Origin of the sequence: Actinomadura harenae, from assembly GCF_003696215.1 — a bacterium.
Classification (GTDB): domain Bacteria; phylum Actinomycetota; class Actinomycetes; order Streptosporangiales; family Streptosporangiaceae; genus Spirillospora; species Spirillospora harenae.
Genome location: NZ_RFFG01000010.1, coordinates 1 through 55,887, shown reverse-complemented (window position 1 = coordinate 55,887; position 55,887 = coordinate 1). Strand labels below are relative to the sequence as shown.

The window sequence follows — 55,887 nt, the reverse complement described above, 5'->3', positions numbered from 1 at the left end:
GAGGCTTCGCCGAGAGCATCTCCCAAGGCTTGTGCCGCTTCCAGGCCGAGCTGGTGAACCTTTTTCCATTCGGTCCAGTGTGAGCCGAGTTCAAAGAAGCCATCGGCAACCACCGGTAGCTTCCAGGCGATGTCGTACTGCCCGAGCTCGAAGGCTTGGCGTATGGCGGCGAGTAGGTTCTGGCGCTCCTGCTCAAACCACCCCATGGCTTGCGTCGCGTCCGGGAATCGGGGCAGGCTCAGCTTCTCGGCGGGGACGAGGGAAACCTCGTGCGAATGCGGGAGTATCGCCTTGCGGCCGCGGTCGGTCGTGTGCAGGTACCAGCTCAGTAGCTGCCGGACGGCCCGAGTTCGCGCATGCTGGGGATCCTCCGCCTTGGTGCATTCGAGGGCGTACGCCCTGAGGAGGTCGTGCAGGCGGAAGCGGCCGTCCTTCGGTTCCTGGAGGAGGTGCGCACTGGTCAGCTCCCGCAGCCGTCGCGCGGTGGTGCGTTCATCGGTGGCGGTGAGTGCTGCTGCCGCGCCGATGCCGAACTCGGGGCCGGGGTGCAGTCCGAGGAGCCGGAACGTCTGCTTCAGATCCGAGTCGAGTGCTTGGTAGGACCAGGAGAACACGGTGCGGACGTCACTCAGCTCGTCCTCGCGTTCGGCGAGCGCATCGAGTCGGTGCCGCTCGTCTGTCAGTTCCTCGACCAGACCGGTCAATGACAGGGCCGGGCGCGAGGCGGCGTGTTCCGCGACGACGCGGAGTGCGAGCGGAAGATAGCCGCACAGGTCAGCCATCCGAAGGGCGGCTTCCGGCTCCGCTTCCACACGGTTGGGTCCGATCACCTGGCCGAGCAGCTCCACGGCTCCTTCGGGAGTCAGGATGTCGAGTGTCACTCGCGTCGCTCCCTCCCTGGTGACCAGCCCTGCGAGCCTGCTTCGGCTCGTGATCATCGCAAAGCACCCGGATGAGGCAGGCAGTAACGGCCGCACCGCAGCGGTGGAGGCGGCATTGTCGATGACGACCAACAGGCTTCTGCCATCGAGTATCGACCGGTACAGCGCCGCGCGCTGGCCAACGTCCTCAGGGATGGCCTCTGCGGGAACGCCCAACGCTCGCAGGAACCCGCCTAACGCGTCCGCGGCCGTCAGCGGCAATCCTGGCCCATACCCGCGCATGTCCACATACAGATCCCCGTCGGGGAAGCGATCCCGCCTTCGCCGGGCCCAGTGGATCGCCAGAGCGGTCTTGCCCACGCCCGGCGCCCCGGCGATCGCGGACACTACAACGGCTGACACTGCCTCCCTGCCCGACGAGTCAACCGCTTGCAGAAGCTCGTCCAGCTCTCGCTGGTCGTCCTCCCGGTTGACGAACCCCGGAACGTCCAACGGCAACTGCCGAGGGGCCGGCAGCCCAGGAGGCGTCCCATCAACACGGATATCTCCGTTGAGGGTGTTGACCTGGACAGCCGTCCTGGCTTCCCCGCGGTACTGGTTGCCTGTCGGGCCCGGCTCTCTGCCGGGAGCCTCAGCCATGACCGGGGGAGAACTGCCCGCCGAAGCGAGTCGCGAACTCGCGGTAGGGCACCGAAGACACCATCGCCATGTCACGCCAGTAGTTGGCCAGGACGACCTGCTCAGGATCGTCGACGATCTCGGCTACGGCGAACGTTCCATCGTCCTCGTAGTGCATCGTGACCAGCTGACGCGAGTCGAACAACCAGTAGTCGTAGTGCGGCAACCCATCCAGCCACTCGCCCTGGCCGACCGGCGCGATCCGGACGTCCTCGCCGGCGGCCACCGTGTGCTCATACGACCAGGCACACTCGAACCGCACGTAGTCCGACAGCGGCTCTTCCACCACATGGACCCGATGCATGCGCTTGCCCGCACGGACGGCCGGTCGCACCGTCCCCTCGATCCAGTCGGCGATGCCAGGGAACTCGCCCCGCTCCTGGCCGTCCATGAACAGTGCGAACTCGGCCTCTTCGTAGAAAACGCCGTACCGCTGCAGCGACTCCAGCCGGTACGCGGTGAACCGGAAGTCGCTGAACAGCCGATTGAACTCCGGGTCCGCGAGCGAGTCGAAGGTCCGCCCCACTTAGCCAGTCCCTCCCATGGCCCGCAGCCGCTCGACCGCCTCGAGCAGAACCTCCGGTGCGATCCGCACCGCCGTCTCGCCGGGCAGAACGTTGGCCAACTCCGCGTGCGTCGCGGTGTCCACCTCACCACCCTGGACGACGAGCTCACCCGACTCCGCCAGGTACACCGAGGGACAGCCGTTGCCACCCGATCCCTTGTCCTTGCTCAGCAAGACAAGCTTCACGGCCAACCACCTTCAGTAGTCCAGCACACAGCTCCGTCCCGAGTCTAAGAAGCGGTCGTCGGGCAAACAAGCCCCACCATCGTGTCCGCAGCGGTCAAGAAGTTCCCACGTCCGATGGCAGAGCAGCTCGACTGGGCTCCCCAGCCGCTTCCAGACAGCGGCTGGCATCACGTGCTCGGTGGTTGGGCACCTGGCCCTTCGAGGGCTTCGGCGATAGCGGTGAACTCAGCCAGTGCGGCAGTCAGGTCTTCTACGATCTCCCGAGCGATGACCTCGGGCGAGAGGAGACTGTCGGCATCCGAGTTCGCCGCCCGCGGCCGACGGGTCCTGGTGATCGCCGACAACGTCAACACCGCCCATCAGGCCCAGCTGCTGCCCACCGACGGGGCTGAACACCGCGATCGTCACCTCCCGCCACACCCTGGCCATGCTGAATGCCCGGCTCCTCGACCTGGACGTGCTGGACGTCGAGGGCGCGGTGGCGATGCTGGAGGAGACGCTGCGGATCGCCGACCCCGACGACACCCGCATCCCGGCCGACCCGGTCGGCGCCGCGGAGCTGGCCAGGGTGTGCGGGTATCTGCCGCTGGCGCTGCAAATCGCCGCCGCGCTGCTGGCCGAAGACCCCGACCACACCCCCGCCGTCCGCAGCGCGCTGAAGGACCTGGCCCGGGCACACCTGATCGAACGCGGCACCACACCCGACCTGGGCGAACGCGATAAAGCCGCGTTCGTCTAGCGTCAGTTTTCGGCTGTTCCGTCGCCATGGGTGCACCGTGGTCGTTCGGCGGTCGGTTCCCCCTGACCATCCCCGGTTCCGGCGGCCCGCCGTGGGCGGTCACGGGCCCGGTTCCCCGTCCCGGGATGCCCGGTGGGCGGTGGCCGTTGTCCGTCGACCTTGAGTCTTCCCGGCAGGCGACGTATGCGTCCGTCACAGCCTTTTCGGCGGATATGGACGACGGCGCCGACGGCAGATGACCCATGACAAGGCGGCTTCTCGTCGGCTGGTTGTTCTCGGGGTGGTCTGCACCCTTGGCGGTGCTTTGGCGTGCGCAGCATGTTCGGAGCATCGTCTGGCTGGCAGCCGAGGCGGCGAAGCCGTTCGCGGTCGACACCGAGCCGCCGATGCGGGCGACCCTCCTGCGGACCACCGACGACGCGCACGTCCTGGCCCTGGCGTTCCACCACATCGTCGTCGACGCCGGTTCGGTCCCGGCGGTCCTCTCCGACATCGCCGCCGGCTACGCCGGCCCCCGCCGCCCCACGTCTGCAATACGCGGACATCGCGCAATGGGAGGCGAACCGGACCGACGCGTCCGCCGACACGGACCTGGACTGGTGGGCGACCCGGCTGGCCGGCCTGCCACCGCTGCTGGACGTGCCCACGGACCGGCCGCGGCCCCCGGTGGCCGACATCGCCGGAGCCGGCGTGCCCATCCCCTGCTGACGTCGGTCCTGCTCAAAGGCCCAGGGATCACCTCATGGGGCGTCCCGAGGGCGAGGGGCCGTTGGGCGAGATCGCGGCAGGCGCACGGGCTGCTCGGCGGGCAGCCGACCATCCGCCCGAGCTCCGGCACACCGGGCAGTGAGGCACGAACCTCGACGACGGCAACACGTGCGAGGCGGACCTCTACGCGCGCCCGGACGCGGCGGCCGTGACGTGCCCGGAGTGCGGAACCCGCTGGGACGGCGCGCTGTCCCGTCCTCTTGGGGATTGATTGGTGTCGCGACACCGTCTATATTGGTGTCACGACACCAGTCCGGGAGGAACCATGTACGAGATCTCCGCAGAAGCCGTCATCACCGGGGACATCGAGACCGTGTGGGACACGGTCTGCGACGTCGCCGGGTGGCCGGCCTGGGACCCGCACGAGAAGGACGCCCGGCTGGACGGCCCGTTCGAGGCCGGCACCATCGGCTGGTCCAAGCCCAACGGCGGCCCGTCCACGGACTGGACCATCACCGAGGTCGTGCCGTTCGAGCGGTGGGGCTCCGAATGCGGGTTGCCCGGTGGCAAGATCACCGGAATGAACGAGTTCGAGCCGCTGCCCGGCGGCAGGATCCGCTGCACGAAGACGATGCGGGTCAGCGGCCCGCTGGTCCCGCTCTTCCGGTTCTACTTCGGGCGCCGGGTGCGCGCCGACATGTTCAAGACCTTCACGGCTCTGGAGGCCGAGGCGGCCCGCCGCGGGGCACGGGCCGCATGAGCGGCCCGCTGCAGTCACCGGGCTTCTGGCTGCACCACGCCGCGCTGGCCTGGCGCGCCGAACTGGACGCACGACTGCGCCCGCTGGGCCTGACCCACACCCAGTTCATGCTGCTCGCCACGGCGAGCTGGCTGGAACATCTTGAGGGCCCGCCCACCCAGCAGCAGGTGGCCGACCAGGCCGGAACCGACCGGCACATGGCCTCGCGAGTCCTGCGGACCCTTGAGGAGCTGGGCCTCATCACCCGCCACGCCCACGAGACCAGCGCCCGGGCCCTGCGACTCACGCTCACCCCGCAGGGCTGGACGCTGACCCGCCAGGCCGTCCAGATCGCCCAGGCCCTCGACACCCAGCTGTTCGGCCCCGACCCGGCCTCGCTACGCACCACCCTGCGCACCATCGCCGAACACCGCGACGCGCCCTGACCCGTGCGAACACCGCTATCCGATCAGAAAGCGGGCGCGCTAGTCGGTCGCGATGTCGGCCAAGGCGTGCAGCGTCTTGGGGTCATGGGTGAGCCAGCCGCCGGTCTGGTGGCCGACGGGTCCGTGCCCATAGTCGTGGACGAGGGCGGTGTGGGAGTCGAACAGGAGGAAGTCGAAGTAGCCGTTCACAGGGGCCGGTGGCACGAAGCACTCGATGCGCTCCCCCAGCCGGCTTCGCACCTCATAGTTGATCATTTCGTGGTGCAGGTAGTCGGTGAGGGGGTAGGAGAGCAGCCGCACCCGCGTGAACTCCAGACTCCGCGACCGCACCTCGTCGCGGAGAGGCTGATCGTCCATCGCCTCTTCCCCATGGAGGCGGCGGGCCAGCGGTTGATGCATCATTCGTCCGGGATGTCATTCTTGCGGCGATGAGAGTGGCGCGGGTGATTCGCACGATGTGTTCGGAGCCCCCGTGCGGCCTTGCTGCCGGGGTCATGAACCGGCCCGGTTCCGGCCGCCCGGCAGGTCGGCATGATGTCGGCGTCGGCCAGGCCCGTCCGTCAGGTATGCGGAAGGCCCGCCCCAGGGGGCGGGCCTCGTGGTTCGCGTCGGGGCGGTTCTTTTAGCCGTCTTCGATGTCGGAGATCAGTTTGGTGCTGAGGTCGCTCTGGACGGCGAGGCGGGTGTGGCCCGCGTCGGGGCCGGTGCCCCAGGTCAGGGTGACGGTGGTGAACAGGTGGCCGGCGCCCGAGTCGTGGTAGCGCACCTCCCAGTGGGTCGGGACGTCCTGGGCGCGCAGGACGCCGTCCGCGTGGTTGGCCTCCTCCCACGCGGCGAGGCGCTGGCGGAAGTCCTCGGTGAGGTAGTGGGCGCGCAGTTCGTCGCTCAGGTCGTCGGTGCCGTCGGAGACCGCGTCGATGTAGGCGCCGTAGAAGTCGGCGACCCGGTCGACGGCGGAGTCCGGGCTTCCGCTCCGGACGGGGGCACCCGCGTCATCGCTCAACGCTCGTATCCCTTCAGTCACAGCTGGACACAGCGACCTCATCGTGTCGGTGCGCGGTGACCGTCCGCTACGCGTGAGGGGTGACAGCCCTGCCACCTCGTGGGTGCGGTCAGGTGGCCTCGTCGTCGAAGGGCGGCGGGGCGTCGTCGAAGATCAGTGGTGTGCTGGGCGACGGCACGGCGGCCCGGGGTGTCCCGGTTGGGCTCGGCCAGGACGGCGGGACGTCGTCGAAGAGGTGTTTGCGCAGGAAGGTGTTGGGGTGGAGGTCGGCGGGGTCGAAGTCCTCGAACCCGGGTCCGAGCGATTCCCGCATTCCCTGCCGGGCCGCGTCGGCCATGGCCCGCACCTCCCTCAGGGTCCGCCCGGCCTGCCGGGCCACCTCCGGGAGCCGGTCCCCGAAGATCAGCAGGGCCAGCACCCCCAGCACTCCCAGCTTGACCAGCCCGATATCGAACACCGGCACCCCTTCGTCCGCCCGTCAGCCCGCACATGACATTTAAGCACTTACGCAAGCGCGGAATGTTCGGGTGGGGCGGGCGTGGTCAGAGGGCGGGGGCCGGGGCGCCCAGGTGGTAGTCGCTGTTGGAGAACGCGGCGGCGACGGCGAAGCGGTCGGCGCGGACGAGGGTCTGGCGCCATTCGATGAGGCGCAGGTCGCCGTCGCGTCCGAGGCGGTCGATCGCGAACAGGGCGGTCGACGGCGGGCAGTCGAGCAGGAGGCGTTCGGCCGGGCCGGGGACGACGGCGCGGATGCGTTCCCAGCCGCTGCGGATGGGGCTGCCGCAGTGGCGTTCGAGTTCGTCGTAGAGGGAGGTGCGGGTGAAGTCGACGTCCAGGAGCGGGGCGGCGATGTCGGCGGGCAGCCAGACCCGGTCGACGGCGAGGGGCTCCTCGTCGGCCAGGCGGAGGCGTTCGAGGTAGACGAGCGGGGTGGACTCCTCCAGGCCCATGCGGACGGCGATCACTCCGTCCGCGCGCCGGTCGAGGACGCGGACGACGCTGCGCTGGACGGCGCCGACCTCCTCGACGGAACGGAAGAGGCTGTAGGCCTGGCCGACCGGCTGCTCCAGCGGTCGGCTCGAGGTGAACCGGGACGCCCTGCCGCGCTGGGCGGTGACCAGGCCCTCGGCGCGGAGCTGCCGCAGCGACTCGCGGACCGTGTGCCGGCTGACCTGGTACTCGGCGACCAGGTCGTGCTCGCCGGGGAACACGTCGTGGAACTCGCCTTCCTCGAGGCGTCGCAGCAGGTCGGCGCGTAGTTGTGCCCAGAGCGGCTTGCCGGTGGACCGGGTGAGCGGGCGGGGACCCGGCTGGAGGCTCACGACGCCCTCCCGAGCTCGCGGGACTGGGAAGCGGTAGGGGACACGGCGCAAATCTACGAACGTTCGGGGAACGACACAAACCTCGCGCACGTGAAGGCGGGGTCTCAGGCGAGGACGCCGACCAGCATGAACGCCGCCACAGCGATCAGCAGGGCGGCGAAGGCCCCTTGCAGGGCGGCGCCGGACAGCCTGGACGCCAGCCGCTTGCCCTCCCAGGCGCCGACGATGCCCGCGCCCACGAACGGGAAGAAGATCGCGAGGTCGAGGGAGTCGCCGCCGACCGCAAGGCGGGTGGCGAGGGACACCACCGAGTTGATGAGGATGACGACGAGGCTGGTGCAGGCGGCCTTCCGCATCGGCAGGCGGAGCACCGACACCAGCGCGGGCACGACGAGGAACCCGCCGCCGACGCCGAGGAGTCCGGTCACCGCGCCCAGGCCGGCCCCGGCGGCGGAGGTGCGCGGCCATCTGTTCCGTCCGGGGGTGGGGCCCGCTCGGCCGGCGCCAGGTGCGGGCTCCGGTCGGGCCATGCCGGGTTCCCAGCAGCTCGCGTCCTCTTCCTGGTCGGCGAGGATCGTTCCCCCGGTCGGCCGGGAGGCGGTCGCGTCCGCGCCGCCTTGGCCGGTGGCGGCGGTGCTCGCGGCGGGCACTGGGGACGCGGCGACGGGACGAGCGGGACGCGCCGCACGGGCACCGCGCAGCATCGCCGCGGCCGCGACGGCGGCCAGGACGGCGAACGCGCTGGTCAGCACGGCCTGCGGGATGCGGTGGGTGAGCACGGACGCCCCGATGGCGGGGAGTACGCCGGTCGCGGCGAACAGTGTGCCGGTACGCCAGTCGATGTTGCCGGTGCCGGAGTGGCGGACGAGCGCGGTGACGGACGTGGCGGTGACGATGGCGAGGCTGGTCGTCCCGGCGTCGGCGGGCGTGACGCCCAGGAGGTAGACCAGGGCCGGGACGGCGAGGACGCCTCCGCCGCCGCCGAGCGCGCCGAGGGCCACGCCGACGACGGCCCCGCAGAACAGGGCCAGGATCACGACGGTCACGCGGGCACGCCGTCCGGGGTGGGGTCCTCGGAACCGGTGCCGGCGGGGTGCGCCACCTCGCCGTGCCAGGCGGAGAAGCCGCCGCGCAGGTCGACGGCGTCGAAGCCGTGGGCGCGCAGGGCGGAAGCGGCGACCGACGACCGGGTGCCGCCCGCGCAGAACACGGTCAGCGGACGGTCCGCCGGTAGTTCGCCGAGGCGGGCGAGCAGCTCGGGCAGTGGGACGAGCCGGGCGCCGGGGATGGTCCCGACGTCGCGCACCTCGCCCGGTCCGCGCACGTCCAGGAGGGTGAGGTCGCCCGGGGCGTCGGCGAGCCGGTCGGCCAGGGCGTCAGCCTCCACGCGTGCGGCGACGTTCAGGTGCTCGGCGTCGACGACGTCGACGACCGTGCTCAGCGCGCCTTGGACTCGGTCGAAGCCGATGCGGGCCAGGCGGTTGCGGGCCTCGCGGGCGGCGGCCGGGTCCCCGCAGAGGACGATCGCGTCCCCCGCGTCGAGCACTCCCCCGGCGAGTTCGGCGAACCGGCCGCCCAGCGGGATGTTGATCGCGCCTCGCAGGTGGCCGGAGGCGAACGACTCCGGGTCCCGGGTGTCCAGGACGGTGGCGCCGCCGGTCCAGGCCCGCAGGAAGGCGTCGGGTGTGAGGGGTTCGACGGGCGCGTCCTCGTCCAGGACGGGCCGGGCCTGGCGGTTGCGCACGGAGGTGAACGCGAAGTAGGCGGGCACGGTGGGCTGGGCCTCGATCACGGCGGCGGCGAACTCGTCCTCGGTCATGTCCGCCAGCGCGTAGTTGTCGCGCCGCTGCTCGCCGATCGTGGAGCTCAGAGCGGTCGAGAGGTTCTTTCCGCAGGCCGAGCCCGCTCCGTGCGCGGGCAGGACGCGCGTGTCGTCCGGGAGGGCGAGCAGGGCGCGGGTCGAGCCGTAGAGGGCGCGGGCCATCTCCTCGGCGGACCGTCCCCGGGAGGTGAGCAGGTCGGGGCGTCCGACGTCGCCGATGAACAACGTGTCGCCGGTCAGGACTCCGTACGGGACGGCGTCACCGACGTGCTCGCGGACGACGACGCAGATCGACTCCGGGGTGTGGCCCGGGGTGTGCAGGACCTCCAGGTCGACTTCGCCGAGCGCGAGGTGCTCGCCGTCGGCCAGCGGGTCGATGTCGAAGTCGAGCTCGGCGGCGGAGCCGTAGGAGATGCGCGCGCCGGTGCGTTCGGCCAGCTCCAGGTGCCCGGAGAGGAAGTCGGCGTGGACGTGGGTCTCGACGACCCGCTCGATGGTCAGGCCGTGCCGCTCGGCGGTGGCAATGTAGTCGTTGACGTCCCGCTGGGGGTCGACCACGACGGCGCGGCCGGAGGTGCGGTCGCCGACGAGGTAGGAGGCGTGGGACAGGCACTCGAGATAGAACTGCACGAAGACCAGAGGTCCGGCAGGGGCGGTCATTGGGGGCTCCTGGATGCGACGTTGTTCGCGCGCGTTGAGGGCGCTGGGGGTGGGGCGCTTCGGCCCGGCGACGGCGCAGGTGCAGGCGGGCCGGGGCGCGGACGGCGTCCGGGCGGGGTCATGTGGTGACCGCTCGGGCCGGGGGGCCGGGTCAGGCGAGGCCGCGGAGCATGAGGTTCCAGTAGAGGAACGGCAGGCCGCGGCGCTTCAGGTACCACATGTCGGTGCGTTCGCGGAGGGTGTCGATCACCGGGATCGACGGGGTGGGCCGTCCGCTGTAGTCGAACTCGGCGAGCAGCATCTTCCGGCGGGCCGTGGTCAGCGGGCACGAGGCGTACCCGGTGTAGGCGGCCGTGGGCTCCCGGCCGTTCATCGCCGCGAGGAGGTTCGCCACGACCACCGGCGCCTGCTTGCGCACGGCCGCGCCGGTCTTGGAGTTCGGGGACGACCCGACGTCCCCGAGGGCCCAGACGTCCGGGTACCGGACGTGCCGCATCGTGTGCTTGTCGATCTCGACGTACCCGGCGGGGTCGGTGGCACCGGCGAGCGGGCTCCGCTTGATCCAGTCCGGGGCGCTCTGCGGCGGCACGAGGTGGGCCATGTCGTACGGCAGCGTCGTCGTCTCCCCGCTGCCGAGACTCGTCACGACCACCTCACGGGCATCGGGGCGCACCTCGGTGACCTCGCTGCCGAAGTGGACGTTGATGCCGTACCGGCGCACGACGCCGTCGAGGACGCGCGCGAACTCGGGAACGCCGAACATGGCCGCGCCCGGCAGCACCAAATGGACGTCGATCTTGCCCAGTACGCCCTGCTCACGCCAGTAGTCGGCGGCCAGGTAGGCGATCTTCTGGGGCGCTCCGGCGCACTTGATGGCGCCCGACGGCATACCGAACACGGCGGTGCCCGACCGGGTGTCGCGGATGAAACGCCAGGTCGCGGGGGCGGTCTCCGCCAGGTAGTTGCTGGACAGGCCGTCCTTGCCGAGCCCGGCCTCGAGGCCCGGCACGCGGTCCCAGTCCAGCTGGATGCCCGCGCAGACCACCAGCTGCTCGTAGCGGAGCGCGCCGCCGTCGTCGAGCGTCACCACCCGCGCCTCGGGGTCGACGGCGATCGCGGCGCGGCGGATCCACCGGACGCCCTTCGGCATCACGGACCGCTGGGGACGGATGCTCTCCCGTAGAGGCGCGCGCCCGCCGCCGACCAGCGTCCACAGGGGCTGGTAACTGTGGCGGAGGGCCGGGTCGACGACCGCGACGTCCTGCTCGCCCGCGCGACGGAGCCGGGCCGCGACCGAGATCCCCGCGCTCCCACCCCCGATGACCACGATCCGGTGCTGCCGCTCGGTCGACACGAGAACCCTCCCAACACAGCAAATGTACGGACATTAAGCTGCCAGGCGGTCGGGCCGCACGCAAGGGCCCAACGGACATCCCGACACCTTTGTACGTACATTTCAGCCGCGACGCGAGGCCCCCAGCCCCAGTGAGCACTCCAGAAGAAGCAGTCCCCTCACCCCGGCCCCACCCGAGACATCCGAGCCCAGGCAGGCGACGCCCTAATGCAGCACGGCAAACTCCCGAAGGAGGCGGCCTGGCCACCGCCCACGCCCGGGCCCGCCCCTGGTGGAGACCCCCGGTGGCCCCAAGGAACGCCTGTGGGGCAGACTCGTTGGCCAGGTCCTGCCCGGCGGACATCCGGCAGAAGATGCATGACCAGGTGCCGCTGAAGCCGCGTCGAAGATCTCCTGGGCGATGGAGAAGTCGGGGCGCGGAGGAGGGTTCGCGGGGATCGCCCTGCAGCCCAAGTCGGTCGAGTTGTGGTGGAAGGGCTGTCGACGATCACGTTATTGAGCCGGGTTGACGGCCTGTCGATCACGGAATTGAGCCACTTGCCTGGGGCGCGATCACGTTATTGAGCCGGATCACTCTGCGTGGCGTGTCGGGTGGACTCCGTCACGGTGTTGCCAAGATCCTCTTGTTGGTCCTCAAGGACGCCGGGGGGAGTCTGTGGCGAGGAGACGGTTCGAGATGGTCGACGTGGTGGAGATCCTGACGCACTGGCAGGCGGGCCGGTCGTCGCGGGAGATCTCCACGAGCCTGGGGGTGTCGCGTAACACCGTCGCCCGGTACGTTGCCCCGGCGGCGCGGGCGGGGCTGGGTCCCGATGGGCCGGAGTCGGGTGGGGCGGAGTGGGCCGAGCGGGTCCGCCGGTGGTTTCCCGACCTGGTCGACACCCGGGTGCGGCAGTCGACCGCGCCGGAGATTGAGCGGCATCGGGACTACATCGTCCAGCAACGGCGGCACGGCGTGACGATGGCGACGATCCATCAACGGCTGGCCGACGAGCACGGGCTGGGCTGCAGTGTGGCGTCGCTGCGTCGGTGGGTGACGGCCAACCTTCCCGATGAGCAGGCGCGGGCCGAGCGGGTGGCGGTGCTGCGCCCGGACCCGCGCGAACGCCGCGACCACGACCACGACCACGAAAGCGGCCAACGACAGGAAGGCCCGGAAAGCGGCTTGACCACGTTGACACCGGATGCCTCTTCGCCATCCGGTAAGCGACTGACCGATGGTCAGCACAAAGCGCTGACCATCGAACTAAGCGAACGCTTACGAGTCCGGCGAATCGATCCAGGCGTTACTCAAGGCACGAGCCCCACGGGTTTACGCACAGCGTGCTAATGGAGGCCGGATCACCAGCCGTCCGCAGGTCCGCGACAACCCGCCGAATGACAACTGACACCGTCACTCTCAAGATGCCTAATGCATACTGAGCGTTTCTGGCGTGACGCATGCGGAGAGGAATAGCCATGTGACGACTGCTCTCAACAGAAGGGGATGATCTGGATGTTCCGAGGCTTCAAGGTTTCACTGGTCGCCTTGCTTGCATTCGTCTCCATCAATTATCCGGCGGTGGACGCCACTGCGGCCACGACTCGCCAGCAGTGCAGTCGGACGGATTGCGCCGATCAATACGAAAGCGACTCGGCCCGTTGCAGGAAGGTCCCAGCAGCCGCAGGACGGGCACGATGCTGGTCCTCCGCTTCGGAGCGCAGAGCGTTCTGCATCAGAACGGGAATACTGGACTCACCCGCCCTGCTGACCAGATAGGACGGTGGCCCATGGAACCGATTGCGACACGGAAACTCACCCTTGAGCGGCAAGGTGGGCACGGCGAAGTGTTCGTCCTTCTGGGGTGCCCGCAGCAGGACGAGCACGGAGACTTCGTATGCCTGCTCGAGATTACCGGCCTAGGCGAAGAGCACCAGTACGCATCCCATGGAGTGGACGGAGTCCAAGCGTTGCAGCTTGCTCTTAAGACGGCGAGTGCAGTCCTCGACACCTTTACACAACAAGGAGCAACACTGCGCTGGAATGACGAAACCAATCTCGGCTTCGACTCGTAGTCCCACCCACGCCACGGGTCCGCCTCCTCCACACTTCAGAAGCGGTGGATCGCTGGAAGACGGCTGCACCGCAGCGGTCGATACACCGGTGCCACATTCTCGACGCACTCGTCCCCACGGGCACCGTCCAGGCGGCCATCATGCTCACAGCTCTGGACCAGGCCGACCGGCAACGGGCGCCACATCGCCAGCCCATGGCGCGTTCGCCACGTCCGGTGAACGCGCCGTTCTGTGTTCGGCCCACGACCGGCCAAGCAACCTTCAAGTCCGGACGACGCACCACCGCCCCCCAGAACCGGACTCTCTCAACCGGAGCCAGCCGATCCCGAACACATGACAGGTGGCTCAATTCCGTGATCGTCACATGGCTCAATAGCAAGATCGCTGACACTGTGGCCGCCCCGGAGGCGGCTGGCGCAACGGCGAATGGGGGTGGACGACCAGCCGGTATGTCGGCACGGCCACAATCGGCTGAACCGACAGCAACTCGGGACGGCACCCGTCGATGCCGCGGCCCCCGATCCGTTCGGGTCGGGGGCCCTTCACGTGCCCGGGTGCTCGTGTCCCGCCGTCGGCCCAGCGTCCGGGCGCACTCGACCTCGAGACCACCACGCCGAGCGGCCGCCGACCAATCGGCGGGGCGGGCGGCAGCAGAGACTCGGGAAACTGCTCCAGGATGCGGCGGCCCGGCCTGAGACCGGCCGGCGTTCGACCGCCGTTGTGCTCAGCGTTGGTCGGGGGTGCGGCGGCGGAGGCGGCCCCATGGCTTGAAGACCGACAGCCAGGTGGCGAAGGTGAGGGCGGTGAGGGACACCGCGGGCGGGAAGAACAGCTTCGCCACGGGGTCGCGGGACGGGTTGCCCGTCAGGAGCTGCTGGCCGTAGGTGCCGACCGCGTCCATGCCCGGTTGGAGCACCAGGATGATGACGGTGCAGAGCGCGACGTTGAGCACCAGCTTCACGGCCACCCACCAGTAGCGCACCAGGCCCCACTTCGTCCCCAGGCTGAGCAGGACGCCGCTGACCAGGCAGACCAGCCCGGAGATCAGCATCGGCCACACCACGAACGCCGCCAGGGCCCGGTAGGCCAGGCTCCGCAGGTCCACGTCGTCGGCGAACCAGCCGGTCAGCACCATGAGGGCGACGAGCACGTCGATCCCGATCCACGCCCCCGCCGACACCATGTGCAGGACGAGGACGGCACGGCGCACGCGGCGGGAGAGCTTCACCCGCGCCACCGCGGGCGCGGGCCGGCCGGTTCCGGCCGTGCGCCGCGCGCCTTCGATCGTGCGAGGTGTGCCTTCGATCGTCCCTTGCGTGCCTTCGGTCGTGCGCTGGGGTCGCGCGGCCATGGTCGACTCCTTCTCCCTCGCCGGACGGCCGGCCGCCAGCATCCCCGGAGGGTGGCGGGAGGCGCATCGGCCGAGGAGCGGCTCCCGCACTACGCCCTGCGTCGTAGTACGGCCTGGAGAAGTGCCACCGCCTGACCGATGCCTCCCCGGCGACGGCCCCCGCGATCGTGAACCACCGAAGGGTTGTGGACCGTGCTCGGGAACGCCGGCCCGGACCTGTCTGTTCGGTGAGACCTTTGTGGCGACAGATCCGTCTTAACGGGACGTACACCTCCTAGTGACCTCAAAGGGTCAGGCTCCTGGTCGTTTCAGCCGTCGCGCAAAGGTCGGCGGCTCGACACCCAGGGAGTCGACGTGCCCCTTCACGTCCACACCGCCAAGGCCCTGGCCGCACTCGGCGCGGCCGTGCTCGTCACGGCCGCCGCGACGAGCACGGCGTCCGCCGCGTCCCCGGCTCTCGACTCGTTCCCGCCCGGCTACTGCCACGCCTCCAGCCTCGACCCGGCGACCACGCGCCCGGACCCGAACTGCACGCCCGGCGCCCTCAACCCCGACGTGACGCAGGCGACCATCCACCAGACGATCTGCGTCGGGGGCTACTCCGGCTCGATCCGCCCGCCGTCGTCCTACACCACGGCCCTGAAGAAGCAGCAGATCATCGAGTACGGCTACAGCGACACCAGCACGTCCTCGTACGAGGAGGACCACTTCATCCCGCTCAGCCTCGGCGGCGCGCCCCGCGACCCGCTGAACCTGTGGCCGGAGCCGGGCTCCTCCCCCAACCCCAAGGACGCCATCGAGTACAAGCTGTACAAGGCCGTCTGCGCGGACCAGGTCACTCTCGCGGCCGCGCAGCACGCGATCGTGACCGACTGGACCACCGCCGACCAGATCATCCCGTAATCCCGCGCGGACACCGCAGGCCCCGGGACGGATCCCGGGGCCTGCCCTGTTCCTCCCCGCGACGGCCGGGGCGCGGGCTCAGGTCGCCTGGTCCAGGACGCCGGTGACGACGGCGTGCAGGTTGCGGCGGAACCGGTCGAGGACGGCCAGGTCGCGGGGGCCGACGCGGCGGCCCGCCGGGTCGATGATCCCGGCCTGGCCGAAGGAGTGCGCGGTCCAGACGATCGTGAAGGTCAGCATCTCGACGTCGACGCCGGCGCCGAGTCCGGCGCGGTCGAGGACGGCGCGGACCGCGCCCGCGACCTCGGCGACGAGCGGGCCGGCGAACTCGTGCTCGATCTCGGTGACGTCGGCGCCGTCCGACAGCCAGCGGCGTATCCACAGCGTCGCGACCTCGGGGCGGCTCAGGCAGAACGAGAGGTAGGCGTCGACGAAGCCGAGCAGCGCGGCCCGGGTCTCCTCCCCCGAGGATCCGCAGGTCGCGAGCTGTTCGAGGGCGGTGGTGACCACGTCCCGCTGGGCCAGGTGGGTGCGGCGCATCACCGCGCGGTACAGCTCGGGCTTCCCGCCGACGTGGTAGGCGACCGTCGCGATGTTGAGCCCGACGGCGTCGGCGATCGCGCGGGTGCTGGTGGCGTCGTACCCGCGCTCGGCGAACAGCCGAGTGGCGGCCTCCAGGATGCGTTCGCGGCGGTTCTGACCGTCGTCGGACTGGGCGCTCATGCGCCCGAGGCTACCGGACACGCCGACCCGATGCAATCACTTGATGGAGACAAAAAGACCAGGTCAGGGGGTATTGCACTGCTCTCCATCATTCGATTGAATGAGCGCCCTCGACGGAAGGGAGACCCGGCATGGGCGCGACGAGGGTGGCGGTGGTCGGCGCCGGCGCGGCAGGGCTGGCCGCGGCCAAGGCACTGCTGGACGACGGCCTGGACGTCACCGTCCTGGAGCGGGGCGACCGCCCGGGCGGCCTGTGGGTCCAGGACGCCCCCGGCGGGACGTCCCCGGCGTACGACAGCCTGCACCTCAACACCAGCAAGGGCCGCACCGAGTTCGCCGACCACCCCATGCCGTCGCTGTGGCCGGACTATCCGTCCGCCGCCCTGATCGCGGGCTACCTGGCGGAGTACGCCGACAGGTTCGGGGTGACCGACCGCATCCGGTTCGGCACCACCGTCACCGCCGTCCGCCGCACCGGCGCGGGCTGGGAGGTCGACTCGCGCGACGCCGCGGCCGAGACGGTGACCGAGGAGTTCGACGCGGTCGTCGTCGCCAACGGGCACAACTGGGACCCCAAGTGGCCGTCCCCCGCCTACCCGGGCGACTTCGACGGCACGCAGATGCACGCCCACGACTACCGCGACCCCGCCGTGTTCGCCGGACGCCGGGTGCTCGTCGTCGGCATGGGCAACTCCGCCATGGACATCGCCGTCGACGCGTCCTACGTCTCCGAGGGGCCGGTGCTGCTCTCGGCCCGCCACGGCGCGCACATCGTCCCGAAGTACCTCTTCGGCCGTCCGTCGGACGCGACCGGCGGGCTCCTCGCCGTGCTGCCGTGGCGCGTCCGGCAGCGGATCGCGGAGACCATGCTGCGGCTGGCCGTGGGCACCCCGGAGAGCTACGGGCTCCCGAAGCCCTCCGGCGGCCTCTTCCAGAACCATCCGACGATCAGCGACACGATCCTGCACCGGCTCACCCACGGCGAGGTCGCCGCCCGTCCCGGCATCGAGCGGCTCGACGGCGGGCGGGTGGTCTTCACCGACGGCGCCGCCGAGGACGTCGACGTGATCGTGTGGGCGACCGGCTACCGGGTGACCATCCCCTTCCTCGACCGCCGGTGGCTCGGCGACGACCCTGAGGCGATGCCGCTTTACCAGCGGGTCTTCCACCTCGACGACCCGACGCTGGCGTTCATCGGGCTGATGCAGTCCACCGGCGCCGCGCTGCCGGTCGTGGAGGCGCAGGCCAGGCTCGTCGCCGCCCACCTCGGCGGACGCTACGCGCTGCCGCCGCGGGCCGAGCAGCGCGCCGCGGTCCGCCGCGCCCACGCGGCTGCGGTCCGGCGGTGGGGCCGCAAGCGGCCGATGATGCGCATCGACTTCGACCAGTACGTCGCCGCCCTCCCCCGCGAGATCCAGGCGGGCGTCCGCCGGGCGGCCCAGGGCGCCACCGTCCACACCCCGAGCGCGAAGGCAGACGCATGACGATCCCCCTCCTCGACCGGCTCCAGGACCCCCGCGGACGGCGGATCCTCATCACCGGCGCGTCCGGCACCATCGGCCGGTCCCTCGGCGAGCGGCTCACGCGGGCCGGGGCGCACGTGGTCGGCCTCGACCTGCGGCCCTCCGGCGACGAGCCGTTCACCGTGATCGGCTGCGACATCACCGACTCCGCCAGCGTGACGTCCGGGGTCGCCGAGGCCCTCGCCGAACTGGGCGGACTCGACATCCTGGTGAACAACGCCGGGATCGGCGGCCCCGCACCCGCCGAGTACGCCCCCGAGGACGAGGTGCGCCGCCAGCTCGAGATCAACCTGCTCGGCACCTGGCGCGTGACGGCCGCCTGCGTCGACGCCCTGGTCGCCGCGCGCGGACGCGTGGTGATGGTGACGTCCCGGATGGCGGTCATGCAGCTTCCGCTCGCGGCGGCGTACGGCGCGTCCAAGCGGGCCATGGTCGCCTACGCCGACGCGCTGCGCCTCGAGCTCGGCACCCATGTCACGGTCAGCTGCGTCTACCCGTCCGCGGTGCGGAGCCCGATCCACGACTCGACGAAGGCGGCGGGGCTGTCGCTGGAGGGCATGAGCGTGTACGAGCCGCTCGACGGCGTGGTCGACGCGATCGTCCGTACGGCGCTGTCCACCCGCGCGCGCCGGGACGTGACCACGACCCGCAAGGGCGCGGTGGAGTTCTTCCTCGCCCGCCACCTGCCCGCGCTCACCGACCGGATCGTGGCGCGCACCCTCGCCGCGCGGGCCCTGGCGGGCGCCTTCGACGGGGCCGCCCTCGCCGCGGGCGTGATCGAGCGCCACCGGAACCGGAAGCGGCCGTGACCTCCCCGGACACGCGTCCCCGCCTCCAGGCGGGGGCGGGCCGGGGCACGCTCGCGCTGTACGGCACGGGGTCGGTGGGGATGGGCGTCTGGGTCACGGTGCCCGGCCTCCTGCTGCTGTACTTCCTCACCGACGTCCTCGGCGTCCCCGCCCTCCTGGCCGGCCTGGTCCTGCTGCTGCCCAAAGCGGTGGACGTCGTCGTCCACCCGCTGCTCGGGTCGCGTTCGGACCGGGAGGCGCGCCGGTTCGGCCACCGCCGCCGGATGATGCGCGTCGGCCTGCTGCTGGGCGTGGCCATGGTCGCCATGTTCAGCGTGCCGTCCGCGCTCTCGGGGGCGTGGGCGGCGCTGTGGGTGGGCTGCTGGTTCGTGGTCGGCAACCTGCTCTTCGCCGGTTTCCAGGTGCCGTACCTGACGACGCCGTCCGACCTGCTCGTCGGGTACCACGAGCGGACGCGGGTCTTCATGTTCCGCATGGTCCTGCTGACCGTCGGGCTGCTGGGCGCGGGGATCGCCGCGCCGGCGCTGAGCTCGGCCGGCGGACGCGGCGACTACACGCGGATGGCGCTGCTGCTCGCGTCCGTCATGGTCGTCTCGGCGGCCGTGGCGCTGGCCGGTGTGCGCAGGCTCACCGGCACGTGCGGATTCCGCGCGCCGGACGAGCGGGCCGGGCACTCCACGCTCGCCGACCTGCGGGTCGCCTGGCGGGACCGGGACTACCGCGCGCTCGTCCTGTCGTACCTGTTCACCGGCACGACCACGCATCTGTTCCTGGCCGCGCTCCCCTACGTCACCGAGTACGTCTTCGACGACTCCAAGCTCACGGCGCTCTTCATGGGCCTGTTCCTCGGACCTGCGCTGTTCGCGGGCCCGGCGTGGACGGCGTGGTCGCGGCGGATCGGCAAGCAGCGCGGGCTGCTGCTCTCCCAGAGCGTCTTCGCGGTCGGCTCGTTGTCGCTGCTGCCGGGCGCCGCCCTCGACGGGACGCCCGGGATCGTCTGCACCGCCGCCGTCGTGATGGCGATGGGGGTCGCGTTCTCCGGGCTCCAGCTGTTCGCGTTCTCGATGGTGCCCGACGCCGTCGCCGCGGCGGAGGCGGCCGGATCGTCGAAGGCCGGGGCCTACACCGGCGTGTGGACCGCCACCGAGGCGACCGGCACCGCCGTCGGCCCCTACGTGTACTCCGCGATCCTGGCGCTGGGCGGGTTCGTGTCCAGCACGGCCGACGAGCACGCCGTCCAGTCCGGTGCGGCGCTGACGGCGTTGCGCGTCGGCTTCACCGTCGTCCCGGCCGTGCTGATGGCCGTCGCCTTGGGGTTCCAGCGGCGCTACACCCTCGACGACGCCTCATGACCGGGACGCCACGTGACCAGGGACGCCGCGACATCGGGCACGCGGCGTGAGCGGGGTCGAGGTGGTGGCCGTCGCGGCGGTCGCCGTGGGGGCGTTCGCGCAGGCGGCGACGGGGATGGGGTTCTCCCTGGTGGCGGCCCCGGCGCTGATCGCCGCGTTCGGGCCGCACCGGGGCGTCCCCGCCGTCCTGGTGCTGGCCGTGCTCGCCTCGCTGCTTCCGTTGTCCCGCGACTGGCGGCACGCCCGTCCGCGTGACGCCGGTAGTCTGCTCGTCCCCACGCTGCTGGCCACACCGGTCGTGGCGTGGCTGCTGAGCGGGGTGGACACCCGGGTGGTGGCCGTGGCCGCCGGATGCGGGGTGCTGCTCGGGGTGGCGCTGCTGGCCCGCGGGCTGCGCTCGTCGTTCCTCCTGCGTCCGGCGGGGGCCTGGCTCACGGGCCTCGGCAGCGCCGGGCTCAACGTCATCGGCGGCGTGGGCGGGCCCCCGATCGGCCTCTACGCCGCCAACGCGGGCTGGCCTCCGAGGGAGAGCCGCGCGACGCTGCAGGTGTTCTTCCTCGTCCAGAACGTGGCCACCGCCGCCGTCCTGGGCTTCGTCCTTCCGCCGTGGCCCGCCGTCCCCGCGCTCGCCGTCGGCGCGGCCATCGGCATGGTCCTGGCCCCGCGCATGCCTCCGGCCGCGACGCGCACCGGCGTCCTCGTCGTGTCCTGCGTCGGAGCCCTCGCCCTGATCGTCAACGCCCTCACCTGAGGGACCGTCTTCGCGCGCGGGTCACCGGCCTTCGCTCAGGAAGGCGGGGATCTGCTCGCGGGTGGGGTAGTTCGGCAAAGGCGCGGGCCGGTCTTGCAGGAACGCGGTGATGACGGCGGCAGCCCGGTCGTTGTCGCCGTCCAGGCCGTTCCACATGTGGTGCCCGACGCCGGGCATGTACTGCGTCCGCTGGACGGCGAGGTCGGTGGCCAGGACGGTCGTCTCCCACTGGCGGATCTGGGAGGAGCACTCGGCGATCATCAGCATGGCGGGCGTCTTCGAGCGCCTCAGCTGAGGGGCGATCGACGGCGAGTCCTTCACCGTCTGCTGGATGTGGAGGCTGGCGGCGGCGCTGAAGGAGAAGTTGTCCGCCGTGTCCTCGGTCGGGATGCGGTGCGCGTCCCGCGCGCAGTAGGCGGAGGCGGTGTCGCTGCCGAGGTCGGCGGCGGTGAACGCGTTGACGCCCTCGGCCTGCCCGACCAGCCCGGTGCCGGGGCTGAGGAGGCCGAGCCGCATCAGCCCGAAGGTCACGGCGTACCGGGGGACGCGGGTCGAGCGCGGTCCGGTCATGGCCGGGGCGAGGCCGCGCGCGGACGGGCGCCCCTTGTGCCCGCCGAGCTTGGCGGTGGGGCCGTCCATCGGGCCGGGCTCGGCGACGACCGCCCGGTGCAGGCGGGCGGCGACGGAGGGTTCGGCGAGGGCCCGGGTGAGCAGGGCCCCGCCCGACGAGAATCCGAGGACGTCCGCCTTGCCCTTCCCCAGCCGCTGGACGAAGGCGCCGAGGTCGCGGACCGATCGGGAAATCGTGTACTCGCCCATGGGGAGCAGGTCGCTGCGTCCGCCTCCGGCCTGTTCGTAGGTGTAGACGTCGTAGCCCCGTCCGGCCAGAAGCCGCAGGAAGCGGTGGTCGAGCACCGATATACCGCGGACCGGTCCCCCGTTGAGGTACACGAGCGGGATCGGATGGCGAGGGCCGGAGCCGGTGGGCGGGTAGTGGTACACGGCGACCCTGCTGCCGGTGCTCAGGCTCCAGTGGTCCGTGGCGACGAAGGGCAGGTCGGGCGGGAGCCGCCGGGTCGTGGACACGGTCGGGACGCAGACCGTGACCGTCAGCGCCGCCGCGACGAGCACCGGCACGAACGGCACGAGCCGCGCCGCGCGGGCACGGCGGCGGCTCCGCCAGAACGCGACGGCGAGGGCGAGGGCGAGGGTCGCCGCCCAGGCGGCGAATCCCGAGGCGGCCCCGTCGGTGAGGACGATCGACACCAGGAAGAGGACGGTCGCCGCCATGACGGCGGCCAGTGCCGCCAGCAGGCGTCCGATGAGGCGGAGGGAACGCAGGGCGAAGGTGGGCATGGGGGATCCCGTCGTTTTAAAACGTTGTTTCAAAACGACGTTACCACGGGCGGTAGGCTCTCCCGCATGGGACGACCGAGGACGAACGACGAGGCGGTCGGAGAGCGGCTCGTCGCGCGCGCGACCGAGATGCTGGCCACGGGTCCACGGGAGTCGGTCACCGTCCGCGCCGTGGCGGCCGCCGCCGACGCCTCGACCACGGCGGTCTACTCCCTGTTCGGTGGCAAGGACGGGCTGATCCGGGCCGTGCGCGACCGGGCCGTCGCCGGCCTGTTCCAGGACCTGTCGGCGGTGCCCTCCTCCGAGGACCCCCTCGCCGACCTCCATGCCCTGGCCGCCGCCTACCGGCGGTGGGGGCGCGGGCACAGCCACCTCTACACGGTGCTGTTCGGGGGCGCGCAGTCCTTCGACCCGTCGGGCGAGGTCGGCACGCAGGACCCCGTCCGGCCGCTCGTCGCGGCGATCGACCGGGCCGTGGCGCGATCCGTCCTCGCGGGCGACCCGACGTCGATCGCCCTCTCCCTGTGGATCACCCTGCACGGCCTGGTGACGCTCGAACTGGCCGACGCCCTCGACGCCCCCACCGCCGACGCGGCGTTCCGCTCGGCGATCCCCGCCGCGCTGCGCGGGTGGGCGACCCCCTCGACGTTCCGCGAACTCCGCGACGCCGAACCCGCCCCCTGACCGGGCCGGGCCTCACCGGAAGAGCGCGGGCGGTCAGCCGAGGATGCCTCGCTCATAGGCGGTCGCCACGGCGGCGGCGCGGTCCTTGACCTGCAGCTTTCCGTAGATGTGGGTGAGGTGGCTCTTGACGGTGGCCTCACTGATGAACAGGAGCGCGGCGATCTCCCGGTTGGACGTCCCCTGCGCGACCAGGCGCAGGACGTCGCGCTCGCGAGCGCTCAGAGCGTCGTTGCCCGGGGAGCGCATCCGGGAGACCAGTCGGGCGGCGATGGCCGGGGACAGCATCGTCCGGCCCTCGGCGGCGGCCCGCGCGGCGTCGAACAGCTCGTCGCGCGGGGTGTCCTTGAGCAGGTAACCGGTCGCCCCGGCCTCGATGGCCGCGACGGTGTCGGAGTCGGTGTCGTAGGTGGTGAGCACGAGCACCCGCGTCCGGACGCGTCGCCGGGACAGCTCCTCGATCGCCTCGACGCCACCGCCGCCGGGCATGCGCAGGTCCATCAGGACGACGTCCGGGTCCAGGCGGGCCACCAGCTCGACCGCCTCCGGCCCGTCGGCGGCCTCGCCCAGCACCGCGAAGTCCGGCGACGAGGCGAAGATGCTGTGCAGGCCGTGCCGGACGACGGGATGGTCGTCCGCGATGACCAGCGTGACGGGACGCGGCGAGGACGACGAGGCGGCATCACCGGAGGTGGCATCGCCGGAGGTGGCGAGGGGGTCAGTCATGGCGCACCAACGGTACTTGCGCGGACAGGGCCGTCCCGAATCCTGGGGCCGACTCGACGTTGAGGGTTCCGGCGACGCGTTCGGCGCGGGCCCGCATGCCGCTGAGGCCGAAGCCTCCGGCGCCCTCGCGCGCGGGAGGCGTGCGGGGGTCGAAGCCGGTTCCGTCGTCGCGGACGTCCAGGCTCACCTCGTCGTCCATGTAGGAGAGCGTGACGCCGGTGCGCCGGGCGTCCGCGTGGCGGGCGACGTTCGCGAGCGCCTCCTGGGCGATGCGCAGCAGCGCGGCCTCGATCTCGTCGTGGAGGGGTTCGGCCGTGCCGGTGAGGACGAACTCCGCCTGGACGCCCGTCTCGTCCGACCAGTCCTTGACGATCTTCTCCAGGGCCGTGCACAGCGGGTCGTGCTCCAGCTGGCCGGGCCCGAGGTCCTGGACGGACCGCCGGGCCTCCCCCAGGCTGTGCCGGGCCAGCGCGGACGCGCGCCGCACATGGCCGCGGGTCGTGGCCGGGTCGGGGCTGTCGGCCGCCGCCTGGAGCTGGGTGACGATGCCGGTCAGGCCCTGGGCCAGCGTGTCGTGGATCTCGGCGGCGAGCCGCCTGCGCTCGTCGGCGACACCGGCCTCCCTGGCCTGGAGGAGAAGCTGGGCGTGGAGTCCGGCGTTCTCCTGGAGCGCCTGGGTGAGGCGGGCGTTGGCCCGGCGCGCCTCGGCCAGGGCCGCCGCTCTGGACGCCGCGTACTCGGAGTCCTTGACGACCAGGTGGTCGAAGCCGAGGGCGAGTCCGGCGTGCAGTGCGAGCAGCGCCACGAACGCCAGCCAGTGCCTGCCCTCGGCGGGCGGGAGGCCACCGGCGTTGGAGCCCGCCATGGTGACGGCGGTGGCGAACAGCGCGGGACGCACCAGGTGACGCGGCAGCAGCCGCTCCGCGTCGTAGTAGCCGAGCAGCGCGTAGACGGCGAACAGGGGGTTGCACCAGGCCAGTCCGAAACCGGCCGCCCACCGCAGCAGGTAGTAGATCCGATGTGCCGGGCCGCGCGGACGCCCCCTCCCACCCGCGAGCCCCCACCACGTCTCCAGGACCAGCGCCGCCACCGCGAGGACGACCGTGGCGCGCCTCCTGTCCGGCGTCATCAGCGCGTCCGCGCTGACCGTCGCGAGCGCCGCACCCGCTCCCAGCAGCACGAACGGCGCCCCGGACCGCAGCCAGCGCGGCCAGACCAGCACGCCGCGCGCGTCCCCCGCGTCCCCCGCGTCCGGCATCTCGCTCACCGCGAGCGCGGTGTCGTTCGCCGCGAGTGCCGTGTGGTTCGCGGCGGGCGGGGGCTCTTTCACGGCGAGTGCCGTCCGCCCGTCCGGTGTGCCGTCCATCGCCTGTCCCCCCGCGTTCTGATCATTCCCAGCGGAACCAGCGGGCGGAGACCCCTCCCAGCACCACGGTCCACACCAGCATGATGGCCAGGTGGGACGGCCCGGGCCAACCGCCGGACGACGCCTGGTGGAGCGCCTGGGAGGCGGCGCCGAACGGGGTCAGTTCCACGACGCGCCGCAGCTCCTCCGCCATGGACTGGACCGGAACGTACACCCCCGCAGTGAACGCGACGGGGAAGAACAGGATCGTGGCGACCGTGGTGGAGCCCTTCGCGGTGCGCGACAGCGCGGCGACGAGCGCCCCGGCGACCAGGGCGGTGAGCGTGACCAGGACCAGCGTCCCCGCGTACGCGGCGGGGTTGGCCGGAAGGGCGACGCCGTACAGCACGCGTCCGACGACCAGGACGACGACCCCGCTCGCCAGCGCGGCGGCGCCGTGCACGACCACCTGGGCGGCCAGGAGCGCCGACGGCCGGACCGGCGTCGTCGACATGCGGCGCAGGATGCCCTTCTCGCGATAGCCCGCGAGGGTCGGCGGCAGCGACTGGAGACCGGCCATGACCAGTCCGAGCAGCACGGTCACCGGGACGTACAGGTCGATGGTCCGTCCCCCGCCGGGGGAGGTGGCCTCCGCCCGGAAGGACGGGACCAAGCCGACCAGCGCCAGCAGCAGGGCGGGGAAGGCGAGGATCCAGAACACGCTGGCCGGTTCACGGGACAGCAGCCGGGCCTCGGCCCTCAGGACGGCGATGGACGCGGACATGTCAGTGCTCCCCGCGGGTCAGGTCGAGATAGGCGTCGTCGAGGGTGGCGCTCTCCACCCGGAGGTTGTGCGCGGTGATCCCGTCGCGCGCGAGCAGGGACATCAGCGCCTCGACGGTCGCGTCCGTCCCGCTGACGACCAGCCGCCCGTCGTCCGCGCGCCGGACGGTCCGGAGGGCGGGCAACGCGGCGAGCGCGTCGTCACCGGGCGGCCGCGAGGGGGTGAAGGACACGACGGTCGCGTTCCGGGCATGCTCGATGAGCCCGGCGGGCGTGTCCAGCGCGGCCAGGACCCCCGACCGGAGCACGGCGACGCGGTCGCACAGCCGCTGCGCCTCCTCCATGAAGTGGGTGACCAGCAGGATCGTCACGCCGTCGTCGCGGAGGCCGTCGATGAGCTCCCAGGTGTCGCGGCGCGCGTTCGGGTCCAGGCCGGTGGTCAGCTCGTCCAGGACCACCACCCTCGGACGTCCGATCAGCGCCAGCGCGATGAACAGGCGCTGCTTCTGCCCGCCCGACAGTGTCCCGAAGCGCCGGTCGAGCAGGTCGTCCAGGCCGAGCCGCCCGGCCAGCTCGCGCCGGTCCGCCGGGTGCGGGTAGAAGGCGCCGTACAGCTCCAGCGCCTCGCGGACGGTGAGCTTGTCCTGAAGGTCACTGTGCTGGAGCTGCACGCCGAGGATCGGGGTGACGCGCCTCCGGTCGGTGGCCGGGTCCCTCCCGGCCACCCGCACCCGACCGCCGTCGGGACGGCGCAGCCCCTCCACGCACTCGACGGTGGTGGTCTTCCCGGCGCCGTTGGGACCGAGGAGCCCGAAGATCTCCCCCTCCTCGACGGCGAAGGACACCCCGTCCAGCACCGTCCGGCCCCCGTAGGACTTCGCGAGCCGGTCGACTTCGATGATCGCCATGCCCGAGGATCTCCCGGCGTCCCCTTCCCGGGCATCGCCCATCCCGCCGGACCCGGCATCAGCCGATCGGCTGATTCCCGCCTCCGACCTCCCCCTCCGCCGTCAGACGCTCGCCGTGTCCTGACGGCCGGCGAGCTCACGGGTGGTCTCGTCCAGCCATGCCCGGTACCAGGCGGTGAAGGTGACCGGCTCGCCGTCCGGGCCGAGCATCGGGGCGAGGTCGACGAGGTCGACGTCGTCGACCCGGTCGTCCGACCACAGGTGTCCGCGCTCGGGTCCGCTGACGACCAGCCACACGCGGGACGCGCATCCCGCATGGCACAGGACGATCGCGCCGACCGTCCGGTCGGGGTTCCACAGCAGCGCCTCGCACCTCGCGTCCCAGTCCTCGTAGGCGCGGTCGAACTCCCCGATGTCGTCGAAGGACTCCTCGTCCGGGCACTCGGCGCGCAGCGCGCCGATGTCGGCCTGGGCCCGGACGATCTGTGTCTCTGCCCCTTGTCTCTGCCAGGGCAGAGGTCAGGGCTGCCCCAGCAGCCGGTCGACCAGTCCGGCGATGTAGTCCGGGGTGAGCGGATCCTCACCGAACAGGACGCGGATGTACATCGGGGCCATGATGTGGTCGAGCACGTCCATCACGTCGGGTGGACGCTCGCCGCGTTCGGCGGCGCGGTCGAGCATGGCCTGCAGGAAGCGGGTGCGTTCGGCGAGGAACTCGTCGCGTGCCCGCAGCCCCTGCTCGCCCTTGTTCGACAGGGCGAAGGCCAGGCGGAGCACCGCGAGGCCTTCAGGTCCGGTGATCTCGCGCACCACCTGGGCCGCGTAGGCGTGCAGGTCACCGGCCAGGCTCCCGGTGTCGGGCATCGGCGACCGCGCGTTCAGGCGCGTGAGGACCACGTCGGCGAGCAGGGCCTCCAGGGTGCCCCACCGGCGGTAGACGCTGGTGTCGGCCACGCCCGCGCGGGCCGCGACGTCACCGACCGTGAACTCGCCGTAGCCGCGCTCGCCGACCAGTTCCGTGACGGCCTGGTGCACTGCGGCCCGGACGCGGGCACTGCGCCCGCCGGGCCGCCGGACCGGTTTTCGCTCCTCCATGCCCCGACCTTAGCGCAGCCCGCAGTTGCGTTTACGGCGCGCGCTGCGTAGCCTCCTAAAGCAGTAGGGAACTGCTTTAGGAGGCTGGATGAAGTCTGAACCGCCGGTGGCCGTGCCGAACCGGGCGGCGTTGCTCACGGTGACCTGCCTGGGGCAGTTCATGGTGCTGCTCGACAACACGATCGTCGGCGCGGCGCTGCCCGACATGCGGGAGCGGCTCCACACCCAGTTGACCGGGCTGCAATGGATCGTCGACGCCTACGTGCTCCTGGTCGCCATGCTGTTGCTGTCGGGCGGCGTCTTCGCCGACCGCTTCGGCCGCAAGAGGATCTTCCTGGCCGGCGTCGTGGTGTTCACCGCCGCGTCCGTCCTGTGCTCCGCCGCGCCCTCGATCGGCTGGCTGATCGCCGGGCGGGTACTGCAGGGCATCGGGGCCGCGGCACTGAGCCCCGCCTCGCTGACACTGCTCGCCGCCGCGTATCCGGTTCCGCAGGAGCGGGTCAGGGCCATCGGACTGTGGGCCGGACTCAGCGGAATCGGCCTGGCCGCCGACCCCTTGGCCGGCGGCGTTCTGGTGGAGGCCTTCGGCTGGCCGGCCATCTTCCTCGTCAACCTGCCCGTCGGCGTGGCCCTGCTGGTCGCCGGCCTGCGCGTGCTGGACGAGTCCCGCAACCCGAACGCGCCGGCGATCGACGTCCCGGGAACGGTCCTGTCCATCCTGGGCGTGGGCGCGCTCACCTACGCGCTGATCGAGGGCGGCTCCCGTGGCTGGACCTCGCCGGTGATCCTGGGCGGCTTCGCCGCCGCGGCCGTGATCCTCGTCGTCTTCGTGGTCGTCGAAGGGCGGGTCCCGGCACCGATGCTGCCCCTGCGACTCTTCCGGGAACGGCTGTTCACGGTCTCCAACACGGCCATGGTCGTGGTCGGTTTCGCACTCATGGGCTCGTCGTTCTTCTTCTCCCAGTTCTTCGTCTACGTCCAGGGCAGCTCGATCCTGCGCGCCGGGGTGCAGACGCTGCCCGCCACGCTCGCGATGGTCGTCGTCAGCCCGTTCGCGGGCCGGCTCGCCGCCCGGTACGGCTTCCGGATCATGGTCACGACCGGCCTGGCCCTGGCCGGACTGGGACTGCTGGCCCTGGGCTTCGTGCACGCCGACACCGGCTACTCCAACGTGTGGTGGCGGCTGGCCGTCGTCGGGATCGGGTTCGCCCTGACCATGTCCCCGCTGACCGGCGCCGCCATCCAGTCGGTCAGCCCGCAGGAGGGCGGCCTGGCGTCGGGTGTCAGCAGCACCACCCGGCAGATCGGCGCGGTCCTCGGCGTGGCGGTGCTCGGAGCCGTCGTCCGCACCCGGCAGTCCAGTGGCGCCTCCTTCGAGGCGGGGCTCGACAGCGCCTTCGTCGTGGTCGGCGTCGCCACCTTGGCCACAGCCGTGCTCACGGGCCTGTGGCTGACCAGGAGCGCCGGAACGTCACGACCGGCGAGCCCGGCCCCACGCGTTCACGAGGACACCATGAGTCACTGACGCGACCAGAGCCCGGCACTGCTCAGGATCGCCAGGAGGGGCTTGCCGGGTATCCCCGGCCCGTGAACGGAGTGGATCTATCCGCTATCGTTTTAAACGAAGCGTTTCTATCCGTTTCTGAGGGTCATGCGTGCCGTGGTGGTGGCGGTGGATACGCCGAGCCGACAATGAAGGGATCCCCCCTGTGCGAGCCGAAGTCTTCTTCGACGTCCTCTGCCCCTGGTGCTACATCGGCAAGCGCAGACTCTCCGCCGCGCTGAAGGCCGTCCCCGGCGCCGAGGTGGTGTGGCGCAGTCGTGAACTGGGCCCGGACGCGTCGTCCGTCCCCGCCGGGACCGCCGCCGAGCTGATCGCCTCCTACCAGCCCAGCCCCGAGCACGCCGCCGCGCGCATCGAGCACATCCGCACGCTGGGCGCCGCCGAGGGTCTTGCCCTGAATCTGGACAAGGCCCGTCCCGTCAACACGTTCGACGCCCACCGGCTCATTCATCTCGGCGCGTCCCAGGGCAGGGCCGATCAGGTCCTTGAGCGGTTGCTGCGCGGCTACCACACCGAGGGCCTCAACATCGCCGACACGGACGTCCTGAGAACGCTCGCCGCCGACGCCGGTCTCACCTCCGACGAGGTCGACGAGGTTCTCGCGGGCGACGCGTTCGCCGACAGCGTCCGCGCGGACGAACGGCGGGCGGACGAACTCGGCGTGCAGGGCGTCCCGACGCTGGTGACGGAGACCGGGGCGGCCGTCTCGGCCGTGCAGGGCGTCGAGGCGCTGACGCGACTGCTCGGCGGGTAGCGTCCGGGGAGCGGCACTAAACGGACAGGAAGGCTTCGTTTGGCTGGTAGGGTGCGCGCATGGCACGCAAAGCCGCCCGGCACGCCGAGGCCGCCCGCAACGACCGGGCCCTGCTGGACGCCGCCAGGGAGGTCCTGGCCAGGGACGGCGCGCACGCCTCGGTCGCCGCCGTCGCCGCGCGCGCCGGGGTCGGCATCGCCACCGTGTACCGCCGCTACCGCACCAAGGACGAGCTCTTCCAGCACCTCTGCGCGCTCTCGCTCGACCAGTGGGTCGACGCCGCCGAGGCCGGGCTCCGGCAGGACGACCCCTGGGAGGGGCTCGTCCACTACGTGCGGGCCGCCGTCGAGTTCAGCGGCGGCTCGCTCGGCCCGATGGCGGGCACGATCGCCGTCACCGACGAGATGACCGACAAGTCCACCCGCGTCGACGGGCTGCTGCACGACCTGGTGGCCCGCGCGCACGCCGCCGGAACACTCCGGAGCGACGTGACGTCCACCGACATCTCGCTGCTCGTCGAGCAACTCGCCAAGTCGCCCCTGACCGACCAGCTCGACCGGCAGGGCCGCGGCGATCTCGCCGACGCGGCGCGTGAGGCCCACGCCCGCATGATCACGATCGCGCTCGACGGCCTGCGCTCCGGCAACCCTCCGCTGCCGGGATCCGCGCCGTCCCCGGACCTGCTCTCCTGCCGCTGGGAGCACCGCCCGCCGCGGTAGGCCGTCACCCCTCGGGGTTCTCGCCTCCCCCGGGCAGCGCCCGGACGGCCCGGACGACGTCCGCCCGCATCTCGTCGAGACCGTGGTCGGCGCCGAGGATCATGCGGCGGACCTGGGGCAGGGCCAGGCTCCAGCCGACCAGGCCGAGCGCGAGGAACAGGCGCGTCCGGGAGTCGTCGCCGTCCTCGGCCTGCATGGCCCGGACCTTGTCCTCGTAATGACGCGTTCGGGGCTCTTCCCCAGGAACCGGCTGGTCGCCGAGTTCGAGAGCCTCCCACATGAGCATCCGCAGCGCCTCGGGATGCGCGCGGTGGTGGTCGAAGAGCCGCTCGGCGTAGGCGGACAGGTCGTCGTCCCCGGGCGGGACGGCCTGGGCCAGGTCCGTCATGAGACGTTCGAGGACGGCCGCGAAGAGCTTGTCCTTGTCGCCGAAGTAGTCGTAGATCGCCCGCTTGTTGGCCTGGGCCTGGGCCGCGATGCGGTCCACGCGCGCACCGGCGATGCCGTACGCGGCGAACTCACTGGTCGCCGCCGCGAGGATCCGCTCTTTGGTCGCCGTCGAGTCGTACGCCATGACCCGATGGTAACGAACTGGTTCGTTTGACGTCGCCCCGGTCCGCGTGCGACGCTCTCGCCATTCGAACCATCTAGTTCGTTCGGTTGGAGTCACGATGCCCCGAAGCGATCCCCCCACATCCTCATCCCTCCGGCGGCTGTCCCTGGTGATGGCGCTGGCCTGCGGCGTCAGCGTCGCCAACGTCTACTTCCCGCAGGCCCTCACCCCGCTGATCGCCGACGGATTCGGGATCACGCCGGGGACGGCGGCGAACGTCGCCACGGTGACCCAGCTCGGCTACGCCGCCGGGATCTTCCTGCTCGTCCCGCTCGGCGACCGGCTTCCCCGCCGTCCGCTGATCACGGTGCTGCTCGCCCTGACGGGGTGCGCGCTCCTGGCCGCCGGACTCGCCCCGGCCACCGGCTTCCTGGTCGCCGCCGGAGCCCTGGTCGGACTCACCACGGTCGTCCCCCAACTGCTGCTGCCCCTGGCCGCCGGCCTGGTCGCACCCGACCGGTGCGGCGCGGTGGTCGGCACCCTGCAGGGCGGACTCATCGGCGGGATCCTCCTCGCCCGCACCTTCGGCGGCGTCCTCGGCGAACACCTCGGCTGGCGCGCCCCCTACCTGACCGCCGCCGCGCTCACCGGACTGCTCGCGCTCGTCCTCGGCCTGGCCCTGCCCAGGGTCGCGCCGTCCGCCCGCGACCGCTACCCCGCCCTGCTCGCCGACACCCTGCGCCTGCTGCGGACCGAGCCCGACCTGCGCCGCTCCGCGCTCTACCAGGCCACCCTCTTCGGCGGCTTCAGCGCCACCTGGACCGCGCTCGCCCTCCTGCTCACCGGCCCGCACTACCACCTGGACGCCCAGGCGGTCGGCGTCCTGGCCCTCATCGGAGCGGCGAGCATGTTCTGCGCGCCCGCCGCCGGACGCCGCGTCGACCGCTACGGCCCCGACCGCGTGAACGCCTGGTGCATCGGAGCCACCCTCGCCGCGTCCGCGATCCTCTCCGCCGGCATCGTCGGCGGCGCGGTCGGCCTGGCCGCCCTCGCCCTCGGCCTCCTGCTGCTGGACGTCGCGATCCAGTGCAGCCAGGTCGCCAACCAGGCCCGCATCTTCGCCCTGCGCCCCGAGGCCCGCAACCGCCTGAACACCGCCTACATGACCTGCTCGTTCCTCGGCGGCAGCGCCGGCTCATGGCTCGGCATCCGCGCCTACACCCACCTCGGCTGGCCCGGCGTCTGCGCCCTCACAGCCCTCACCGCGACCACCGCCGCGGCCACCGCCCTCACCGCCAGAACCAGACCGGCCCACCGCACCCGTTTGGAGGACGCCCTGAAGGCCGGCCCCTCAACCATCACCACCCCAAGGTGACCGACACCTCCACTCCCCGACCACAAGTCAGAACACACCGAAAGGTTCCGTCGTGACCTTCCCAGCCATGCCCCACGCCGTCCTGCAGTTCTTCCGCGCCTCCCAGGAGGGCGACGTCGACGCCTGGGCGGACGCGTTCGCCGAGGACGGCGTCTTCCACGACCCCGTGGGCACGACCCCGATCACCGGACGCGCCGCCATCCACGACTTCATCGCCTCCGTCCTGCCCAACTTCCAGCCCTTCCTCGGCCTGACGCCCCTCGAGGCGCACACCATCGGCGACCACGTGGCCGTCTCCTGGCGCGGCGCCGCCGTCGCCCTGGACGGCAAGCCGGTCAACTGGTCCGGCATCAACATCTACGAACTCAACGAATCCGGCCTCATCCGGGAAGCGAAGGCCTACTTCAACAGCGCCATCTTCCAGTCCCAACTCGCCGCCTAACGCTCAGGAGCCAGTGAAGCCGAGCAGGCCGGACGCACCGATGCCCGGCCTGCTCGGCCTGTTCGCCCCCTTCAGGAGGCCGACCCCACCCGCCGCTGACCGTTCGCGCCTTTCTTCATGTCCGAGATCGCGGCGAAGAACCATGGGAACCGGCAGCACCCGGCCGTCGTCCTAGTCCCCAACCCAGCGCGTATCCCGCAGCGCGCCGGGGCCATGCCGGAATTCCAGCATCCACTGCTGGCAGCCTGCCCCGATCGAGGAGTTCCTCTTGCGGATCCGTCGTGTTCACATGATGCAATCCCGCTCCTACGCGCCTGGGCTGCTACTTGCCGGAGCGCTCACGCTCAGCGCTGCGACGGGCTGCACCACAGGCTCCGGCTCCCCCAAGCACCTGACATCCTCCTCGGCAACTCCCACCTGGAAACCGACATTCCGTCCAGGTGAGATCCCGGGTCTGTCCAGTTAACGGTGTAACTGGGTGTTGTGGGGGTTAGTGTCGGGTGTTGGTGAGGCGGCCTTCGAAGGCGATCTCGAAGGCGTTGAGGGCGGGCTTCCAGCGCTTGGACCAGCGTTTGCGGCCCGCGCCGGTGGGGTCGAGGCTCATGACCGCCAGGTAGACGCACTTGAGCGCGGCCTGCTCGGTCGGGAAGTGGCCGCGGGCCTTGACCGCGCGGCGGATCCGGGCGTTCACCGACTCGATCGCGTTGGTGGAGCAGATCACGGTGCGGATCTCGGGGTCGAACGCCAGGAACGGGACGAACTCGGCCCAGGCGTTCTCCCAGAGCCGGACGATCGCCGGGTACTTGCTGCCCCAGGTCTCGGCGAACTCCAGCCACCGCTCGGTCGGGGCCGTGTAGACCGGCTTGAGTCCGCGTGCGATCTTGTCCCAGTCCTGCCGGCTCGCATACCGGAAGGAGTTGCGCAGCAGGTGGACGATGCAGGTCTGCACGACCGCCCGCGGCCACACGTGCGCGACCGCGTCGGGCAGGCCGGTCAGCCCGTCGCAGACCACCATGCACGCATCGGCCACGCCCCGGTTCTTCAGCTCGGTCAGCACATGCAGCCAGTACTTGGCGCCCTCGCCGCCGTCACCGACCCACAACCCGAGAATGTCGCGGGTGCCATCAACGGTCACCGCCAGGGCCACGTAGATCGGGCGGTTGGCGACCTGCCCGTCCCGGATCTTCACCTGGATCGCGTCCAGGAACACCACCGGATAGACCGGGTCCAGCGGCCGGTTCTGCCACTCGACCATGCCCTCGATCACCTTGTCGGTGATGGTGGAGATGGTCTGCCGGGACACGCTCGCGCCATACACCTGCGCCAGATGCGCGCTGATCTCACCATGGGTCAGGCCCTTGGCCGACAGTGACAGCACCATCTCGTCCACCCCGGTCAGCCGCCGCTGCCGCTTGGCCACGATCTTCGGCTCGAAGGTGCCCTCCCGGTCCCGGGGCACCTCGATCTCGACCGGCCCGATCTCGGTCGTCACGGTCTTGGCCCGATGACCGTTACGGACGTTCCCGCCCCGCTCACCACTGCGTTCGTGCCGGTCATGGCCGAGATGGTCGGTGATCTCACCTTCCAACGCCGACTCCAGCACCCGCTTGGTCAGCTGGGCCAGCAACCCACCCTCACCGGTCAGATCCAGACCCTGCTCGCGGGCCTGGGCCACAAGCTGACCGATCAGGTCCTGGCCCACCACGTCACCGGTCAGCTGGTCGGGCTCGGCCACCGCGGCATCCGCCTTCGCTTCAGTTGTCATCACGAGCAACTCCTTGATCAGGAGTTACACCGAAAACCGTACAGTCCCGAGATCCCGGCCGTCCCCGACGCTGGTCGACTGCTGTCCCCCGCGTTGCTCAAAGCCCTGCGCCCCCAAGCCGATAAGCACCCCGTATGCAGCCCGATCGAGGGCACGAAACTGGGCTCTTGGATATGCAATCTGCTCAACTTTCCACCCCATCAGAGGTGGCCCAACGCGACCACGATCACGCTCAAGGTGTTCTGGCCGGAAAACCCGTGGGACGCGACCGCCGAAGCGAGTGGGGCTTTCGCCCAAAAGAACCGAATCAATATGAAGTACGTCCATCCCGACGCCAAGTCCTGGAGGCGGGTCCCGCTCGGCGACGAGGCATACGCCACGACCACGTTCGGTCGCCTCGGCTTCAGCGACATCCTGCTCCGCGTGCAGAACGTGATAGTGGAAGTGATCACCGAGGACGGCGATACGGGCGAGAACGCCCACGATCGCCTGATCGACCAGCAGAACCGCGCCCAGCGGGTCGCCTCCGAGCTGACCGCCGCCCTCAACCGGCTTCGCCGCTGACAAAGGCTTCCTGGCAACCTCGTCATCCGCCGCCGCAGGTGCACAGGTGGCCGCTCCAGCAGACGCATCCTTCGGTGGGTGTTGTAGTGAGAGTCGGTGCGGTGCTCTCCGGTCGGGAGGCGTTCAGATAGGTCTGCTGGAGATTGAGGACGGCGACGCCCTCCGGTCGCCGCTCAGGCCACTCTTCAGAAGCCGAAGCGCGGGATTCACGCCGCCTGGCCCGCAGGTGTTGCCGGGTGAGGGTGCGGTCGAGGCGGATGTCGACCGGGCCGGGCAGGCCGACGTCGGCTCACCGCGTCCGCGCCGGCACGTGGCAGCTTCCGCGGCGGACGGTCGAGGCGAGTTCGACGAGCGCCACCGCCAGGTCCCCGACGTGGACGGACAACCCATGTCGTCGGCGAACGCCCCCTCCTCCCGCGCCATGGGGCGTGGCCGGGTCAGGTATCGCCACCGCGTTTCGCTGGCCGCCCGCGTCCCTATGCATGTTCGGCCCAGCGTTCGTGAGCCTCTGCTGGTAGGTCTCTGAACTCGGCGGCATCGGTCGCATCCCGAGAGGATCAGGGTGTGGCGCTTGGTTGCTGGATGCGGACCGGGCCGGGGCCGTGGCCGCGGAGGGTGTCGTCGGGGTTGAGGAGCAGGCAGGCCTTCATGGACAGGCAGCCGCAGCCGATGCAGCCGGTGAGCTCGCGTTCGAGGCTCTCGATGACCCGGCGGCGTTCCTCCAGTTGTTTCTTCCAGCGCCGGGAGACCCGCTGCCAGTCCTTGTGGGTGGGGGCGCGGTCGGTGGGGAGGCCGGCGAAGACCTCGGCGACGTCCGACAGCGGGATGTGGAGGCGCTTGGCCACGATGATCAGGGAGATCCGGCGGAGCATGTGCCGGGAGAAGATCCGCTGGTTGCCGCTGGTGCGTTCGCTGAAGATCAGGCCCTTGCGTTCGTAGAAGTGCAGGGCGGAGGCGGGCATGCCGGTTCGGCGGATGACCTCACCGATCGTGAGGTGGTCGTCTGGACTGGCATACATGACGCTGCTCTTTCCCTTCTCCGGAGCGTTGGTGGTCAGGTGGAACGGGACGTCGCGGCGCGACCGCCGATCAGGGCGGCCACGGTGACGGTCAGGACGAGGCAGAGCAGGCCGACGCCGAGCTGGGTCACGTGCCACGACCAGGTGAAGGCGTCCAGCTCCACGCGCTCGGCTCCCTCGGTGAGCCGTCCGGCTCCGACCTCGGCGGCGCGTCCGGTATCGCCGAGCCTGGACGCCAGGCTCCAGCCGAGGAATCCGCGGTTGGCGACCAGGGCGGGCGCCAGCACCGGAGCGTCACTGCGCCGCTGAACGACGCCGAAGGCGATCAGCACGACCAGCCCTGCGATTCCGGTGAGCAGGACGACGAGGTGCGTCCAGCCGAGCGCGGGCGCCTCCAGGAGCGCGAACATCAGCAGTGCCAGTGCCGCGACGAACAGGAGGCCGCCCGCCCAGTCGAACCGGCCGGCACCGGCCGTGCGGGACTCGCGGGCGCGTGTCCCGCCCGCGGCGACCAGCAGGCCGACGACGGTGAAGACCGCGAAGCTCCCCCGCCATCCGGCCGCGCTGACCATGAGGCCCGACAGGGTGGGGCCGACGGCGATCCCGACTCCGGCCATGGTGCCCATCAAGGCGAAGGCGCGGTTGCGGGCCGCGCCGTCATAACTGGACGCCAGGATGGCGCCGCCCGCCGCCATGATCCCCGCACCGCCGGCACCGGAGACGACGCGGGTGACGTCGGTGACGACGATCGCCGGGCTCAGCGCCGTCCCGAGGAACCCGGCCGTGAAGACCAGCGCCGAAGCGACGAACACCCGCCGTCTGCCGATCCGGTCGGCGGTCGATCCCGCGATGAGCGTCATCGTCGCGAAGGCCAGGTTGTACCCGGCGACGACCCAGTTCAGCGGGGACCCGGAGGCATCGAGGTCACGACCGATGCTCGGCAGCGCCACCGCGGTCCCCGAGATGGACATGGCCACCAGGACGACTCCGGCCAAGACCACCGGGAGCGTCAACGAGGACGGCCGATCCGCCGGAGCCGCATACGAAGGGGTCCTGCTCTCCGCCGTGTCCCTGCTGTTCGCCATGGCTGCTCTCCGTCTCCTGTCCCGAAGCAGATGGCGAAACCTCACCAGCTCAACCACAGTTGAGGTCAAACTCGCTGGTACGAGGCCCTCAAAGAGACCTCAGCCAGCTCAGCGGCGGGCTGCAAGGAAGGAAGCGCTTTCCAGGTGAAGAGGTGCAGTCGGGCGTGTGTGTCCTTCTGCCCCCTGAAAAACCGCTGGTCGCGGGTGAGGGCTGCACGGGACCCTGGGCACATGCCTCGACGCCTCATGTTCGTGCAGTTGAAGTCTGGTTACGACACCGACCGCGGACCCTCGTGGATCGGGTGGGTGGACTTTTCGAAGACGTGGAGCACCGCGTATTTTCAGGGAAGGACACTGCGCCGGGCAGGCGGGATGTTCGACGCGAACTTCTACGACACGCAGACCGATGAGGAGTTCTGGGTCTCTGGACCGAAGCGGGACCGCACCGACACCCGCTACGGCCCCTCCAGCCCAGAAGTCGAGCCGGATGCCATTGCGACCTATCACGCGTTCCTGGACGGTGCGCCCCTGCCAGGCCGAGAGCACGGCTGACCCGGGCTCTCACGCGTGGGCCTTGCCTGGGTCTTGATCAACCAGACGGAGAGTGCCTCTGCCCACCCGACGCGAGAGCCGGGCCCGTCGGCCTGCCCGCACCAATCCGCACAGCCGAGTCGGCCCGCCAGGCAAACCGGCGGACCGTCACGAAAGTCGTGGCTAGTGCGGTGCGGTAGTCGCGAGGGCGGCGGTGTGGAGGAGCTCGGTGACGCTGCCGACGAAATCCGGAAGCATGCGCAGGGCGAGCATCCAGGAGTCGCGGGACGGGTCGAGGTACTCGCGGACCAGGGGGGCGAGGGCCGCTCGCGCGTCCGGGCCGGTCATCGCGGCCAGCGCGTTCTCGGCCGGCTGCGCGAGCGCGGCCGCCTGCTCCCAGGTCACCGCGCCCTCGCGAACCGCGACGTGCAGCCACGGGCCGGCGGTGTTGTCGCGGAGGATCTCCTCAGGGGTGTCGCCGACGATGACCTCGTTGGTCTCCCTGATCCAGCGCCACTGCTGACGCTCGGCCTCATCGCGGAGTGCCTGCGGGCATTCGGCCATCTCCGCCAGGCCCAGCAGGACGATCGTGCCGAGGGGTTCGCGCCGGTGTTCGGCGAGGAGCCCGTCCCACTGCCACAGGTGCGCCTCGCGGAACACCTCGGAGGCTTCGGGGTGGGTGCCGCGCTTGCGCAGCAGGGCGGCCTGGGCCTCGGGGGTCTCACCGGCGGTGACGACGGCGCGGAGCTTCTCCAGCGCCTCGTCGGCGTCCGGTTCGGCCAGGAGGTTCCTGACGGGCTTGCGCGCCTCCGCGCGAAGGACCTTCTGGGAGAACTTCCGCCCCTCGGGCTCGTTCTCCAGGAGCCTGCGCACCGCGTCCGGTCCGCCGCGTTCCCACAGGTTGAGCATCAGCCGCTGCTGCGGGAGGATGCCGCGCACCCGGACCAGGGTCAGGATGTGCCGCTGTAGTTCCGTGTTGGAGCAGCTGACCGCGTCGCGGCCGCGGAAGCCGCCGTCGCGCTCCAGGAGGCGTTCGACCAGGTCCTTGCTCAGGCGCCCGGACAGCAGTCGTTCGCGTTGGGGTCCGGTGGCGGCGGTCCGCAGGAAGAGCCGGGCGTTGATCGCCGGGTCGTCCCGGCCCATCAGCGTCCCGATCGCCTCGGCGGTGAGCGAGGGCCGCTGCGCCAGCGCCAGCCGGTACAGCTTCGGCCTCGCCTTCATGGCGAACTCGAGCCAGTCATCATGCCAGACGCCCTGGCCGAACAGGTCGCCGACCGTCCGGTCGTCCAGATGCTTGACCAGCTTCAACTGCGTCTCGACGGACGCGGCGTCCATGAGGGCGAGGAACTTCGCGCGGTTGCCCGAGACGGAGGCGACCTTGTCCCAGGCGGGCAGCTCCCCGGCGCCCGGCCAGGCGGCCGGCTTCGCGCGTCCTTTGGGCGGCGCGGCCTCGCCGATCTCCACGAGAAGGTCGGTGAGGTCCCCGTGGAATCGGGGCAGCCGGGCGCGGACGGCACGCCACCTCTCGACATCGTCGCCGAGGTGCTTGGCGACGAGGGCGGCCAGTTCGCGCCTGCCGGCCTCGTCCTGCGTGGCGTGCGCGGCTTCGGGGGACGCAACCGGACGCAGGTCCGCGAGGCAGTCGGGGTGGGTCGCGAGCGCCTCCAGCGCGTGATCACCGAACGGACGGTCGGCGTGAGCGCGGCGGAGGGCCTCCCAGTCGGGACGGACGCGCAGCCCCAGCATGTCCAGGCATTCGTCCAGTGAGTCCAGTTCGTGGAGCTCCTCGATGAGCCCCTCGGTGCCTTCGGCGACGGCCACCGCCTCACGCAACGGGGCGGCGTCTCCGGTGGCCAGAACGGTCCGCAGAACCTCGGCGGCCTCCGGGCGGAGCTTGTTCTGGTTGAGATGTCCCAGCTGCACCAGTCCGCCGTCGTGGTCGTGGACGGTCAGCAGCCCCCGCAGCTGTTCGGCGCGCGTGAGGTCGGAGGCGATGTCGATCAGCGTCGATCGCGCGGTCCGTCCGATCGGGCACACCACCAGGGCACGACGCCGATGCGGGCCGTGGCTCGCCAGCCGCCACACGGCGCCGCCCGGGAGCGTCCAGTCCTCGCCAGGCCGCGCGGCGGCCAGAATGTCGCGGCACCCGCGCAACGTCCACCAGGGGCTCCTGCTGGTCCGGTCGATGGCGATGGCCTCGCCGACCTTGGGAAGACCGGTCGCGGTGAGGCGTGCCTGCAGCTCCGGATCGTCGCCGAGAACGTCCCCGTTCACCGCCAGATGCTGGAGGCGCTCGCCGCTCCCCTCTTCCATGAGGGTCTCGACGAGTCGCGAGGGCAGCCGCCCGCTCGCCAGCGACAGGGCGAAACAGTCGGGAGCCGAGGCCATGAGGGGACGCCAGTCCGCCAGGTCGGAGGCGGCGAACAAGGTGGAGAACGCACGCTGCACGGTCTTGATGAGAAGCTCCCGCTGAATCATTGACAGGACATGACCGAGCCGGCTGCGGGCATGTCGAGGGGCGCCCATGCCACGGCCGGTTGACGACAACCGACTTGGACGCCCTTCTTCGCACCCTATGTCCCTCTGGATCTTCACGACCCGCCTTCGTGGCGGCAAGCAGAACTCGGCCGATCTCGCCATGTCGTGTGACATTTCGGCCACGCCTGGTGGACGTCCTCAGCGCGTCGCGTTCGTGGACGTCCGGCTCTGGTGGGCGACCATGTCGGCGAAGGCGCGGGCGAGCGGGGTGAGCGCGTCCCAGCGGCGGACGGCCCATCCGACCGACAGCGGAGGAAGCTCCGGCAGGGGCAGGAACCTCAGCGGTCCGCCGGACGCGCCCTGCCCCGGCAGCGCCGGGACGACGGCGTGGCCGACACCGAGCTCGGCGAGCAGGATGGCGGTGTCCCAGTCGGCGACGCCGGTGTCCGAGGAGAGGTGGACGCCGAGGCGGGCGAACGCGGCGTCCAGATGCGCCCGGGACGAGGAGTTCTCCGGGAGCCGGATGTGCCGGATCCCGGCGAGGTCGGCCGCCGCGACCGACTCCCGGCGGGCGAGCGGGTCGTCGTTCCGCACCGCGAGCACCCACGGCAGCTCGGCGACCGGATGCTGCTCCATCCCCCGCGCCTGGCCGCCGATGGTGACCCAGGCCAGATCGACCGAACCCTCCGCGAGCGCGTCGAAACAGCTCTGGCTGGACGTCTCCGTCCGGAACTCCAGGCTCGCGCCCGGATGACGTTCGCGGAACGCGACGACCGCCTCGGACATGAAGTGCCGCACCGTCGTCGAGCCCGTGGTCACCCGGACCGATCCGGCCTCCCCGCGCGCGAGCTCGCCGAGTCGGCGAAGGGCCAGGTCGAGTCCGGTGAGCCCTTCCCGCGCCGCGGCCTGGAGCACCAGCCCCTCCGGGGTGGGGACGACGCCGCGCGGCCGGCGCTCCAGCAGCCGCACGCCCGTCTCCCGCTCGAGCCGTTTCACGTGCTGGCTCACCGCGGACTGGGTGCAGGACAGGTCCCTGGCGACCGCGCTCAGGCTCCCGGCCTGGCAGACCGCCACAAAGACCCGCAGGTCGTCGAAGGTCATGGACACACCGGGCACCCTACTCCCCTGCACCCAAGACCTCTCTTGGGGATGTGCAAGGAAACCCGAGGATTGACTTGGCTCTCGGTGTCTCGGAATCATCGCTGCGAAGGGCGGCAACCCGTCCCGCTTCCTCCGGCGACTCCCGCGCGGGGCCGGAACGGAGCCGGACGGGTGCCGACCCGCAAACCCGAAAGGAACCTTGTGCACGACGACAACGCCGCCGCCGTGATCCCGTCCCCCGCGAAGGTGGCGGTTCTCGGCCCGGGAGGGGTGGGCGGCCTGCTCGCCGCCCTGCTCTCCCGCGCCGGACACCGCGTGATCTGCATCGCGAGCGAGGAGACCGCGAACACCCTGCGCAGCACCGGAATCCAGGTGCGCAGCGGCCAGTTCGGAGGCTTCACCGCCGAGGTCGAGGCGGACACGGCGCTTCGCGAACCCGTCGACCTCTGCCTCGTGACGGTCAAGCACACCGCGCTCGGCTCCGCGCTCGAGCGCGTCCCCGCCGAGCACCTCACCGACGGCCTCGCGCTGCCCCTGCTCAACGGCATCGAGCACGTCGACGCCCTCCGGGCGCGCTTCGGCGCGCGGCGCGTGGTGCCCGCGGTGATCCGCGTCGAATCCACGCGGACGTCCCCGGGCGTCATCGAGCACGGCAGCCCGTTCACCGAGATCGACCTGGCAGGTTCCCCAAGCCGCCTCGCCCCGCTCGCCGCGCTGCTCACCGCCGCCGGGACGAAGACGCGCGTCCTGCCGGGCGAGGACGCCGTCCTCTGGGCGAAGCTGGCCTTCCTCGCCCCCTTCGCCCTGCTCACCACCCGCTACCGGCTCCCCATCGGCGGCATCCGGTCCGAGCGGCGCGAGGAACTGACGGCGCTGGTCGAGGAGACCACCGCGGTGAGCCGAGCCTGCGGCGCCCCCATGGACGCCGCCCAGGTCCTGGCGCGCTACGACGCCTTCCCAGCCGGCAGCAAGTCCTCGATGCAGCGCGACGCCGAAGCGGGCCGTCCGCTGGAACTCGACGCCATCGGCGGAGCCCTCCTACGAGCGGCTACCCAACACGGCGTCCCGACCCCCCTCGCACAGAAACTGGTCAGCGAACTGACCCCGCACGCGGCGACAGGTGTCTAGAGCCCGCCTGAGGGTGTGGTGAACAGCGGCGCGGCCGCCGAGAACGCTGAGGATGTCCTCGCGTGACCGGCGACCGCGCCGCTTCCCTGTCTACGGCTTCATGAGGCGGCGTGGACGCCGCGAGCACGAGCGGCACCGGCGCGGTGCCGGCCTCGCGTGCCGTGGGCCGATGAATGCACTTGCATAGATCGCCGTCCTGGGTGCATAGTTGGTTTGGGCCAACCAACCAATATGAGTGAGGGTGCCGGGATGGACGGTGTGCCGGAGGGTGGGGACGGACGGCAGCGGGAGGCCACCGATCGGGTGGCGGCGGCGCTGGCGACAGTGGGCAACTGGATGTTCGCCCCGTCCACGCGGCGGCGGATCATGGCGGCCTCCGGGCTGGAGCTGTCGCTCGGGGACTACACGCTGCTCGCGCAGATCTCCCTGCACGCTCCCGTGCGGCTGTCGGTCCTGGCCGAGCTGATGGAAGTGGACAAGTCCACGCTCTCGCCACCCGCCAAGCGCCTGGAGTCCCGCGGGTTCATCGAGCGGCGGCCCGACCCGTCCGACGCGCGGGCGCAGCTGGTGAGCGTCACGCGTGAGGGCAGGCTCGCCATCCGCGAACTCTGGAAGGCCAGGACGAGCACCATCGCCGGTCTCCTCGACGGCTGGGAGCCGTCCGAGATCGAGCACCTGGCCGACGGGTTGGCCGCCTTCGCCCAGGCGATCAAGAAGGGCTCGTAACTCCGCCACGGTCCCTGAAGGACCGCGCGCGATTCCCTTGAAGGAGATGAGCACCATGCGTGCTGTTGTGCTGCGCGAATTCGGGCCGCCCGACCGTTTGACGATCGGGGAGGTGCCCGATCCGCGACCGGGGGCGGGCCAGGTGACCGTGCGGGTGGCCGCCGCCGGCGTCCAGTTCCTGGAGACCCAGGTGCGTTCGGGGGCGATGCGCGGCGCGCTGGGCGGCGCGGCCCTGCCGGTCGTCCTCGGCAAGGAGGTCGCCGGGACGGTCGCCGAGGTCGGTCCCGGCGGTGACCCCGCCCTCGTCGGCTCTCTCGTCCTTGGCAGCACCGCGGGGACGGGCGGGTACGCCGAGACGGCCGCCGTCCCCGCCGATTCGCTCATCCCGATTCCGGCGGGGCTCGACCCTCACGACGCCGTCGCGCTCTACCGGTACGGCGCCACGGCGCAGGGCCTGGTCTGCGCGGCCCGGGTCGCCCCTGGTGACCGCGTCCTGGTCCTGGCCGCGGGCGGCGCCGTTGGAACGGTCCTGGTGCAGTTGCTGAAGCGGCTCGGCGCGACGGTCGTCGGAGCGGCACGCGGCGAACGCAAGCTCGACCTCGTCGCCGGTCTCGGCGCCGACCATGTCGTCGACTACTCGCAGCCCGGCTGGGCCGATCAGGTGCGCGCGGCGGCTGGCGGTTCCGTGGAGGTCGTGTTCGACCACGTCGGCGGGACGCTCGGACGGCAGGCGTTCGAACTGCTCACGCCGGGGTCCGGTCGGCAGGTCGTCTTCGGCTTCTCCAGCGGCGCGCCGCTGGAGGTCAGGCCCGTGGAGCTGGTGGGCCGGGGCCTGACGCTCAGCGGGTTCAGCACCGGCCCCGTCTGGAGCCGCCCCGCCCAGGCCCGCGAGCTGGTGACCGAGGTGCTCGACCTGGCCACCGCGGGCGAACTCACGCCCGTGATCGGTCAGCGCTTCCCCCTGGAGCGGGCGGCCGACGCGCACGCCGCCGTCGAGGCGCGCGACACGGTCGGCAAGACCCTGCTCCTTCCCTGAGTCCTCAGCGGACTCCCCCTGACACCCATGAGCCGATACCGGCGTGGGTGAACCTAACGATGTGTTTCTGAACTAGGAGTCAACGTGTCCACTCCCTCCAAGGTCTTCGTGGCCGGCGCCACCGGACTGCTCGGAAGCCAGATCATCAGCTCCCTGCTCGACCAGGGCGCGCCCGTCCGGGCCATGGTCCGACCGGGTGCGGACGCCGAGAAGCGGGGCGCGCTGACGGCGCTGCGGTCGCGTGGCCTGGAAGTGGTCGAAGGCGACATCACCGACCCGATCGAGCAGCTCGCCGCGAGCATCGGCGACGCCGCCACCGTCGTGTCGGCCGTGCAGGGCGGACCCGACGTGATCGTGGACGGCCAGGCCAACCTCGCGCGCGCCGCCGCGAAGGCCGGTGCCGGACGGTTCATCCCGTCCGACTTCGCCGTCGACGTGACCAAGCTCGACGACGGCGACAACTTCATGATCGACTGGCGTCGCCGGGCCGCCACCGAGTACGCCGACGCCGGACTCGAGGTCGTCTCCGTCCTCAACGGCGCGTTCTACGAGGTGATGGTCGGTTTCATGGGACTGGTCGACTGGGACCGGGGCACCCTGTCGCACTGGGGCGACCCGGACCAGCCGCTCGACATGACCTCCGTGCCCGACACCGCCGCCTACACCGCCGCCGTCGCGCTCGACCCGGAGGCCACCGGCACGCTCCGCTTCGCCGGCGAGGTGCTGTCGATGCGGCAGTTCCATGACGCCGTCCAGCGCGGTTCGGGACGCACCCTGGAACTGCGCCGCCTCGGCACCGCCGACGAGCTGCGCGCCGAGATCGAGCGCCAGGCCGCCCTCACCCAGAACCCGTTCGACTACATCGCGCTCCAGTACCAGTGGTGCATGGTGACCGGGAAGGGCAAGTTCGACGCCCTCGACAACGCCAGGTACCCGCGGATCACCCCGACGTCGGTGACCGACTTCGTCCGCGCCGCGTCCCCCACGGCCTGACCCTCGGAGATCCGTGGCCGGGCGAGCCCCGGTCACGGACCCGACGGCATGCCAGGCCCGCCGGCCCGGCGTGCCGACGCCCGGCCGCTTCCCAACACGCGCGCCCGCTCCGTGATCTCCTGGGCTCGTCCACCTTCACGACGGCCCGCACGGTGCTCCTGACGGCATCGTGATCACGGGCCGGACGGCTGGGGCCGGGGCGGGCGTGGCCGGGTTCGGTGTCCGTTTTAGACTCACCAGAGTGGATTTTGACGATGCGCTGGGTCTGTGGGACCCGGAACCGGGATGGCTGAACTCCGCGAGCTACGGCATCCCGCCGACGCCCGCGTTCGAGGCGATGCAGAGCGCGCTGGCCGAGTGGCGGCGCGGATCGAACGGCTGGGACACGTGGGACCGCTCCACGGATCGCGCGCGCGGCGCGTTCGCGCGGCTGGTCGGGGTCTCCGCCGACGATGTGGCCGTGGGCGCCGCCGCGTCGCAGCTGCTGGCCCCGGTCGCGGCCTCGCTGCCGCCCGGCTCGCGTGTCGTCGTCCCCGAGATCGAGCAGACCTCGAACCTGTTCCCGTGGCTCGTGAACGACCTCGACGTGCGGACGGTGCCTCCCGCCGACCTGCCCGGCGCGATCGACGCCCGCACGGACGCGGTCGCCTTCAGCCTGGTCCAGTCCGCGACCGGTGAGGTCGCGGACTCGGCCGAGGTCGTCGCGGCGGCGCGGGCGCACGGCGCGCTGGTCATCGCCGACGCCACCCAGGCGGTCGGCTGGCTGCCGGTCGACGCGACGCCCTTCGACGTCCTGGCCGTCTCGGCGTACAAGTGGCTGATGTGCCCGCGCGGCACGGCCTTCTGCTACGTGAGCCCGGCCGTCCGGGATCGCATCCGGCCGCTCGCCGCCAACTGGTACGCCGGTGAGGGGGACGCGTCGTACGGCCCGCCGCTGCGCCTGGCCGAGGACGCCCGGCGGTTCGACATCGCCGTCCCCTGGTTCTCCTACGTCGCCGCCGCGCCCACGCTGGAGCTGCTTCTGGAGATCGGCATCGACCAGATCCACGAGCACGACGTTCGGATGGCCAACAGGTTCCGGGCCGGGCTCGGCATGCCGCCCGGCGACAGCGCGATCGTCAGCGTCGCCCGCCCCGGCGCGGCCGGGCGTCTCGAGGAGGCGGGCATCCGCGCCTCGGTCCGCAAGGGCGCGGCCCGCCTGGCCTTCCATCTCTACACGACGGAGGCCGACGTCGACACCGCCATCACCGCCCTGACCTGACCTGCCCCCGGCACTCGGCCGCGTGCACGCCCGCTCGTGTCAAGCGCCCCCCGTACTCTGCCGCGACGGACGCCCGTGACAACGGCATCCGCGGACCGGCGCCGTCTGCTCCTGTTGGGAGGCGAGGCGGCGGAACGCGGATGCCGTGGTCAGAGGAGGCGGCTCGGGGTCAGCGGGACACCAGTTCCTCCCAGTGGGGGATCCGGGGCTTGAGGCGGAGGGGGAGGCCGGCTTCGGAGGGGGTGCGGTCGGCTTTGCGGTTGTTGCAGCGGCCGCAGGCCAGGACGGTGTTCTCCCAGGTGTCGCCGCCGCCGCGGGACTGCGGGAGGACGTGGTCGATGGTGTTGCCGCGTCCGCCGCAGTAGGCGCAGTGGCCGCGGTCGCGCAGGTAGACGCCGCGTTTGTTCCACGGAGGGCGCTTGCCGTGGCGCCAGCGCATGGCGACGTAGCGGACGAGACGCAGCACCCTCGGCACGGGGAACCGGCCGATGGTGCGTCCCTCCTCCGCCTCTTCGACGACGGCCACCTCGCGTACGAGCATGCGGATGGCATGCCGCAGATCCACTTTCTGTAAGGGCTCATAGGACGCGTTCAGCACGAGCACGTTCACCGCTCACCTCCCCAACCGTGTGCCGCTCCCCCACCAGGACTCGAACCTGGATTTCCGCATTAACGGTGCGGCGTTCTGCCTTTGAACCACAAGGGAAGGGACTGCAAATTCCTCAGGACTCCGAGCATTCCGGAGCCCTGGAACAGCCTGCCTACCGGCCCCACCTCACAGCAACGGGTTTTCTCCCTCACGAAGAGAGCTCGCCTCCGTCCGCCCGGCGGGGATCCGAGGGCTCGCCATGGACTCGTCCACGGGCCGCGACCGGCGCCGCAGCGGGTCCGTGTTGCCCAATAGGTCCCCATCTGTGAGTGAGGCCAACCCGCGTTTCGACGCGCTCCACTCCCCCGGCGATGTGCATCTGTTCCGGGCTGCACGGAGGGGATTTTCGTGAGCGCACCCGGTAAGGAGGGAGCCCTGTCCGACCGGAGTCGGAGCGGAGGGACGGCGGGTTCGGGGACGGGGCCTGAGGGGTCCGGGGACGCGATCAGGACTCGCACGCACCCGAGCCGAAGCCCGGGAGACCCGGGCTCAGAACAGGATGATGACGATGAAGACCAGGCAGCAGATGATGTTGATGAGCCAGCTGTTGGTGTTCATCCAGTCCCGCACCCCGGGCATGGCGCGCCGCGCCCGGTGGCGGAACAGCAGCAGGGCGAGCAGGGGCAGGGCCGCGATCAGGACGGTGACCGCGATGAACACGGCCGCCGAGCCGATTCCCGCGTGGTTCTGCTCGAGGTTGGCTCCGACCGTCAGCATCACCATGACGTCCGACGGCATCAGGAGGATCATGAGGAAGCCGGTCTTGAGGGCGCGGCCCGGATCGGCGTTCATCAGCGCGCCGAGCCATTTGGGCGGCTCCACCGTCGCCCGCTTCGCGTAGGTCCTCAGTATCGCGGCGACCAGCAGGGCGACCAGCACGTACTGGATGATGTGCCCCACGGACGAGTTGTCGGAGTCCTTGCCCAGATCGACGTTCTTGCCGACCAGGGCGAAGATGCCGCGTGTGATCGTCACGCCCAGGCTCGCCGCGGCGAGCACGCCGAGCAGGAAGGCGAGCGAGACCCGCACCGGTCTCGCGGTGGTCACCAGGATGATCGCGGCCATGATCTGCGGGCCCGCCATCATCGTGATGGCCAGCGGGAGCACTTGAAGGCTCATGGTCCCCCCGGTCGGTCCCCGGCAGGACGACGCTCCCCTGCCTACTGAGAGTCACGATAGGTGAGGGAATGCCGCCGTATCGACCACCGACCGTGTTCTTGACCAGGACGTGGTCCATCCTCATGATCGCGTGGGTTCGCCTTGTGCTCCGCATCGGCGGACGGCCGGGGGATCAGGAGGAGGGAAGGTCGTCGGCCGAGGCCAGGTACTCGCGGGACTCGCGTTCGCGGCGGAAGCCGATCTCCTCGTTGACGGCGAGCATGTGCGCGTTGTCGCCGGAGTTGTCGGTCTCGATCTCGGTGACCTCGGGGCGCTCGCCGGCGAGCCAGGTCAGCATGGCGGCCTTGACCCAGATGCCGAGGCGGCGGCCGCGGTGCTCGGGGGCGACGGCGGTGTCGTACTGGGCGGCGCGCCCGGCGCCGTCGGCCGGGACGACGATCTCGGTGAACCCCGCGATGGCGCCGTCCTGGACGGCGGCGACGGTGTAGAGGTCGTCGCCGCGCTTGGCGACCATCTCGGCCATCTCGCGGACGCGGTCGGCGTCCCAGGGCGCGCCCTCGTACTCGGCGAGGTCGGCCATGGCGTGCTTGGCCTTCGCGAGCGCGTCGGCGTACTCGTCCGGGACGACACCGCACCAGCGGACCAGCTCATATCCGGACGGACCGGACGCGAGGAGGGTGTCCACGCGGCCGGGCGGCAGGTCCGGCAGCCGCAGCAGGAGGCCCTGGAGGGTGAGGACGAGCCGGAAGCCGTGCGCCTCGAGGAAGCCCACCGCGGCGGGGCGCGCGAGGACCTGGGCGATGACGCTGGTGCGGCCGTCGGCGCGCAGCGCGTCGGCGGCGACGGCGAGCAGGCCGCTTGCCATGCCCCGCCGCCGGTGGTCCGGGTGCACGTGGATGTCGATCTCGCCCGGACGGTCGGCCCCCGGCTCGCCGGGCAGCCGCAGGCTCGCGACGCCGATCATCTCCGCCCCGGACCGGACGGCCCAGAGGCGCTGCCGCGAGCCCTGCTCCGCGCCGAGCAGGCGGGCGGCGGTCTGGTGCGGCTGGGGGGTGGGTTCGCCGTCCGGCTCGGCCGCGTGCACGGCGGCCAGGACCGCGTGCCATCCGCGGATCTGAGGGTCCGTCGGATCATCGAGCGCGATGACGTCCATCCCGACTTTCTACCGGATCCTGACGCCCCGTGAGCCGCACGCGACCCAACCGATACGACGCGACCGGAACCCGGCGTGCGCTTCGGCCCGATCTCGGACGTCCCGTCCCACTCCCGCGGCGCGTCCGCGACCGCCCCCGAAGCGTGCGGTGAGGGCGGTCGGGGACGGCCGTGGTCAGCGGGTGAAGGCGGCCAGGATCCGCTCGGCGGCGAGCGCGGGGGTGAGGGTGCCCGCCGCGACCTCCGCGTCCAGTTTCGGAGCCAGATCCCGCACAGCCGGATGCGCGTGCAGTTCGGTGAGAAGTCGATCCTGGACCATGGCCCACGTCCAGCGGACCCGCTGGGCGCGGCGGCGGCGTTCGAGTTCGCCGGTCGCGGCCAGCCGGTCCTGGTGGGCGACCAGGGCGTCCCAGACCTTGTCGAGGTCGACGTTCTCGATGGCGCTGCAGGTCAGGACGGGTGTGTCGGCGACGCGTTCGTCGCTGCGCAGCAGCCGGAGCGCGCCGGCGAGTTCGCGGGCGGCCCGCCGGGCCTCCATCTCGTGCGGCCCGTCCGCCTTGTTCACGGCGATGACGTCGGCGAGCTCCAGGACGCCCTTCTTGATGCCCTGCAACTGGTCGCCGGTCCGGGCGAGGGTGAGGAACAGGAAGGTGTCCACCATCTCGGCGACCGTCGTCTCGGACTGCCCGACGCCGACGGTCTCGACCAGGACGACGTCGTATCCGGCGGCCTCCATGACGACCATCGCCTCGCGGGTGGCCTTGGCGACGCCGCCGAGCGTCCCGGCGGTCGGCGACGGGCGGATGAACGCGTGCGGGTCCACCGCCAGGCGGTTCATCCGGGTCTTGTCGCCGAGGATCGAGCCGCCCGAGCGGGTGGACGACGGGTCGACGGCGAGGACGGCGACCCGGTGCCCGGCCGAGGTGAGGTCGGTGCCGAGGGCGTCGATGAAGGTGGACTTGCCGACGCCGGGCACGCCGGTGATGCCGATCCGGCGCGCCTTCCCGGTGAACGGGGTCAGCTCGGCGAGCAGCCGCTGCGCGAGCGCGCGGTGGTCCGGCCGGGACGACTCGACGAGCGTGATCGCACGGGCGATCCACGCGCGCGAGCCGTCCCGGACGCCGGCGACGTAGTCCTCCAGCGTCGGTCGCGTCACGCCCCGGACTCCCCCTGTCCCTGGCCGGCGTGGCCGAGGCGGGCGGCGAGGTCGCGCAGGAGGTCCTGGGCGGCCTCGGCCAGGACGGTGCCGGGCGGGAAGATCGCCGAGGCGCCGGCGGCGCGCAGCTCGTCGAAGTCCTGCGGCGGGATGACGCCGCCCACGACGATCATGATGTCCGCGCGGCCCAGCCCGGCGAGCTCGGCGCGCAGCGCGGGGACGAGCGTCAGGTGCCCGGCGGCGAGCGAGTTCACCCCGACGACGTGCACGTCCGCCTCGACGGCCTGGCGGGCGACCTCGCCGGGGGTCTGGAACAGCGGGCCCACGTCGACGTCGAAGCCGAGGTCGGCGAAGCCGGTCGCGATGACCTTCTGGCCGCGGTCGTGGCCGTCCTGGCCCATCTTGGCGACGAGGATGCGCGGCCGCCGCCCCTCGGCCTCCTCGAACGCGGCCGTGAGGGCCCGCGCCTCCTCGATCGCCGACACCTGGCCCGCCTCTTCCCGGTACACACCGGAGATCGTACGGATCTGCGCGGAGTGCCGTCCGTAGGCCCGCTCGAGCGCGTCGGAGATCTCCCCGACGGTCGCCTTGGCGCGGGCCGCGTCGATGGCGAGGGTCAGCAGGTTCTCGTCCAGGCCGGGGCCGCGGGTGCCCGCCTCGGCGGCGGTCGCGGCGCGGGTCAGCGCGTCGAGGGCCGAGCGGACGCCGTCCTCGGACCGCTCCTCGCGCAGCCTCCGCAGCTTGTCGATCTGCCGCGCGCGGACGGACGCGTTGTCGACCTTGAGCACCTCGATGTTCTCGTCGGCGTCCGGCCGGTACTTGTTGATGCCGATCAGGGGCTGGCGTCCGGAGTCGATGCGGGCCTGCGTCCGGGCCGCGGCCTCCTCGATGCGCAGCTTGGGCAGGCCCTCGTCGATCGCGCGGGCCATGCCGCCCGCCCGCTCGACCTCGCGGATGTGCTGCCAGGCGCGGCGGGCCAGGTCGTAGGTGAGGCGCTCGACGTAGGCGGAGCCGCCCCAGGGGTCGATCGTCCGGGTCGTCCCGGACTCCTGCTGGAGCAGCAGCTGGGTGTTGCGGGCGATCCGGGCGGAGAAGTCGGTCGGGAGGGCGAGCGCCTCGTCCAGCGCGTTGGTGTGCAGCGACTGGGTGTGGCCCTGCGTGGCGGCCATGGCCTCGACGCAGGTGCGGGCGACGTTGTTGAAGACGTCCTGCGCGGTCAGGGACCAGCCGGACGTCTGGGAGTGCGTCCGCAGCGACAGCGACTTGGGGTTCTCCGGGTCGAACTGCTTCACCAGCTTCGCCCACAGCAGGCGCGCGGCGCGCAGCTTGGCGACCTCCATGAAGAAGTTCATGCCGATCGCCCAGAAGAACGACAGGCGCGGCGCGAACGAGTCGATCGTCAGGCCCGCGTCGCGTCCGGCGCGGATGTACTCGACGCCGTCGGCGAGCGTGTACGCCAGCTCCAGGTCGGCCGTGGCCCCGGCCTCCTGGATGTGGTAGCCGGAGATCGAGATGGAGTTGAACTTCGGCATCCGCCGCGAGGTGAACGCGAAGATGTCCGAGATGATCCGCATGGACGGCGCGGGCGGGTAGATGTAGGTGTTGCGGACCATGAACTCCTTGAGGATGTCGTTCTGGATGGTCCCGGCCAGCGCCTCGGGCGGGACGCCCTGCTCCTCGGCGGCCACGATGTACAGGGCCATGATCGGCAGCACCGCGCCGTTCATGGTCATCGACACCGACATCCGGTCCAGCGGGATGCCGTCGAACAGCTGCCGCATGTCGTAGATGGAGTCGATCGCGACGCCCGCCATGCCGACGTCCCCGGACACGCGCGGGTGGTCGGAGTCGTAGCCGCGGTGGGTGGCCAGGTCGAACGCGACCGACAGGCCCTTCTGCCCGGCGGCGAGGTTGCGCCGGTAGAACGCGTTGGACTCCTCGGCCGTGGAGAAGCCCGCGTACTGGCGGATCGTCCACGGCTGGGTGGCGTACATGGCCGGGTAGGGGCCGCGCAGGAACGGCGCGATGCCCGGCAGGGTGTGCAGGAAGTCGAGCGGGGCCAGGTCGTCGCCGGTGTACAGGGACGGGACGGCGATGCCCTCGGGGGTGTCCCAGACGGGGGTGTCGTCCCCGGCGGCGGCGCGCCAGCGCTTGGCGGCCTCGTCGGCCGTGACGGGCGCGCCCAGCTCGATCTCGGAGAAGTCGGGGATCATCGGTTCACTCCCAGATCGGTGAGGGTGGTCGTGAGGACCTCCACCGCGTCGACCCCGGCGAAGATCCGCGCGTCGACTCCGTCGTGGGAGCCCTTGCCCGCGAGCCACACCTTCACCGCCCCGGCGTCGCGGAGGGCGCGCGCGGCGTCCGCCGCCTTCTCCTCGTACACCTTGTCGGACGAGCACAGGCAGGCGATCGTGGCGCCGGACGCGGCGAACCCCTCGGGCGGGCCGGCGACGGTCTCGACGCCGCCCGCCTGGAAGAGGTTGGCGGCGAAGGTGGCGCGCCCGGTGTGCGCGGCGACCGGGCCGAGCGTCGCCAGGTACACCCTCGGGCGCGCGCCGGTCGCGGCGAGGTGCGCGTCGGAACGGTCCCGCAGGGTCTCGTAGTCCTGCCCGTAGGTGACCACCGGCAGGCCCTCGCCCGCGACGGACGGGGCGGGCCGCCGGGACGGCAGCTCCTCGGTGAGGTTCGGGAACTCGCTGAGGCCGGTCAGCGGCGCCTTCCGGTGGGCGATGTCGCGGCGGCGGCGCTCCCAGGTCGCCCCCAGGCGCCGTTCGACCAGGCCGGACGCGAGCGCGGCGGCGAGCCCGCCCGCCTTCTCGATCTCGGTGAACCAGGACCAGGCGGCCTGGGCGAGGTCCTCGGTGAGGCGCTCGACGTACCAGGAGCCGCCCGCCGGGTCGACGACGCGCGCGAGGCTCGACTCCTCCAGCAGGAGCGTCTGGGTGTTGCGGGCGATGCGGCGGGAGAAGTCGTCGGGCAGGCCGAGGCGCGCGTCGAACGGCTGGACGGTCACCGCGTCCGCGCCGCCGACTCCGGCCGCGAACGCCGCGACGGTGGTGCGCAGCATGTTCACCCACGGGTCGCGGCGGGTCATCATCGCCGAGGACGTGACGGCGTGGATCGTCGCGACCGTGCCGTCCGAGGCGCCGGACACCTCGGCGACGCGCTGCCAGAGGCGGCGCGCGGCGCGCAGTTTGGCGATGGAGGCGAACTGGTCGGCGTTGACGGCGAACCGGAAGTCGATCTGGCCGAACGCCTCGTCCACGGTCAGGCCCGCGCGGGTGAGGACGCGCAGGTAGGCGACCCCGGCGGCGACGGCCGCGCCGAGCTCGTCGGCGTCCCCGCCGCCCGCGTCGTGGTAGGGCGTGGCGTCGACGGTGAAGGCGCGCATCTTCGGGAACTCCCGGACGCACCGCAGGGCCAGGACGGCCACGTCGTCCAGGATCGCGGGAGCGCCGGTGCGGGCGGCGAGGCCGAGCGGGTCGGCGCCCAGGTTCCCGGACGGTTCGGTGCCGCGCGCGGCGGCGAGGGAGAGGAACAGCTCGGCGGCCTCGCCGGTCTCCGCGCCCGCGTCCAGGACGACGGGCGCGAGGTTCAGGTGGACGTCGCGGAGCACGTCCGGGAGCGCCGCGACGGGGACGCCGCCCGCGCCGAGCGTCAGCCAGACCGAGGTGGCGCCGCTCTCCAGGTCGGCCAGGATCGCCGCGCGGGTCGTCTCGGGGTCGGGGTGGCCGTGCCGCTGCCGGACGTCCCAGCCCGCGAGGCCCTCTCCCTCCGGGCGGACCTCGTGCACGCGCGGGGCGAGACCGGGCCGTCCGGGGGCGGAGTCCTCGGCGGTGTAGAGCGCGGCGATCGTCACGCCGTCGCCGGTCTCGTGGGCGAGCAGCCCGTCGATCTCGTCGAGGGGGGTGTCCTCGGAGGCCGCGCCGGACTTGCGCAGCACGCCCCTCACCATCTCCCGCCACCGGTCGCGTTCGGCCGGGGGGAAGGCGGCGGCCATTTCGAGTTCTTCAGGCGGCACCGTCATGGCAGGGATCGTAGGCGAGCGGCGCCCCGGCTCCGACGACCGGGGTGCCCGGAGCCGCCCTGCGGGCGCCCCATATTCTTGGGGGCAGGAGGCCCGAATCCCGGCCGGGTGACGTGACTCTGACCGGAGGCGTGCAACCGGACGAACGGGCACGTACCGTCATAGGTGACCGTCCGGTCCGGCGGGCCTCACCGGGCCCCGCCGCGCCGGCCCCGGCACCGAGGTGGTGGGATGGCCCTCAGGTTCGGTATCGAGGAAGAGTATTTCGTCGTCGATCCCCGGTCCCGCCAGGTGGTCCCGCGCGCCGGGGCCGTCGTCGCCCGCGCGGCGGAGACCCTCGGCGACCGCGCGTCCGCCGAGCTGGTCTGCTTCCTCGCCGAGGCCAAGACCTCCCCGTGCGACGACCTGGACAAGCTGACCGAGCAGATCCGCGCGATGCGGGCGACCATGGCGGACGCGGCGCGCGCCGAGGACCTGATGCTGGTCGCGACCGGCACGCCCGTCCTCGGCGACCTGCTCCCGGCGCCGATCACGCCGGGCCCGCGCTACGCCGACAGCCTGGCCACCTACCGGGCACTGGACGACGAGCAGTGCATCTGCTCCTGCCACGTCCATGTGGAGATGCCCGACCGGGCCCGCGCCGTCCAGGTCAGCAACCATCTGCGCCCGTGGCTGCCGACCCTGCTCGCGATGACGGCGAACTCGCCCTTCTGGGCGGGCCGCGACACCGGGCACGCCTGCTGGCGGGTCATGTCCTGGGCGCGCTGGCCCGTCGCCGGGCCGCCGCCGATGTTCGAGTCCCTCGCCCACTACGAGGACCTGATCGCCGCGCTGCTCGGCTGCGGCGCCCTGATGGACCTGGCCACGGTGTTCTGGGACGTCCGTCCCTCCTCCCGCCTGCCGACCCTGGAGATCCGCCTCGCGGACGTGGCGCTCGACGCCGAAGGGGCCGCGCTGTTCGCCGCGCTCGTCCGGGCGCTCGCCCAGGTGGCGCTCGCCAAGGTCGAGGCCGGCGAGCCCCCGCCCGCGCCGTCCCAGGAGATGCTCCGGGCCGCGTACTGGCTCGCCGCCCGCGACGGCCTCGGCGGCAAGGGCCTGGACGTCCGGACGGGACGCCCCGCGCGGTTCGCCGACCTGGCCGCCGCACTGCTCGCGCACGCCCGCCCCGCGCTGGACGACGCCGGCGACACCGCCCTGGCCGAGACGGGCCTGGAGCGGCTGCTGGC

At 71.7% G+C, this 55,887-nt stretch carries 56 protein-coding genes and 1 tRNA gene (1 of these 57 only partly in view); 25 read left to right on the top strand and 32 right to left on the bottom strand.

Going from position 1 to position 55,887, the window contains the following annotated elements; translation table 11 throughout:
• The 3 genes from EBO15_RS07860 to EBO15_RS07850 form a co-directional block, all read right to left on the bottom strand.
• Positions 1-1,241 carry the 5' portion of a tetratricopeptide repeat protein gene (locus EBO15_RS07860; RefSeq protein ID WP_199744390.1) on the bottom strand. 628 nt of this gene lie to the left of the window's left edge, so the window shows 1,241 of its 1,869 coding nt (coding positions 1-1,241); the start codon lies at positions 1,239-1,241; its stop codon lies beyond the left edge, outside the window.
• 271 nt (positions 1,242-1,512) lie between these two features.
• Positions 1,513-2,085 (bottom strand): DUF6879 family protein, encoded by a 573-nt coding sequence (locus tag EBO15_RS07855; RefSeq protein WP_122193649.1) that lies wholly within the window; start codon positions 2,083-2,085, stop codon positions 1,513-1,515.
• Positions 2,086-2,310, bottom strand: a complete 225-nt coding sequence (locus EBO15_RS07850; protein ID WP_122193648.1) for a hypothetical protein — start codon at positions 2,308-2,310, stop codon at positions 2,086-2,088. It lies immediately after the preceding gene.
• A gap of 427 nt (positions 2,311-2,737) precedes the next feature.
• Between EBO15_RS07850 and EBO15_RS07840 the strand changes: the two genes are divergently transcribed.
• The 4 genes from EBO15_RS07840 to EBO15_RS07825 all read left to right on the top strand — a co-directional run bounded on the left by EBO15_RS07840 (position 2,738) and on the right by EBO15_RS07825 (position 4,942).
• Positions 2,738-3,049 (top strand): hypothetical protein, encoded by a 312-nt coding sequence (locus EBO15_RS07840; protein WP_122193646.1) that lies wholly within the window; start codon positions 2,738-2,740, stop codon positions 3,047-3,049.
• 242 nt (positions 3,050-3,291) lie between these two features.
• Positions 3,292-3,969: a condensation domain-containing protein gene (locus EBO15_RS47235; RefSeq protein ID WP_122193645.1), complete on the top strand. Its 678-nt coding sequence runs from the start codon at positions 3,292-3,294 to the stop codon at positions 3,967-3,969.
• Positions 3,970-4,082: 113 nt separating this feature from the next.
• Positions 4,083-4,517 (top strand): SRPBCC family protein, encoded by a 435-nt coding sequence (locus tag EBO15_RS07830; protein ID WP_122193644.1) that lies wholly within the window; start codon positions 4,083-4,085, stop codon positions 4,515-4,517.
• Entirely contained in the window at positions 4,514-4,942 is a 429-nt protein-coding gene (locus EBO15_RS07825) for a MarR family winged helix-turn-helix transcriptional regulator (protein WP_122193643.1), read from the top strand. The genes EBO15_RS07830 and EBO15_RS07825 overlap by 4 nt, the downstream gene beginning before the upstream one ends.
• Before the next feature lie 39 nt (positions 4,943-4,981).
• On the opposite strand, the gene EBO15_RS07820 is transcribed toward EBO15_RS07825, so the two are convergent.
• The 7 genes from EBO15_RS07820 to EBO15_RS07790 all read right to left on the bottom strand — a co-directional run bounded on the left by EBO15_RS07820 (position 4,982) and on the right by EBO15_RS07790 (position 11,103).
• Positions 4,982-5,299, bottom strand: a complete 318-nt coding sequence (locus tag EBO15_RS07820) for a DUF6879 family protein (protein WP_199744389.1) — start codon at positions 5,297-5,299, stop codon at positions 4,982-4,984.
• Positions 5,300-5,564: 265 nt separating this feature from the next.
• Entirely contained in the window at positions 5,565-5,945 is a 381-nt protein-coding gene (locus EBO15_RS07815) for a hypothetical protein (RefSeq protein ID WP_122193642.1), read from the bottom strand.
• A 109-nt stretch (positions 5,946-6,054) separates the two neighbouring features.
• Positions 6,055-6,402 carry a sec-independent translocase gene (locus EBO15_RS07810; protein WP_122193714.1) on the bottom strand — a complete coding sequence of 116 codons (348 nt, stop codon included), beginning with the start codon at positions 6,400-6,402 and terminating at the stop codon, positions 6,055-6,057.
• 85 nt (positions 6,403-6,487) lie between these two features.
• The gene (locus tag EBO15_RS07805; protein ID WP_122193641.1) at positions 6,488-7,267 is read right to left on the bottom strand and encodes a GntR family transcriptional regulator; all 780 of its coding nucleotides are present in this window, start codon (positions 7,265-7,267) and stop codon (positions 6,488-6,490) included.
• Between the two features lie 104 nt (positions 7,268-7,371).
• Positions 7,372-8,313 carry a sulfite exporter TauE/SafE family protein gene (locus EBO15_RS07800; RefSeq protein WP_122193640.1) on the bottom strand — a complete coding sequence of 314 codons (942 nt, stop codon included), beginning with the start codon at positions 8,311-8,313 and terminating at the stop codon, positions 7,372-7,374.
• Positions 8,310-9,749 carry an MBL fold metallo-hydrolase gene (locus EBO15_RS07795; RefSeq protein ID WP_325051879.1) on the bottom strand — a complete coding sequence of 480 codons (1,440 nt, stop codon included), beginning with the start codon at positions 9,747-9,749 and terminating at the stop codon, positions 8,310-8,312. Before EBO15_RS07795 ends, EBO15_RS07800 begins: the two co-directional genes overlap by 4 nt.
• A gap of 151 nt (positions 9,750-9,900) precedes the next feature.
• A complete protein-coding gene (locus tag EBO15_RS07790; RefSeq protein ID WP_122193639.1) occupies positions 9,901-11,103 on the bottom strand; it encodes an NAD(P)/FAD-dependent oxidoreductase in 1,203 nt (400 codons plus the stop codon).
• A 676-nt stretch (positions 11,104-11,779) separates the two neighbouring features.
• On the opposite strand from EBO15_RS07790, the gene EBO15_RS07785 reads away from it, so the two are divergent.
• Together EBO15_RS07785 and EBO15_RS43560 are read left to right on the top strand one after the other, a co-directional pair.
• The gene (locus EBO15_RS07785; protein WP_147481415.1) at positions 11,780-12,433 is read left to right on the top strand and encodes a hypothetical protein; all 654 of its coding nucleotides are present in this window, start codon (positions 11,780-11,782) and stop codon (positions 12,431-12,433) included.
• A gap of 440 nt (positions 12,434-12,873) precedes the next feature.
• The gene (locus tag EBO15_RS43560; protein WP_147481414.1) at positions 12,874-13,158 is read left to right on the top strand and encodes a DUF6968 family protein; all 285 of its coding nucleotides are present in this window, start codon (positions 12,874-12,876) and stop codon (positions 13,156-13,158) included.
• A 724-nt stretch (positions 13,159-13,882) separates the two neighbouring features.
• On the opposite strand, the gene EBO15_RS07780 is transcribed toward EBO15_RS43560, so the two are convergent.
• Positions 13,883-14,509: a hypothetical protein gene (locus EBO15_RS07780; RefSeq protein WP_233616044.1), complete on the bottom strand. Its 627-nt coding sequence runs from the start codon at positions 14,507-14,509 to the stop codon at positions 13,883-13,885.
• Positions 14,510-14,863: 354 nt separating this feature from the next.
• On the opposite strand from EBO15_RS07780, the gene EBO15_RS07775 reads away from it, so the two are divergent.
• Positions 14,864-15,412, top strand: coding sequence for a hypothetical protein (locus EBO15_RS07775; RefSeq protein ID WP_199744388.1), 549 nt, complete (start codon positions 14,864-14,866; stop codon positions 15,410-15,412).
• Between the two features lie 78 nt (positions 15,413-15,490).
• Here EBO15_RS07775 and EBO15_RS07770 read toward each other — a convergent pair whose 3' ends face one another.
• Positions 15,491-16,135: a TetR/AcrR family transcriptional regulator gene (locus EBO15_RS07770; protein ID WP_122193637.1), complete on the bottom strand. Its 645-nt coding sequence runs from the start codon at positions 16,133-16,135 to the stop codon at positions 15,491-15,493.
• A 131-nt stretch (positions 16,136-16,266) separates the two neighbouring features.
• Between EBO15_RS07770 and EBO15_RS07765 the strand changes: the two genes are divergently transcribed.
• Genes EBO15_RS07765 through EBO15_RS07750 form a run of 4 tightly spaced genes read left to right on the top strand, consistent with a single transcriptional unit; the run spans position 16,267 to position 20,570 of the window.
• The gene (locus EBO15_RS07765; RefSeq protein WP_122193636.1) at positions 16,267-17,619 is read left to right on the top strand and encodes a flavin-containing monooxygenase; all 1,353 of its coding nucleotides are present in this window, start codon (positions 16,267-16,269) and stop codon (positions 17,617-17,619) included.
• Positions 17,616-18,467 carry an SDR family NAD(P)-dependent oxidoreductase gene (locus tag EBO15_RS07760; RefSeq protein ID WP_122193635.1) on the top strand — a complete coding sequence of 284 codons (852 nt, stop codon included), beginning with the start codon at positions 17,616-17,618 and terminating at the stop codon, positions 18,465-18,467. The genes EBO15_RS07765 and EBO15_RS07760 overlap by 4 nt, the downstream gene beginning before the upstream one ends.
• Positions 18,464-19,819 (top strand): MFS transporter, encoded by a 1,356-nt coding sequence (locus EBO15_RS07755; RefSeq protein ID WP_233616043.1) that lies wholly within the window; start codon positions 18,464-18,466, stop codon positions 19,817-19,819. Before EBO15_RS07760 ends, EBO15_RS07755 begins: the two co-directional genes overlap by 4 nt.
• A 46-nt stretch (positions 19,820-19,865) precedes the next feature.
• Complete coding sequence (locus EBO15_RS07750) at positions 19,866-20,570, top strand: TSUP family transporter (RefSeq protein WP_122193634.1); 705 nt, start codon at positions 19,866-19,868, stop codon at positions 20,568-20,570.
• 21 nt (positions 20,571-20,591) lie between these two features.
• Here EBO15_RS07750 and EBO15_RS07745 read toward each other — a convergent pair whose 3' ends face one another.
• On the bottom strand, positions 20,592-21,926 hold the full coding sequence (locus tag EBO15_RS07745; RefSeq protein WP_122193633.1) for an alpha/beta fold hydrolase: 1,335 nt from the start codon (positions 21,924-21,926) through the stop codon (positions 20,592-20,594).
• 66 nt (positions 21,927-21,992) lie between these two features.
• On the opposite strand from EBO15_RS07745, the gene EBO15_RS07740 reads away from it, so the two are divergent.
• Positions 21,993-22,610, top strand: a complete 618-nt coding sequence (locus EBO15_RS07740) for a TetR-like C-terminal domain-containing protein (protein ID WP_122193632.1) — start codon at positions 21,993-21,995, stop codon at positions 22,608-22,610.
• A 33-nt stretch (positions 22,611-22,643) separates the two neighbouring features.
• Here EBO15_RS07740 and EBO15_RS07735 read toward each other — a convergent pair whose 3' ends face one another.
• From EBO15_RS07735 to EBO15_RS07710, 6 genes are all read right to left on the bottom strand, one after another.
• On the bottom strand, positions 22,644-23,333 hold the full coding sequence (locus tag EBO15_RS07735; protein ID WP_122193631.1) for a response regulator: 690 nt from the start codon (positions 23,331-23,333) through the stop codon (positions 22,644-22,646).
• Entirely contained in the window at positions 23,326-24,699 is a 1,374-nt protein-coding gene (locus EBO15_RS07730) for a sensor histidine kinase (RefSeq protein ID WP_233616042.1), read from the bottom strand. Before EBO15_RS07730 ends, EBO15_RS07735 begins: the two co-directional genes overlap by 8 nt.
• A gap of 22 nt (positions 24,700-24,721) precedes the next feature.
• Positions 24,722-25,462 carry an ABC transporter permease gene (locus EBO15_RS07725; RefSeq protein ID WP_122193630.1) on the bottom strand — a complete coding sequence of 247 codons (741 nt, stop codon included), beginning with the start codon at positions 25,460-25,462 and terminating at the stop codon, positions 24,722-24,724.
• A 1-nt stretch (position 25,463) separates the two neighbouring features.
• Positions 25,464-26,369, bottom strand: a complete 906-nt coding sequence (locus EBO15_RS07720; protein ID WP_122193629.1) for an ABC transporter ATP-binding protein — start codon at positions 26,367-26,369, stop codon at positions 25,464-25,466.
• 102 nt (positions 26,370-26,471) lie between these two features.
• Positions 26,472-26,666 carry a hypothetical protein gene (locus tag EBO15_RS07715; protein WP_122193628.1) on the bottom strand — a complete coding sequence of 65 codons (195 nt, stop codon included), beginning with the start codon at positions 26,664-26,666 and terminating at the stop codon, positions 26,472-26,474.
• Between the two features lie 222 nt (positions 26,667-26,888).
• On the bottom strand, positions 26,889-27,464 hold the full coding sequence (locus tag EBO15_RS07710) for a TetR/AcrR family transcriptional regulator (protein ID WP_122193627.1): 576 nt from the start codon (positions 27,462-27,464) through the stop codon (positions 26,889-26,891).
• Between the two features lie 88 nt (positions 27,465-27,552).
• Here EBO15_RS07710 and EBO15_RS07705 point away from each other — a divergent pair, with 88 nt between their 5' ends.
• The 3 genes from EBO15_RS07705 (at position 27,553) to EBO15_RS07695 (ending at position 30,501) form a co-directional block, all read left to right on the top strand.
• Complete coding sequence (locus EBO15_RS07705) at positions 27,553-28,989, top strand: MFS transporter (RefSeq protein WP_122193626.1); 1,437 nt, start codon at positions 27,553-27,555, stop codon at positions 28,987-28,989.
• 184 nt (positions 28,990-29,173) lie between these two features.
• Positions 29,174-29,782, top strand: a complete 609-nt coding sequence (locus EBO15_RS07700) for a DsbA family oxidoreductase (RefSeq protein WP_122193625.1) — start codon at positions 29,174-29,176, stop codon at positions 29,780-29,782.
• Positions 29,783-29,841: 59 nt separating this feature from the next.
• The gene (locus tag EBO15_RS07695; protein WP_122193624.1) at positions 29,842-30,501 is read left to right on the top strand and encodes a TetR/AcrR family transcriptional regulator; all 660 of its coding nucleotides are present in this window, start codon (positions 29,842-29,844) and stop codon (positions 30,499-30,501) included.
• 4 nt (positions 30,502-30,505) lie between these two features.
• Here the strand turns inward: EBO15_RS07695 and EBO15_RS07690 are convergent, their stop codons facing one another.
• Entirely contained in the window at positions 30,506-31,075 is a 570-nt protein-coding gene (locus EBO15_RS07690) for a TetR family transcriptional regulator (protein ID WP_122193623.1), read from the bottom strand.
• A 97-nt stretch (positions 31,076-31,172) separates the two neighbouring features.
• Here EBO15_RS07690 and EBO15_RS07685 point away from each other — a divergent pair, with 97 nt between their 5' ends.
• Positions 31,173-32,429, top strand: coding sequence for an MFS transporter (locus EBO15_RS07685; protein ID WP_122193622.1), 1,257 nt, complete (start codon positions 31,173-31,175; stop codon positions 32,427-32,429).
• A gap of 52 nt (positions 32,430-32,481) precedes the next feature.
• On the top strand, positions 32,482-32,871 hold the full coding sequence (locus EBO15_RS07680) for a nuclear transport factor 2 family protein (protein WP_147481413.1): 390 nt from the start codon (positions 32,482-32,484) through the stop codon (positions 32,869-32,871).
• Between the two features lie 490 nt (positions 32,872-33,361).
• Here EBO15_RS07680 and EBO15_RS07675 read toward each other — a convergent pair whose 3' ends face one another.
• On the bottom strand, positions 33,362-34,546 hold the full coding sequence (locus EBO15_RS07675; RefSeq protein ID WP_378238486.1) for an IS256 family transposase: 1,185 nt from the start codon (positions 34,544-34,546) through the stop codon (positions 33,362-33,364).
• On the opposite strand from EBO15_RS07675, the gene EBO15_RS47230 reads away from it, so the two are divergent.
• A complete protein-coding gene (locus tag EBO15_RS47230) occupies positions 34,427-35,200 on the top strand; it encodes a hypothetical protein (protein WP_378238489.1) in 774 nt (257 codons plus the stop codon). The genes EBO15_RS07675 and EBO15_RS47230 overlap by 120 nt on opposite strands.
• Positions 35,201-35,757: 557 nt before the next feature.
• Here EBO15_RS47230 and soxR read toward each other — a convergent pair.
• The gene (gene soxR / locus EBO15_RS07665) at positions 35,758-36,219 is read right to left on the bottom strand and encodes a redox-sensitive transcriptional activator SoxR (protein WP_122193618.1); all 462 of its coding nucleotides are present in this window, start codon (positions 36,217-36,219) and stop codon (positions 35,758-35,760) included.
• 35 nt (positions 36,220-36,254) lie between these two features.
• Positions 36,255-37,304 (bottom strand): MFS transporter, encoded by a 1,050-nt coding sequence (locus tag EBO15_RS07660; RefSeq protein WP_267898387.1) that lies wholly within the window; start codon positions 37,302-37,304, stop codon positions 36,255-36,257.
• A gap of 306 nt (positions 37,305-37,610) precedes the next feature.
• Here EBO15_RS07660 and EBO15_RS07655 point away from each other — a divergent pair, with 306 nt between their 5' ends.
• On the top strand, positions 37,611-37,856 hold the full coding sequence (locus EBO15_RS07655; RefSeq protein ID WP_199744386.1) for a hypothetical protein: 246 nt from the start codon (positions 37,611-37,613) through the stop codon (positions 37,854-37,856).
• 162 nt (positions 37,857-38,018) lie between these two features.
• Here the strand turns inward: EBO15_RS07655 and EBO15_RS44070 are convergent, their stop codons facing one another.
• Positions 38,019-40,283: a hypothetical protein gene (locus tag EBO15_RS44070; RefSeq protein ID WP_158628147.1), complete on the bottom strand. Its 2,265-nt coding sequence runs from the start codon at positions 40,281-40,283 to the stop codon at positions 38,019-38,021.
• Positions 40,284-40,511: 228 nt separating this feature from the next.
• Positions 40,512-41,414 carry a LysR family transcriptional regulator gene (locus EBO15_RS07645; protein WP_122193708.1) on the bottom strand — a complete coding sequence of 301 codons (903 nt, stop codon included), beginning with the start codon at positions 41,412-41,414 and terminating at the stop codon, positions 40,512-40,514.
• A gap of 201 nt (positions 41,415-41,615) precedes the next feature.
• Here EBO15_RS07645 and EBO15_RS07640 point away from each other — a divergent pair, with 201 nt between their 5' ends.
• From EBO15_RS07640 to EBO15_RS07620, 5 genes are all read left to right on the top strand, one after another.
• A complete protein-coding gene (locus EBO15_RS07640) occupies positions 41,616-42,542 on the top strand; it encodes a ketopantoate reductase family protein (protein ID WP_199744385.1) in 927 nt (308 codons plus the stop codon).
• Positions 42,543-42,791: 249 nt separating this feature from the next.
• A complete protein-coding gene (locus tag EBO15_RS07635; protein WP_158628146.1) occupies positions 42,792-43,268 on the top strand; it encodes a MarR family winged helix-turn-helix transcriptional regulator in 477 nt (158 codons plus the stop codon).
• A 55-nt stretch (positions 43,269-43,323) separates the two neighbouring features.
• The gene (locus tag EBO15_RS07630) at positions 43,324-44,304 is read left to right on the top strand and encodes a zinc-binding dehydrogenase (protein ID WP_122193707.1); all 981 of its coding nucleotides are present in this window, start codon (positions 43,324-43,326) and stop codon (positions 44,302-44,304) included.
• A gap of 84 nt (positions 44,305-44,388) precedes the next feature.
• Complete coding sequence (locus EBO15_RS07625) at positions 44,389-45,297, top strand: NmrA family NAD(P)-binding protein (RefSeq protein ID WP_122193613.1); 909 nt, start codon at positions 44,389-44,391, stop codon at positions 45,295-45,297.
• A 241-nt stretch (positions 45,298-45,538) separates the two neighbouring features.
• Positions 45,539-46,558, top strand: a complete 1,020-nt coding sequence (locus EBO15_RS07620) for an aminotransferase class V-fold PLP-dependent enzyme (protein WP_233616041.1) — start codon at positions 45,539-45,541, stop codon at positions 46,556-46,558.
• A gap of 169 nt (positions 46,559-46,727) precedes the next feature.
• Here EBO15_RS07620 and EBO15_RS07615 read toward each other — a convergent pair whose 3' ends face one another.
• The 7 genes from EBO15_RS07615 to EBO15_RS07585 form a co-directional block, all read right to left on the bottom strand.
• Positions 46,728-47,168 (bottom strand): HNH endonuclease, encoded by a 441-nt coding sequence (locus EBO15_RS07615; RefSeq protein ID WP_122193612.1) that lies wholly within the window; start codon positions 47,166-47,168, stop codon positions 46,728-46,730.
• A 25-nt stretch (positions 47,169-47,193) separates the two neighbouring features.
• Positions 47,194-47,264: transfer RNA gene (locus tag EBO15_RS07610), tRNA-Asn, on the bottom strand.
• A 432-nt stretch (positions 47,265-47,696) separates the two neighbouring features.
• Positions 47,697-48,326, bottom strand: coding sequence for a GAP family protein (locus tag EBO15_RS07605; protein ID WP_122193611.1), 630 nt, complete (start codon positions 48,324-48,326; stop codon positions 47,697-47,699).
• A 172-nt stretch (positions 48,327-48,498) separates the two neighbouring features.
• Positions 48,499-49,479: a GNAT family N-acetyltransferase gene (locus EBO15_RS07600; RefSeq protein WP_122193610.1), complete on the bottom strand. Its 981-nt coding sequence runs from the start codon at positions 49,477-49,479 to the stop codon at positions 48,499-48,501.
• A gap of 174 nt (positions 49,480-49,653) precedes the next feature.
• The gene (gene meaB, locus EBO15_RS07595; RefSeq protein WP_122193609.1) at positions 49,654-50,634 is read right to left on the bottom strand and encodes a methylmalonyl Co-A mutase-associated GTPase MeaB; all 981 of its coding nucleotides are present in this window, start codon (positions 50,632-50,634) and stop codon (positions 49,654-49,656) included.
• Positions 50,631-52,847: a methylmalonyl-CoA mutase gene (gene scpA, locus EBO15_RS07590; RefSeq protein ID WP_122193608.1), complete on the bottom strand. Its 2,217-nt coding sequence runs from the start codon at positions 52,845-52,847 to the stop codon at positions 50,631-50,633. Before scpA ends, meaB begins: the two co-directional genes overlap by 4 nt.
• Positions 52,844-54,661, bottom strand: coding sequence for a methylmalonyl-CoA mutase family protein (locus tag EBO15_RS07585; protein WP_122193607.1), 1,818 nt, complete (start codon positions 54,659-54,661; stop codon positions 52,844-52,846). The genes scpA and EBO15_RS07585 overlap by 4 nt, the downstream gene beginning before the upstream one ends.
• Before the next feature lie 231 nt (positions 54,662-54,892).
• Between EBO15_RS07585 and EBO15_RS07580 the strand changes: the two genes are divergently transcribed.
• Positions 54,893-55,887: carboxylate-amine ligase (locus tag EBO15_RS07580; protein WP_122193606.1), on the top strand; the 995-nt coding region annotated here is incomplete at its 3' end.

What these genes read in the sequence shown, in the direction of transcription:
- EBO15_RS07765 (WP_122193636.1), top strand. Translation starts at nt 16,267, where the DNA reads ATGGGCGCGACGAGGGTGGCGGTGGTCGGCGCCGGCGCGGCAGGGCTG.
- EBO15_RS07725 (WP_122193630.1), bottom strand. Translation starts at nt 25,462, where the DNA reads ATGTCCGCGTCCATCGCCGTCCTGAGGGCCGAGGCCCGGCTGCTGTCC.
- EBO15_RS07600 (WP_122193610.1), bottom strand. Translation starts at nt 49,479, where the DNA reads ATGGACGTCATCGCGCTCGATGATCCGACGGACCCTCAGATCCGCGGA.
- EBO15_RS07825 (WP_122193643.1), top strand. Translation starts at nt 4,514, where the DNA reads ATGAGCGGCCCGCTGCAGTCACCGGGCTTCTGGCTGCACCACGCCGCG.
- EBO15_RS43560 (WP_147481414.1), top strand. Translation starts at nt 12,874, where the DNA reads ATGGAACCGATTGCGACACGGAAACTCACCCTTGAGCGGCAAGGTGGG.
- EBO15_RS07735 (WP_122193631.1), bottom strand. Translation starts at nt 23,333, where the DNA reads ATGACTGACCCCCTCGCCACCTCCGGCGATGCCACCTCCGGTGATGCC.
- EBO15_RS07695 (WP_122193624.1), top strand. Translation starts at nt 29,842, where the DNA reads ATGGCACGCAAAGCCGCCCGGCACGCCGAGGCCGCCCGCAACGACCGG.
- EBO15_RS07830 (WP_122193644.1), top strand. Translation starts at nt 4,083, where the DNA reads ATGTACGAGATCTCCGCAGAAGCCGTCATCACCGGGGACATCGAGACC.
- EBO15_RS07730 (WP_233616042.1), bottom strand. Translation starts at nt 24,699, where the DNA reads ATGGACGGCACACCGGACGGGCGGACGGCACTCGCCGTGAAAGAGCCC.
- EBO15_RS47235 (WP_122193645.1), top strand. Translation starts at nt 3,292, where the DNA reads ATGACAAGGCGGCTTCTCGTCGGCTGGTTGTTCTCGGGGTGGTCTGCA.
- EBO15_RS07660 (WP_267898387.1), bottom strand. Translation starts at nt 37,304, where the DNA reads ATGGCGAACAGCAGGGACACGGCGGAGAGCAGGACCCCTTCGTATGCG.
- EBO15_RS07770 (WP_122193637.1), bottom strand. Translation starts at nt 16,135, where the DNA reads ATGAGCGCCCAGTCCGACGACGGTCAGAACCGCCGCGAACGCATCCTG.
- EBO15_RS07740 (WP_122193632.1), top strand. Translation starts at nt 21,993, where the DNA reads ATGGGACGACCGAGGACGAACGACGAGGCGGTCGGAGAGCGGCTCGTC.
- EBO15_RS07745 (WP_122193633.1), bottom strand. Translation starts at nt 21,926, where the DNA reads ATGCCCACCTTCGCCCTGCGTTCCCTCCGCCTCATCGGACGCCTGCTG.
- EBO15_RS07645 (WP_122193708.1), bottom strand. Translation starts at nt 41,414, where the DNA reads ATGACCTTCGACGACCTGCGGGTCTTTGTGGCGGTCTGCCAGGCCGGG.
- EBO15_RS07635 (WP_158628146.1), top strand. Translation starts at nt 42,792, where the DNA reads ATGGACGGTGTGCCGGAGGGTGGGGACGGACGGCAGCGGGAGGCCACC.
- soxR (WP_122193618.1), bottom strand. Translation starts at nt 36,219, where the DNA reads ATGTATGCCAGTCCAGACGACCACCTCACGATCGGTGAGGTCATCCGC.
- EBO15_RS07605 (WP_122193611.1), bottom strand. Translation starts at nt 48,326, where the DNA reads ATGAGCCTTCAAGTGCTCCCGCTGGCCATCACGATGATGGCGGGCCCG.
- EBO15_RS07630 (WP_122193707.1), top strand. Translation starts at nt 43,324, where the DNA reads ATGCGTGCTGTTGTGCTGCGCGAATTCGGGCCGCCCGACCGTTTGACG.
- EBO15_RS07720 (WP_122193629.1), bottom strand. Translation starts at nt 26,369, where the DNA reads ATGGCGATCATCGAAGTCGACCGGCTCGCGAAGTCCTACGGGGGCCGG.
- EBO15_RS07795 (WP_325051879.1), bottom strand. Translation starts at nt 9,749, where the DNA reads ATGACCGCCCCTGCCGGACCTCTGGTCTTCGTGCAGTTCTATCTCGAG.
- EBO15_RS47230 (WP_378238489.1), top strand. Translation starts at nt 34,427, where the DNA reads ATGGCCGAGATGGTCGGTGATCTCACCTTCCAACGCCGACTCCAGCAC.
- EBO15_RS07705 (WP_122193626.1), top strand. Translation starts at nt 27,553, where the DNA reads ATGAAGTCTGAACCGCCGGTGGCCGTGCCGAACCGGGCGGCGTTGCTC.
- EBO15_RS07840 (WP_122193646.1), top strand. Translation starts at nt 2,738, where the DNA reads ATGCTGAATGCCCGGCTCCTCGACCTGGACGTGCTGGACGTCGAGGGC.
- EBO15_RS07685 (WP_122193622.1), top strand. Translation starts at nt 31,173, where the DNA reads ATGCCCCGAAGCGATCCCCCCACATCCTCATCCCTCCGGCGGCTGTCC.
- EBO15_RS07585 (WP_122193607.1), bottom strand. Translation starts at nt 54,661, where the DNA reads ATGACGGTGCCGCCTGAAGAACTCGAAATGGCCGCCGCCTTCCCCCCG.
- EBO15_RS07820 (WP_199744389.1), bottom strand. Translation starts at nt 5,299, where the DNA reads ATGGACGATCAGCCTCTCCGCGACGAGGTGCGGTCGCGGAGTCTGGAG.
- EBO15_RS07780 (WP_233616044.1), bottom strand. Translation starts at nt 14,509, where the DNA reads ATGGCCGCGCGACCCCAGCGCACGACCGAAGGCACGCAAGGGACGATC.
- EBO15_RS07760 (WP_122193635.1), top strand. Translation starts at nt 17,616, where the DNA reads ATGACGATCCCCCTCCTCGACCGGCTCCAGGACCCCCGCGGACGGCGG.
- EBO15_RS07785 (WP_147481415.1), top strand. Translation starts at nt 11,780, where the DNA reads ATGGTCGACGTGGTGGAGATCCTGACGCACTGGCAGGCGGGCCGGTCG.
- scpA (WP_122193608.1), bottom strand. Translation starts at nt 52,847, where the DNA reads ATGATCCCCGACTTCTCCGAGATCGAGCTGGGCGCGCCCGTCACGGCC.
- EBO15_RS07690 (WP_122193623.1), bottom strand. Translation starts at nt 31,075, where the DNA reads ATGGCGTACGACTCGACGGCGACCAAAGAGCGGATCCTCGCGGCGGCG.
- EBO15_RS07710 (WP_122193627.1), bottom strand. Translation starts at nt 27,464, where the DNA reads ATGGAGGAGCGAAAACCGGTCCGGCGGCCCGGCGGGCGCAGTGCCCGC.